The 57,519-nt window shown below is 38.3% G+C and carries 62 protein-coding genes, 3 tRNA genes and 2 rRNA genes (1 of these 67 only partly in view); 58 read left to right on the forward strand and 9 right to left on the reverse strand.

Features of this window, described 5'->3' with window-relative positions; translation table 11 throughout:
• From ACYQ73_RS26530 to ACYQ73_RS26565, 8 genes are all read left to right on the forward strand, one after another.
• A 23S ribosomal RNA gene (locus ACYQ73_RS26530) occupies positions 1 to 104 on the forward strand; the annotation flags it as partial.
• 61 nt (positions 105 to 165) lie between these two features.
• Positions 166 to 281: ribosomal RNA gene (gene rrf / locus ACYQ73_RS26535) — 5S ribosomal RNA — on the forward strand.
• 118 nt (positions 282 to 399) lie between these two features.
• Positions 400 to 834 (forward strand): SRPBCC domain-containing protein, encoded by a 435-nt coding sequence (locus ACYQ73_RS26540; protein ID WP_460015201.1) that lies wholly within the window; start codon positions 400 to 402, stop codon positions 832 to 834.
• Between the two features lie 253 nt (positions 835 to 1,087).
• The gene (locus tag ACYQ73_RS26545; RefSeq protein ID WP_460015202.1) at positions 1,088 to 1,654 is read left to right on the forward strand and encodes a TetR/AcrR family transcriptional regulator; all 567 of its coding nucleotides are present in this window, start codon (positions 1,088 to 1,090) and stop codon (positions 1,652 to 1,654) included.
• 130 nt (positions 1,655 to 1,784) lie between these two features.
• The gene (locus ACYQ73_RS26550) at positions 1,785 to 2,321 is read left to right on the forward strand and encodes an HXXEE domain-containing protein (RefSeq protein ID WP_460015203.1); all 537 of its coding nucleotides are present in this window, start codon (positions 1,785 to 1,787) and stop codon (positions 2,319 to 2,321) included.
• Positions 2,322 to 2,411: 90 nt separating this feature from the next.
• Positions 2,412 to 3,836, forward strand: a complete 1,425-nt coding sequence (locus tag ACYQ73_RS26555; RefSeq protein ID WP_460015204.1) for an aminotransferase class I/II-fold pyridoxal phosphate-dependent enzyme — start codon at positions 2,412 to 2,414, stop codon at positions 3,834 to 3,836.
• 17 nt (positions 3,837 to 3,853) lie between these two features.
• Entirely contained in the window at positions 3,854 to 4,483 is a 630-nt protein-coding gene (gene tmk / locus ACYQ73_RS26560; RefSeq protein WP_460015205.1) for a dTMP kinase, read from the forward strand.
• A 157-nt stretch (positions 4,484 to 4,640) separates the two neighbouring features.
• Positions 4,641 to 4,970, forward strand: a complete 330-nt coding sequence (locus tag ACYQ73_RS26565; RefSeq protein ID WP_049667342.1) for a cyclic-di-AMP receptor — start codon at positions 4,641 to 4,643, stop codon at positions 4,968 to 4,970.
• Positions 4,971 to 5,112: 142 nt separating this feature from the next.
• Here ACYQ73_RS26565 and ACYQ73_RS26570 read toward each other — a convergent pair whose 3' ends face one another.
• On the reverse strand, positions 5,113 to 5,343 hold the full coding sequence (locus ACYQ73_RS26570; RefSeq protein ID WP_460015206.1) for a hypothetical protein: 231 nt from the start codon (positions 5,341 to 5,343) through the stop codon (positions 5,113 to 5,115).
• Positions 5,344 to 5,435: 92 nt separating this feature from the next.
• On the opposite strand from ACYQ73_RS26570, the gene ACYQ73_RS26575 reads away from it, so the two are divergent.
• The 7 genes from ACYQ73_RS26575 (at position 5,436) to rsmI (ending at position 10,186) form a co-directional block, all read left to right on the forward strand.
• Positions 5,436 to 5,876 carry a YaaR family protein gene (locus ACYQ73_RS26575; RefSeq protein WP_132364275.1) on the forward strand — a complete coding sequence of 147 codons (441 nt, stop codon included), beginning with the start codon at positions 5,436 to 5,438 and terminating at the stop codon, positions 5,874 to 5,876.
• Between the two features lie 184 nt (positions 5,877 to 6,060).
• Positions 6,061 to 7,065, forward strand: a complete 1,005-nt coding sequence (holB, locus tag ACYQ73_RS26580; RefSeq protein WP_460015207.1) for a DNA polymerase III subunit delta' — start codon at positions 6,061 to 6,063, stop codon at positions 7,063 to 7,065.
• Positions 7,058 to 7,873, forward strand: coding sequence for a PSP1 domain-containing protein (locus ACYQ73_RS26585; RefSeq protein ID WP_460015208.1), 816 nt, complete (start codon positions 7,058 to 7,060; stop codon positions 7,871 to 7,873). Before holB ends, ACYQ73_RS26585 begins: the two co-directional genes overlap by 8 nt.
• A gap of 27 nt (positions 7,874 to 7,900) precedes the next feature.
• Positions 7,901 to 8,257, forward strand: a complete 357-nt coding sequence (gene yabA / locus ACYQ73_RS26590) for a DNA replication initiation control protein YabA (protein ID WP_460015209.1) — start codon at positions 7,901 to 7,903, stop codon at positions 8,255 to 8,257.
• Positions 8,258 to 8,320: 63 nt separating this feature from the next.
• Complete coding sequence (locus ACYQ73_RS26595; RefSeq protein ID WP_460015210.1) at positions 8,321 to 9,070, forward strand: tRNA1(Val) (adenine(37)-N6)-methyltransferase; 750 nt, start codon at positions 8,321 to 8,323, stop codon at positions 9,068 to 9,070.
• Entirely contained in the window at positions 9,054 to 9,317 is a 264-nt protein-coding gene (locus tag ACYQ73_RS26600) for a GIY-YIG nuclease family protein (RefSeq protein WP_460015211.1), read from the forward strand. Before ACYQ73_RS26595 ends, ACYQ73_RS26600 begins: the two co-directional genes overlap by 17 nt.
• Positions 9,314 to 10,186 carry a 16S rRNA (cytidine(1402)-2'-O)-methyltransferase gene (gene rsmI, locus ACYQ73_RS26605; protein ID WP_460015212.1) on the forward strand — a complete coding sequence of 291 codons (873 nt, stop codon included), beginning with the start codon at positions 9,314 to 9,316 and terminating at the stop codon, positions 10,184 to 10,186. The genes ACYQ73_RS26600 and rsmI overlap by 4 nt, the downstream gene beginning before the upstream one ends.
• Positions 10,187 to 10,765: 579 nt before the next feature.
• Here rsmI and ACYQ73_RS26610 read toward each other — a convergent pair.
• Positions 10,766 to 11,044 (reverse strand): AbrB/MazE/SpoVT family DNA-binding domain-containing protein, encoded by a 279-nt coding sequence (locus tag ACYQ73_RS26610; protein WP_068986577.1) that lies wholly within the window; start codon positions 11,042 to 11,044, stop codon positions 10,766 to 10,768.
• A 341-nt stretch (positions 11,045 to 11,385) separates the two neighbouring features.
• Between ACYQ73_RS26610 and ACYQ73_RS26615 the strand changes: the two genes are divergently transcribed.
• The 14 genes from ACYQ73_RS26615 (at position 11,386) to ACYQ73_RS26680 (ending at position 24,240) form a co-directional block, all read left to right on the forward strand.
• The gene (locus ACYQ73_RS26615; RefSeq protein WP_460015213.1) at positions 11,386 to 11,523 is read left to right on the forward strand and encodes a hypothetical protein; all 138 of its coding nucleotides are present in this window, start codon (positions 11,386 to 11,388) and stop codon (positions 11,521 to 11,523) included.
• Positions 11,524 to 11,583: 60 nt separating this feature from the next.
• The gene (gene metG / locus ACYQ73_RS26620) at positions 11,584 to 13,560 is read left to right on the forward strand and encodes a methionine--tRNA ligase (protein ID WP_460015214.1); all 1,977 of its coding nucleotides are present in this window, start codon (positions 11,584 to 11,586) and stop codon (positions 13,558 to 13,560) included.
• Between the two features lie 253 nt (positions 13,561 to 13,813).
• Positions 13,814 to 14,584, forward strand: coding sequence for a TatD family hydrolase (locus tag ACYQ73_RS26625; RefSeq protein WP_460015215.1), 771 nt, complete (start codon positions 13,814 to 13,816; stop codon positions 14,582 to 14,584).
• A gap of 135 nt (positions 14,585 to 14,719) precedes the next feature.
• On the forward strand, positions 14,720 to 15,931 hold the full coding sequence (locus tag ACYQ73_RS26630) for a ubiquitin-like domain-containing protein (RefSeq protein WP_460015216.1): 1,212 nt from the start codon (positions 14,720 to 14,722) through the stop codon (positions 15,929 to 15,931).
• Positions 15,932 to 16,154: 223 nt separating this feature from the next.
• On the forward strand, positions 16,155 to 16,721 hold the full coding sequence (gene rnmV / locus ACYQ73_RS26635) for a ribonuclease M5 (RefSeq protein ID WP_460015217.1): 567 nt from the start codon (positions 16,155 to 16,157) through the stop codon (positions 16,719 to 16,721).
• A complete protein-coding gene (rsmA, locus tag ACYQ73_RS26640) occupies positions 16,714 to 17,595 on the forward strand; it encodes a 16S rRNA (adenine(1518)-N(6)/adenine(1519)-N(6))-dimethyltransferase RsmA (protein WP_460015218.1) in 882 nt (293 codons plus the stop codon). Before rnmV ends, rsmA begins: the two co-directional genes overlap by 8 nt.
• A 158-nt stretch (positions 17,596 to 17,753) precedes the next feature.
• A complete protein-coding gene (veg, locus tag ACYQ73_RS26645) occupies positions 17,754 to 18,014 on the forward strand; it encodes a biofilm formation stimulator Veg (protein ID WP_049667356.1) in 261 nt (86 codons plus the stop codon).
• Positions 18,015 to 18,123: 109 nt separating this feature from the next.
• The gene (locus tag ACYQ73_RS26650; protein WP_323651183.1) at positions 18,124 to 18,306 is read left to right on the forward strand and encodes a small, acid-soluble spore protein, alpha/beta type; all 183 of its coding nucleotides are present in this window, start codon (positions 18,124 to 18,126) and stop codon (positions 18,304 to 18,306) included.
• Positions 18,307 to 18,838: 532 nt separating this feature from the next.
• The gene (gene ispE, locus ACYQ73_RS26655; protein ID WP_460015219.1) at positions 18,839 to 19,705 is read left to right on the forward strand and encodes a 4-(cytidine 5'-diphospho)-2-C-methyl-D-erythritol kinase; all 867 of its coding nucleotides are present in this window, start codon (positions 18,839 to 18,841) and stop codon (positions 19,703 to 19,705) included.
• Positions 19,706 to 19,761: 56 nt separating this feature from the next.
• Positions 19,762 to 20,595: a pur operon repressor gene (purR, locus tag ACYQ73_RS26660; RefSeq protein WP_132364310.1), complete on the forward strand. Its 834-nt coding sequence runs from the start codon at positions 19,762 to 19,764 to the stop codon at positions 20,593 to 20,595.
• Positions 20,592 to 20,966 (forward strand): RidA family protein, encoded by a 375-nt coding sequence (locus tag ACYQ73_RS26665; protein WP_460015220.1) that lies wholly within the window; start codon positions 20,592 to 20,594, stop codon positions 20,964 to 20,966. Before purR ends, ACYQ73_RS26665 begins: the two co-directional genes overlap by 4 nt.
• 410 nt (positions 20,967 to 21,376) lie before the next feature.
• Entirely contained in the window at positions 21,377 to 21,679 is a 303-nt protein-coding gene (spoVG, locus tag ACYQ73_RS26670; RefSeq protein ID WP_460015221.1) for a septation regulator SpoVG, read from the forward strand.
• 206 nt (positions 21,680 to 21,885) lie between these two features.
• Positions 21,886 to 23,256: a bifunctional UDP-N-acetylglucosamine diphosphorylase/glucosamine-1-phosphate N-acetyltransferase GlmU gene (gene glmU / locus ACYQ73_RS26675; RefSeq protein WP_460015222.1), complete on the forward strand. Its 1,371-nt coding sequence runs from the start codon at positions 21,886 to 21,888 to the stop codon at positions 23,254 to 23,256.
• Positions 23,257 to 23,280: 24 nt separating this feature from the next.
• Positions 23,281 to 24,240 (forward strand): ribose-phosphate diphosphokinase, encoded by a 960-nt coding sequence (locus tag ACYQ73_RS26680; protein WP_053485323.1) that lies wholly within the window; start codon positions 23,281 to 23,283, stop codon positions 24,238 to 24,240.
• A gap of 294 nt (positions 24,241 to 24,534) precedes the next feature.
• On the opposite strand, the gene ACYQ73_RS26685 is transcribed toward ACYQ73_RS26680, so the two are convergent.
• The gene (locus ACYQ73_RS26685; protein ID WP_460015223.1) at positions 24,535 to 24,804 is read right to left on the reverse strand and encodes a hypothetical protein; all 270 of its coding nucleotides are present in this window, start codon (positions 24,802 to 24,804) and stop codon (positions 24,535 to 24,537) included.
• A 46-nt stretch (positions 24,805 to 24,850) separates the two neighbouring features.
• On the opposite strand from ACYQ73_RS26685, the gene ACYQ73_RS26690 reads away from it, so the two are divergent.
• Together ACYQ73_RS26690 and pth are read left to right on the forward strand one after the other, a co-directional pair.
• Positions 24,851 to 25,441, forward strand: a complete 591-nt coding sequence (locus tag ACYQ73_RS26690; protein ID WP_460015224.1) for a 50S ribosomal protein L25/general stress protein Ctc — start codon at positions 24,851 to 24,853, stop codon at positions 25,439 to 25,441.
• Between the two features lie 267 nt (positions 25,442 to 25,708).
• Positions 25,709 to 26,269, forward strand: coding sequence for an aminoacyl-tRNA hydrolase (pth, locus tag ACYQ73_RS26695; RefSeq protein ID WP_460015225.1), 561 nt, complete (start codon positions 25,709 to 25,711; stop codon positions 26,267 to 26,269).
• Between the two features lie 7 nt (positions 26,270 to 26,276).
• Here pth and ACYQ73_RS26700 read toward each other — a convergent pair whose 3' ends face one another.
• Positions 26,277 to 26,456 (reverse strand): hypothetical protein, encoded by a 180-nt coding sequence (locus ACYQ73_RS26700; RefSeq protein WP_460015226.1) that lies wholly within the window; start codon positions 26,454 to 26,456, stop codon positions 26,277 to 26,279.
• 153 nt (positions 26,457 to 26,609) lie between these two features.
• Here ACYQ73_RS26700 and ACYQ73_RS26705 point away from each other — a divergent pair, with 153 nt between their 5' ends.
• On the forward strand, positions 26,610 to 26,837 hold the full coding sequence (locus ACYQ73_RS26705) for an anti-sigma-F factor Fin (protein WP_132364328.1): 228 nt from the start codon (positions 26,610 to 26,612) through the stop codon (positions 26,835 to 26,837).
• Positions 26,838 to 26,964: 127 nt separating this feature from the next.
• On the opposite strand, the gene ACYQ73_RS26710 is transcribed toward ACYQ73_RS26705, so the two are convergent.
• Positions 26,965 to 27,138, reverse strand: coding sequence for a hypothetical protein (locus tag ACYQ73_RS26710; RefSeq protein ID WP_460015227.1), 174 nt, complete (start codon positions 27,136 to 27,138; stop codon positions 26,965 to 26,967).
• A 125-nt stretch (positions 27,139 to 27,263) separates the two neighbouring features.
• On the opposite strand from ACYQ73_RS26710, the gene mfd reads away from it, so the two are divergent.
• The 9 genes from mfd (at position 27,264) to ACYQ73_RS26755 (ending at position 37,370) form a co-directional block, all read left to right on the forward strand.
• Positions 27,264 to 30,776, forward strand: coding sequence for a transcription-repair coupling factor (gene mfd / locus ACYQ73_RS26715; protein WP_460015228.1), 3,513 nt, complete (start codon positions 27,264 to 27,266; stop codon positions 30,774 to 30,776).
• A 517-nt stretch (positions 30,777 to 31,293) separates the two neighbouring features.
• Positions 31,294 to 31,830, forward strand: a complete 537-nt coding sequence (gene spoVT / locus ACYQ73_RS26720; protein ID WP_402934797.1) for a stage V sporulation protein T — start codon at positions 31,294 to 31,296, stop codon at positions 31,828 to 31,830.
• 147 nt (positions 31,831 to 31,977) lie between these two features.
• Positions 31,978 to 33,600, forward strand: coding sequence for a putative polysaccharide biosynthesis protein (locus ACYQ73_RS26725; RefSeq protein WP_460015250.1), 1,623 nt, complete (start codon positions 31,978 to 31,980; stop codon positions 33,598 to 33,600).
• A gap of 9 nt (positions 33,601 to 33,609) precedes the next feature.
• Entirely contained in the window at positions 33,610 to 35,070 is a 1,461-nt protein-coding gene (yabN, locus tag ACYQ73_RS26730) for a bifunctional methyltransferase/pyrophosphohydrolase YabN (protein ID WP_460015229.1), read from the forward strand.
• A 4-nt stretch (positions 35,071 to 35,074) separates the two neighbouring features.
• Positions 35,075 to 35,365: an RNA-binding S4 domain-containing protein gene (locus ACYQ73_RS26735; protein ID WP_132364343.1), complete on the forward strand. Its 291-nt coding sequence runs from the start codon at positions 35,075 to 35,077 to the stop codon at positions 35,363 to 35,365.
• A gap of 154 nt (positions 35,366 to 35,519) precedes the next feature.
• Positions 35,520 to 35,819, forward strand: a complete 300-nt coding sequence (gene yabP / locus ACYQ73_RS26740) for a sporulation protein YabP (RefSeq protein ID WP_004229167.1) — start codon at positions 35,520 to 35,522, stop codon at positions 35,817 to 35,819.
• A complete protein-coding gene (gene yabQ / locus ACYQ73_RS26745; RefSeq protein ID WP_460015230.1) occupies positions 35,816 to 36,307 on the forward strand; it encodes a spore cortex biosynthesis protein YabQ in 492 nt (163 codons plus the stop codon). Before yabP ends, yabQ begins: the two co-directional genes overlap by 4 nt.
• 17 nt (positions 36,308 to 36,324) lie before the next feature.
• The gene (locus ACYQ73_RS26750; protein WP_460015231.1) at positions 36,325 to 36,789 is read left to right on the forward strand and encodes an FtsB family cell division protein; all 465 of its coding nucleotides are present in this window, start codon (positions 36,325 to 36,327) and stop codon (positions 36,787 to 36,789) included.
• Between the two features lie 134 nt (positions 36,790 to 36,923).
• Positions 36,924 to 37,370, forward strand: a complete 447-nt coding sequence (locus ACYQ73_RS26755; protein WP_054612548.1) for a S1 domain-containing RNA-binding protein — start codon at positions 36,924 to 36,926, stop codon at positions 37,368 to 37,370.
• Between the two features lie 151 nt (positions 37,371 to 37,521).
• On the opposite strand, the gene ACYQ73_RS26760 is transcribed toward ACYQ73_RS26755, so the two are convergent.
• Positions 37,522 to 37,773 carry a hypothetical protein gene (locus ACYQ73_RS26760; RefSeq protein ID WP_460015232.1) on the reverse strand — a complete coding sequence of 84 codons (252 nt, stop codon included), beginning with the start codon at positions 37,771 to 37,773 and terminating at the stop codon, positions 37,522 to 37,524.
• Positions 37,774 to 37,915: 142 nt separating this feature from the next.
• Between ACYQ73_RS26760 and ACYQ73_RS26765 the strand changes: the two genes are divergently transcribed.
• Positions 37,916 to 38,053, forward strand: a complete 138-nt coding sequence (locus ACYQ73_RS26765) for a hypothetical protein (RefSeq protein WP_460015233.1) — start codon at positions 37,916 to 37,918, stop codon at positions 38,051 to 38,053.
• 83 nt (positions 38,054 to 38,136) lie between these two features.
• Here ACYQ73_RS26765 and ACYQ73_RS26770 read toward each other — a convergent pair.
• The 3 genes from ACYQ73_RS26770 to ACYQ73_RS26780 all read right to left on the reverse strand — a co-directional run bounded on the left by ACYQ73_RS26770 (position 38,137) and on the right by ACYQ73_RS26780 (position 38,377).
• Positions 38,137 to 38,208, reverse strand: a tRNA-Glu gene (locus tag ACYQ73_RS26770).
• A 6-nt stretch (positions 38,209 to 38,214) separates the two neighbouring features.
• Positions 38,215 to 38,291: transfer RNA gene (locus ACYQ73_RS26775), tRNA-Met, on the reverse strand.
• Positions 38,292 to 38,302: 11 nt separating this feature from the next.
• Positions 38,303 to 38,377 (reverse strand) — tRNA-Gly (locus ACYQ73_RS26780).
• Between the two features lie 518 nt (positions 38,378 to 38,895).
• Between ACYQ73_RS26780 and ACYQ73_RS26785 the strand changes: the two genes are divergently transcribed.
• From ACYQ73_RS26785 to dusB, 16 genes are all read left to right on the forward strand, one after another.
• Positions 38,896 to 41,289, forward strand: a complete 2,394-nt coding sequence (locus tag ACYQ73_RS26785; protein ID WP_460015234.1) for a SpoIIE family protein phosphatase — start codon at positions 38,896 to 38,898, stop codon at positions 41,287 to 41,289.
• A gap of 28 nt (positions 41,290 to 41,317) precedes the next feature.
• Positions 41,318 to 42,724 carry a tRNA lysidine(34) synthetase TilS gene (tilS, locus tag ACYQ73_RS26790; protein WP_460015235.1) on the forward strand — a complete coding sequence of 469 codons (1,407 nt, stop codon included), beginning with the start codon at positions 41,318 to 41,320 and terminating at the stop codon, positions 42,722 to 42,724.
• Between the two features lie 64 nt (positions 42,725 to 42,788).
• Entirely contained in the window at positions 42,789 to 43,331 is a 543-nt protein-coding gene (gene hpt / locus ACYQ73_RS26795; protein WP_132364364.1) for a hypoxanthine phosphoribosyltransferase, read from the forward strand.
• 527 nt (positions 43,332 to 43,858) lie between these two features.
• Complete coding sequence (gene ftsH, locus ACYQ73_RS26800) at positions 43,859 to 45,883, forward strand: ATP-dependent zinc metalloprotease FtsH (RefSeq protein ID WP_460015236.1); 2,025 nt, start codon at positions 43,859 to 43,861, stop codon at positions 45,881 to 45,883.
• A 179-nt stretch (positions 45,884 to 46,062) separates the two neighbouring features.
• On the forward strand, positions 46,063 to 46,866 hold the full coding sequence (locus tag ACYQ73_RS26805; RefSeq protein WP_460015251.1) for an aldo/keto reductase: 804 nt from the start codon (positions 46,063 to 46,065) through the stop codon (positions 46,864 to 46,866).
• A gap of 935 nt (positions 46,867 to 47,801) precedes the next feature.
• Complete coding sequence (locus ACYQ73_RS26810) at positions 47,802 to 48,569, forward strand: type III pantothenate kinase (RefSeq protein WP_460015237.1); 768 nt, start codon at positions 47,802 to 47,804, stop codon at positions 48,567 to 48,569.
• A gap of 21 nt (positions 48,570 to 48,590) precedes the next feature.
• A complete protein-coding gene (hslO, locus tag ACYQ73_RS26815) occupies positions 48,591 to 49,472 on the forward strand; it encodes an Hsp33 family molecular chaperone HslO (RefSeq protein WP_460015238.1) in 882 nt (293 codons plus the stop codon).
• A complete protein-coding gene (locus ACYQ73_RS26820; RefSeq protein WP_460015239.1) occupies positions 49,456 to 50,427 on the forward strand; it encodes a peptidyl-prolyl cis-trans isomerase in 972 nt (323 codons plus the stop codon). The genes hslO and ACYQ73_RS26820 overlap by 17 nt, the downstream gene beginning before the upstream one ends.
• A 501-nt stretch (positions 50,428 to 50,928) precedes the next feature.
• On the forward strand, positions 50,929 to 51,858 hold the full coding sequence (cysK, locus tag ACYQ73_RS26825) for a cysteine synthase A (RefSeq protein WP_460015240.1): 930 nt from the start codon (positions 50,929 to 50,931) through the stop codon (positions 51,856 to 51,858).
• A 310-nt stretch (positions 51,859 to 52,168) separates the two neighbouring features.
• Entirely contained in the window at positions 52,169 to 53,578 is a 1,410-nt protein-coding gene (locus ACYQ73_RS26830; RefSeq protein ID WP_460015241.1) for an anthranilate synthase component I family protein, read from the forward strand.
• Positions 53,575 to 54,156 carry an aminodeoxychorismate/anthranilate synthase component II gene (gene pabA, locus ACYQ73_RS26835; RefSeq protein WP_460015242.1) on the forward strand — a complete coding sequence of 194 codons (582 nt, stop codon included), beginning with the start codon at positions 53,575 to 53,577 and terminating at the stop codon, positions 54,154 to 54,156. Before ACYQ73_RS26830 ends, pabA begins: the two co-directional genes overlap by 4 nt.
• Entirely contained in the window at positions 54,157 to 54,996 is an 840-nt protein-coding gene (gene pabC / locus ACYQ73_RS26840) for an aminodeoxychorismate lyase (protein WP_460015243.1), read from the forward strand.
• A 13-nt stretch (positions 54,997 to 55,009) separates the two neighbouring features.
• A complete protein-coding gene (gene folP / locus ACYQ73_RS26845; RefSeq protein WP_460015244.1) occupies positions 55,010 to 55,864 on the forward strand; it encodes a dihydropteroate synthase in 855 nt (284 codons plus the stop codon).
• Positions 55,864 to 56,229: a dihydroneopterin aldolase gene (folB, locus tag ACYQ73_RS26850; protein WP_460015245.1), complete on the forward strand. Its 366-nt coding sequence runs from the start codon at positions 55,864 to 55,866 to the stop codon at positions 56,227 to 56,229. Before folP ends, folB begins: the two co-directional genes overlap by 1 nt.
• Entirely contained in the window at positions 56,229 to 56,750 is a 522-nt protein-coding gene (folK, locus tag ACYQ73_RS26855) for a 2-amino-4-hydroxy-6-hydroxymethyldihydropteridine diphosphokinase (protein WP_460015246.1), read from the forward strand. Before folB ends, folK begins: the two co-directional genes overlap by 1 nt.
• Before the next feature lie 175 nt (positions 56,751 to 56,925).
• Positions 56,926 to 57,519 carry the 5' portion of a tRNA dihydrouridine synthase DusB gene (gene dusB, locus ACYQ73_RS26860; RefSeq protein ID WP_460015247.1) on the forward strand. The gene runs 447 nt beyond the window's last position, so only the first 594 of its 1,041 coding nucleotides appear in the window; it begins with the start codon at positions 56,926 to 56,928; the stop codon falls past the right edge of the window.

Below are 57,519 nucleotides of genomic sequence, written 5' to 3' on the forward strand. Positions count from 1 at the left end.
CAAGTAAGTAAGATCCCTCAAAGACGATGAGGTAGATAGGTTCGAGGTGGAAGTGTGGTGACACATGGAGCTGACGAATACTAATCGATCGAGGACTTAACCAAAAAAGTTTGAACAATCAATGCACCGTTTATCCAGTTTTGAAAGAATAATTCTTTCAATATGTCTAGTGATGATGGCAAAGAGGTCACACCCGTTCCCATACCGAACACGGAAGTTAAGCTCTTTAGCGCCGATGGTAGTTGGGGGCTTCCCCCTGTGAGAGTAGGACGTCGCTAGGCACAAAGTAGCCACTGAGAAATCAGTGGTTTTTTTATTATTTTAAAAACTCAGTAATAAACCCCTAAAAAATGTTAGAATTTAATTGATCTAAATGAACAATTAAAGGGGTGTATTAAAATGGCAACAGGGTTATATAGTGAAAATGTTCAAATTGAAAAAGCAAAGCTACAGGAGTTTATTCAAAATAAAGAGCAATGGGCTGTACTAATACCCGGTTATTTACATCATGAATTTCCGAATGAACAAAATATGATTTGGGTATTTAAAGGGGATTTTGGCATTATCCAAAAAGCTGTAAAGGTTGAGCTTAAGAACAAGGAGGCAAATCCTAATCAAGTTATGTTTGATTTGGTAGGCTTGTCAGAGCCGATAAACGGTGACGGTTATTTTGAAATTACACAAGATCAGGATGGTACATGTCAGTTAGTAGGCAATTTAACAATGAAGGCAAGTGGTTTCTTAGCGGGGATGATGAATCCAATTTTAGAAAAGTTTGTACCTCAATTAGTAGAACAGCTAGTACAAGAGATGGCTATAAAGGCTAGTATCTAGTATGTTGATAGACTGGCGTTAAGTACATTTTAGGATAGTTTAGAAGAGTAGAAGGTCATTGCTATTAGGTGCAATGATCTTTTTGTATTCATCAGCAAAAGTAGTCCGAGGTGACATTATTTTAAAATGTTTACGAGTCGGAACTGAAATCACTCTATTACGTTATTCGCACTTATTATCTGGAATAACTTGACATATTATTTTGTAAAGTTAAAATTTGAGTAAACACTCAAAAAAAGCGGTGGTGAAAGGTTTGAGCTCAAAGAAGAATAGAATTTTGGAAGCGTCATTAGAACTTTTTACCAAAAAGGGCTTTACCGCAACGACTACTAAAGAAATAGCATTAAAGAGCGGAGTAGCAGAAGGGCTTATATTTTATTATTTTAAAGATAAAAATGAACTTCTTAATTATCTTATTCGTGGATTTTCATTTATTGGCTCTCTACAAAATGAGATAAAAGAGCTTTCAAAAATGGAGCCGTATCCAGCTTTAATTAAATTTGGCCATTTATATGCCAATTTTTTATCACATAATAAAAGCTTTTTAACTTTTATTTGGTCTCCAGAAATAGTACAGAACACGAATGTTAGTAAGGATATTGAAAATTTTATCAATACAATGGGAGAACAAGTCAGTTCATTTTTGATAAGAGCTTCTTCATGTACTGTAGAAAAAAAGACAATAAAAACAGCAGCTTCAATGTTTCTTTCAACAATTTTAACGCATGTTTTAGTTGAAGAAAGAAAAACAGATAAAATACCAATTGAAAATAATCATTATATTGAAGAGATAGCTATGGTTATTTTAAAAGGAATTTAAAATCCGGACGCATTTGATTATCTATAGCGAAAGTGGCAGCGTTAGAAATCAACTACACTTTATGATGAGGAGCTATTTTGGGGGAAACATTTGAGTGATTACTCAATATATTTTATAAGGAGGAATCATTATGGCACAATGGGTAGGCATTCAAACACTTATTTGGCTATTCCCTATTATGTTTATTCTTCATGATTTTGAGGAAATCATTATGGTCGAAAAGTGGCTAAATAAGAATTCTACTATTTTGTACGAAAGATTGCCGAAAAAAATTGCTGATCGAGTTATGAAACAGTTCTCGATGTCGACAGCACAGTTTGCGGTAGCAGTCATTGTAATATTCATGTTTGTAAGTAGTGCCACTTTTGTAGCAAATCAGTATGTGAATCAAGGGCCATTTGGAGATATCTACTTTTTCACTGTTGTTACGCTAGTCTACTTTCTACATGCGTTCACGCACCTTGCACAGTCTATTTTTCTTCGTTCTATTACACCCGGTGCACTCACATCTTTGATAATCGTTATTCCATATAGTTTAATTTTGTATCATTCGTTATTAGTCAATAATGTCATAACATGGAACATTATTTTTGTATGCTTGCCATTTTGCCTTTTATTGATCCCTATTGCATTACTAGCACATTGGATCGGAAAAAAGGTAATATGAATTTCACTTTATTTATATCCCTTCAGCAAATTTTTTTGTAACGTAAGTGTTATAATTAACTAAGAATATAACGGAAATGGGTGTTTTGTTTTGCAAAAGAAAAAGCCGATTGTAGAAGGGTTAGAGCACTTTCGTCAACAACAAAATATTTCCTTTCATGTCCCAGGCCATAAGCATGGAGAACTGTCCCATCTTCCTCAGCCATTTAAAGATGTAATGCGGTATGATGTTACTGAATTAGCAGGTCTTGATGACTTACATCACCCGGAGGAAATGATATTAGAGGCAGAAAACTTGTTGGCAGATACATATGGGGCGATGAAAAGTTTCTTTTTAGTAGGTGGATCTACAGTTGGCAATTTAGCGATGATTTATGCCACATGTAAAAAAGGGGATACGATTATTGTCCAACGTAATGCACATAAGTCTATATTTCACGCAATTGAGCTTGTTGGAGCAAAACCTGTATTTGTTTCCCCGCTATGGGATGAACGTACATTAACTGCAACACATGTTTCTTATAAAGATTTAAAAGATGCAGTTGATGATTATCCAGAGGCCCGTGCTGTCGTTTTAACGTACCCTACTTATTATGGTATGACATCTAAAGAAATGCAGCAGCAGATTGCGTATTGTCATGAGAAGGGTATTCCTGTTTTAGTGGATGAAGCACATGGAGCCCATTTTAGTGCATGTACTTTATTTCAACCATCAGCATTGACGTTTGGTGCAGATATAGTAGTACAGTCCGCACATAAAACATTGCCTGCTATGACAATGGCATCTTTTATGCATGTTAATTCTAACTTAATCGATGTCGATAAAATAAATCACTATTTACGAATGCTTCAATCTAGTAGCCCATCCTATCTTTTATTGGCATCTTTAGATGATGCACGCTATTATATACAGACATATATGGAGAGTGATGGTGCATATATAATAGAAAAAAGGAATCAATGGGTAGAGGCATTACGAGCTATTGGCTCTTTGGAAGTTATTGAGGTAGACGACCCTATAAAATTATTGTTACGTGTTGATGGTTATAGCGGTTTTCAATTACAAGAAGCGTTAGAAGCAAAGCACGTATATGCAGAACTAGCAGATGCGAATCAAGTGTTACTTGTTCTACCTTTGTTGAAACGTGGGCATAACTATCCATTTGCAGAAATACGTGTCCTTATTAAGGATGCTGTAACATTGTTATTAAGTATACCAAAGGCGGAAACAATAACTGTTTCACAAGCCGCCTATAATTTTGTGGCAATTACGGAACCAGCCTATACATTTGATGAAATTGAAAAGTCGGAAAAAGAATGGTTACCGTATATGCGAACAATGGGACGTATTTCTGCTAGTATGATTATTCCTTATCCACCAGGCATTCCATTGCTTGTTCCGGGCGAAAAAATAACAGTAGCAAAGCTAAGTCAGCTAGAGGAGTTACTGGCTTGTGGTGCAACATTCCAAGGAAATCACCGTTTAGAAGACAAGATGATTGAGATCATTAAATAGTTGGAGGCAATAACAGCATGAATTGCAATTTATTTATTACATTTGAAGGTCCAGAGGGTGCTGGAAAAACAACAGTTATTCAAAAAATAGCCGAGCGACTTGCAGAAGAAAATATTGATGTATTACCAACGAGAGAGCCTGGTGGTATTGAAATTGCTGAGAAAATTAGGAGCATTATTTTAAACCCTGAACATACAGCCATGGATGAGCGTACAGAAGCATTATTATACGCAGCAGCGAGAAGTCAGCATTATTTTGAAAAAGTACGACCTGCGTTGGATGCTGGTAAAACGGTTATTTGCGATCGATTTATTGATTCATCATTAGCATACCAAGGATATGCGCGAGGTATCGGCGTTGATGAAGTATTATCTATTAATGAGTTTGCAATCGGTAAGATGTTACCTGATATGACAATATTATTTGACCTTGCACCAGAGGTTGGTTTGGCGCGGATTCATGCTCATGGAGAGCGAGAAGTAAATCGCTTAGATGTTGAAAGTTTAGCTTTTCATAAGAAGGTTCGGGAAGGATATTTACAGTTAGTGGAGCGTTATCCCGAGCGTATACATGTCGTCAATGCGGATCAAAATATTGAGCGTGTTGTCGAAGATGTATGGTCATTAATATATGAAGCAATACAGTAAATGCATGAAGTTGTCTACCACAATGTGATATAATGGTAACATCAATAATCATTCAGCAATGTTTTCTGCGCGAAAGCGAAGCGACAGCAGCTGAATGAGGATAGATAAAAGGTAACTAAATTTCTTTAGATGAATTTTATCAAAGGGGTGAGTGCGAATGAAGTTAGTCGTAGCTGTAGTGCAAGATCAGGATAGCAGCCGCTTATCGAATGCTTTAACGAAAAATCAGTTTCGTGCAACTAAATTAGCGAGCACAGGAGGATTTTTACGCTCTGGAAATACGACGTTCCTTATTGGGACGGAAGACTCTCTCATACCCAAAGTTTTAGATATTATTCGTGATAATTGTCGAGCACGAGAACAAATGGTTGCCCCTGTTTCGCCATTAGGCGGGAATACAGATTCCTATATACCTTATCCTGTAGAGGTAGAGGTTGGAGGAGCGACAGTTTTTGTATTACCAATTGAACAGTTTCATCATTTTTAACTTCTTTCAGCAAATGCCTTTTGTAACGTAAGTGAAACGGCAGTTACAAAAGTCTCCATCTCTATAGGTGGTGAGACGAAATGCGGGTTTAAGCTACTTTTCAGCGGGTGTACAAACATCCGCTGAAATAGAGGAACTCAGTCTAAGAACGCCACGTCCTGTGGCGACGACTGAGTGACCAACTTCGTGTTGGCCTAAAGCTTCCGGCGGATGTCACGGAAATCGGAAAGAAATTCATAAAGGATGTTAGTCTAAAATCATCGCACATCCATGCGATAACGGCTAACTGACCTGTATCGGTAAAAACGCCACGTCCTGTGGCATTACCGAAATGACCGACATCGTGTCGGCCCTCACGCAGGCCTAAGCACAAAAGCCGATTCCGGACGCAATTATGCCACGTTGAATGAGAAGTAAAACACATTATATATATTTGATAAAGAAGGCAAGTGGGGGCGAAACAGCTTGAAGATCAATCAAGATATACGTGTCGGGTTAAATACTAATCGTAAAGAGCCACTGCATAACAATAATCAAAATAACCGATTTGGAGATATGGTCGTCAAGCAAGGCACCAAATTACAGACTGAACAGCTTACACGATTGCTAGGAGATATTTCTACAGCAGGTGATCGTGTTGCAAGATCACGTAATTTACGAGAACTTGCTCGTTTTAAAATGCTTGTTAAACGATTTCTACAAGAAACAGTAGAGCATGGTATGGATTTAAAGCAATCACATACTTGGAATCGTTTTGGTGAAGGAAGACGCTTGAAAATAATCGAAACTATTGATACGCGTCTTGTAGAGCTTGCACAAGATATTTTAGATGAAGAAAAGGAAGCAATTGACCTTCTTGATAAAATCGGTGAGATTAAAGGCTTATTAATTAATTTGTATATGTAAAACCCGTGTCTCGTTCTCTTGTAGGCGCGGGCTTTTTTCAAATGTATTCAGCAGCCAAATTTATTTGTTGAATGACATAAACTAATCTATCTGCTCTAAAACTGCAGATATTTCTGTACTAAAATTGAGCAATAGGAAACAATTATGCTATGAGTGTAATTGATATAGGAAGGAATTTAAATATATGGCCAAGAATGTTGAAGAGCTATTCACACTACAACCAGTCGTAATGAAGCAGCTTCAAACGATTTTTGACAAAAATAGATTAGCACATGCATACATTTTTGATGGCGAAAAAGGGACAGGCAAAGTAGATATTATGCAGTTTTTTGTCAAATTAATGCTATGTGAGCAACCAAGTCAAAATGTTCCATGTGAAACATGTCGAAATTGCAGACGTGTTGATTCGGGTAATCACCCAAATATTCATCAAATTTATCCAGAAGGTCAATTTATAAAAATTGATCAAATACGTGAATTAATTGCAGAAATGAAGATGATGGGTGTTGAAGAGGGACGTAAGATTTATGTACTTCATCATGCAGATCGTCTCAATATTGCATCTGCAAACATGATACTTAAATTTTTAGAGGAACCAGAGGGTGAAGTAACTGCAATTTTGCTAACGGAGCAAATGCAGTCAATTTTACCGACGATTCGTTCTCGCTGCCAGCATATTAAATTCCAAAAAATGCCCCGACATTTATTATTAAAGCATTTGCAAGATAGCAACATTTCTTACTCGATGGCTTCTACAGTGAGCATGATGACGAACGAGCTCGAAACAGCTATGATTTTAGCGAATGATGAGCAGTTTGCACATGCTCGAAAAACAGTGTTAAAATTAGTAGAGGCAATTCGTCAGAATGTACATGAGGCAATGCTTGTTGTACATGAAGAATGGTTGCCACTGTTTAAAGAAAAAGGCGAGATGGAGCAGGCATTAGATTTACTACTATTTGCTTACCGTGATATAGTGTCAATAAAAGCTAATCCCGAAGCAGCTTGTACTTACCCAGACATGTTACAAACATTTAAAGAAGCTGCGCTACATTCGACTTATGAACGTCTATCTAGTCAAATGGAGTCTATTTTACAGGCACGTTCATCTTTACAGCGTAACATGAATAGGACGTTAATGATGGAGCAGTTAATGCTAAATCTGCAGGAGGGATATACATTTGTATAATGTAGTGGGAGTCCGTTTTAAAAAAGCGGGTAAAATATATTACTTTGATCCAGCATCATATCTACTTGAGGACAGCCAATATGTCATTGTAGAGACAGCTCGCGGTGTAGAATATGGTAAAGTAGTTGTCCCCCAAAAGGTTGTTGGGGATAATGATGTTGTATTACCACTTAAACAAGTTCTACGACCAGCGGATGAACGTGATCGTATCCAAGTAGAGGAAAATGCAGCCGAATCAAAGCACGCATTTGAACTAGCAAGCGCAAAAATCATTGAGCATAATTTAGAAATGAAGCTCGTTGATGTTGAATATACATTTGATCGTAATAAAATCATCTTTTATTTTACGGCTGAAGGACGCGTTGATTTCAGAGATCTTGTAAAAGATTTAGCTTCGGTTTTTAGAACACGTATCGAACTTCGTCAAATTGGTGTTCGTGATGAGGCGAAGCTGTTAGGTGGTATTGGTCCATGTGGCCGGATGCTTTGCTGCTCAACGTTTTTAGGAGATTTTGAACCGGTTTCTATTAAAATGGCTAAAGATCAAAACTTATCTTTAAATCCATCTAAAATTTCAGGTCTTTGCGGTCGTTTAATGTGCTGCTTGAAGTATGAAAATGATGAATATGAGGAAGCAAAAGAGGGCATGCCAGACGTTGGTGAGATGACGATGACACCAGATGGTCGCGGTAAAGTTGTAGGTTTAAATGTACTGGAAAGACTCATTCAAGTATATTTACAAGAGCAGGAGCGCACAGTCGAGTATACATTAGAAGAACTGCTAGCATGCGAAAAAAATCTTATTTAAGATAGAGAATTGGACGAGGTGGCTTGGGTGAAGGACCGTAATTTCTTAGATACCGTTATGGAGTTCGAACAACAGCTCGAAGCAATGCAGGAGCAATTTGGTGCATTGAAACAATTTGTAGCGTTAATGATGGAGGAGCATAAGGCACTCGAAACAGAAAATCATCACCTTCGTACACGTCTAGAAGAACTACTTTCTAATGAAAACCCTGTACAGGCTTTTGATGAGAAGAAAGAGAATCCGTTAGATATTGGCGAAGGTTATGATAACCTAGCACGTTTATACCAAGAAGGCTTCCATGTTTGTCATGTTCATTTTGGAAGTTCCCGTAAAGGTGAAGACTGTCTGTTTTGTCTATCATTTTTAAATAAACAAAATGTGTAATAGAAGGCTGATTCCCACTATAGTGGTGTCAGTCTTTTGTTTTGTATAGTAGGAGGAAGAAACATGGAAAATTGGTTGAAGGGTGATGAACGATTAGACTATTTATTAGCTGAGAATTTACGTATTATTCAAAGTCCCTCTGTCTTTTCGTTTTCATTGGATGCAGTGCTACTTTCTAAATTTGTCAATGTCCCATATCATAAAGGAAAAATTGTTGATTTGTGCTCAGGCAATGGTGTAATCCCACTTTTTCTAAGCGCCAGAACGAAGGGACATATTACAGGAGTAGAAATTCAACCTCGTTTATTTGATATGGCTGAGCGAAGTATCCGTTACAATAAGTTAGAAGAACAAATTCATTTGGTCCTTGGTGATGTGAAGGAAATTCCTAAGGAGCTTGGTATTGAAAAATATGATGTTGTAACCTGTAATCCGCCATATTTTTTAGCACATGAAGCTAGTGATAAAAATTTAAGTGAGCATTACGCTATTGCACGTCATGAACTATATTTAACGTTAGAGGAAGCAATACAATCAGCAAGTAAATTATTAAAGCAAGGCGGAAAGGCAGCTTTTGTTCATCGTCCTGGTCGATTATTAGATATTGTTACGGCAATGCGTGCAAATCGTTTAGAGCCTAAACGTATGCAACTTATTTACCCGAAAGAAGGTAAGGAGGCCAATACACTATTAATAGAAGGAATTAAAGACGGTAAGCCCGATCTGAAAATATTACCGCCCCTGTATGTTTATAATGCGAATAATGAATATACAGCAGAAGTGAGAGAAATCCTTTATGGAAAAGAGCAATAGTCATTATTTTTATGTGTTAGAGTGTGCCGATCAATCCTTTTACGCTGGCTACACGAATAATGTAGACAAGCGTGTCGCTGTGCATAATGCTGGTAAGGGAGCAAAATATACGAGAGCGCGAGGACCAGTGGAATGTATTTATGTAGAGGAATTCGATACAAAACAAGAGGCGATGCGTGCCGAATATGCTTTTAAACAGCTAACACGAAAGCAAAAAATGAAATATATAGGGAGGGATGACGCATGAAATCTCAGAAAAGTACAATGCACGGTCATACAGGTTGTTTATATTTAGTGGCAACGCCTATTGGTAACCTAGAGGATATGAGTGTACGTGCGCTACGTATTTTAAAGGAAGCAGATATTATTGCTGCCGAGGATACACGTAATACAAAGAAGCTATGCAACTACTTTGATATTGATACACCACTGATAAGCTATCATGAGCATAATTTAGAGGTGGGGGGAGAAAAGCTATTAGCCTTCTTACGTGAAGGAAAAACAGTCGCATTAGTTAGTGATGCTGGTCTACCTTGTATTTCCGATCCTGGTGCAGATATAGTCGAAAAAGCAATCAATCAAGACTTTCCAGTTGTGCCGGTGCCAGGTCCCAATGCTGCAATATCAGCATTAATCGCTTCTGGATTAACACCGCAGCCATTTTTCTTTTATGGATTTTTAAATCGAGGAAAGAAGGAACGTCGACAGCAATTAGAGCAACTAAAAAAACGTCAGGAAACCATCTTGTTTTATGAGGCTCCACATCGTATAAAGGACACTTTGAAAGATATGGAAGCTATTCTTGGTAATCGTCGAATTGTATTAGCTCGCGAGTTAACTAAAAAATTCGAAGAGTTTTTACGTGGTACGTTGGCTGAAGCAGTGGAATGGTCACAAACAGAGGAAATTCGAGGGGAATTTTGTATTGTCCTTGAAGGAAACGAGAATGCCGAGGAAGAAAGTAACGAAGAAGCCTATTGGATGACAATGTCTGTCGTTGAACATGTTGATTATATTATTAATGATACAGGCGTTACATCAAAAGAAGCTATAAAGGAAGTAGCAAAACTACGTCAAGTAGCTAAGCGAGAAGTCTATAATGAATACCATAGTTAATGGAAAGAAAGAGGTTGCCTAAATAGGGCGACCTCTTTTTTGTATATCTATTCAACTAGATGACTCATCACAATAACGTGAGGTTGATTTCCGTTCCGGCTGGGCGCTTTGCCGCTGACGCTTCGCTTTCGCGCAGATAAAACATTTGTTGTTGCTGTCGCTACGCTTTCGCACAGAGCAAAGCTTCCTGGGGCGTCCGTTGAGCCACTTGGGCCAACACGATGTTGGTCACGAAGGCGTTATCACAGGACGTGATGGTTTTAGCCTTCGTTCCCCTATCGCTTATCCCCAAGGAGTCGCCTAGCCTCTACTCCAATCAACTTATCTTCATAGTTTTACAAATGTCACGCCTAACCTTTAGCGATGAGCACATAAATCATTTAAATTGATAATAATTGTAAAAAATAGTATCATTGATCATAAAAGGTCTGACATGGACATTATAAGGGATCAAAAGTTGGGTATATTATATTTATCTTCTATTGAATGAAGATAACGGCTACGGACGCAATCAAGCCAAGGCGAAATTGATAAAAAAACACCTAAATCACTGTGCGAGATTTAGGTGTGTATATCAAATTATTTTTTTAAGTTAGTTTGGATTTCTTTCACTAACATTTCTGCGCCTTCAGGGCTTAAAATTAATTTGCCTCCAACTAGACGGAAGTTATCATCAGAAACTTCACCAGTTACAGCACATGTCATATTTGGCATATATTTTTTTAAGATGATTTTGTCATCATCCACATAGATTTCTAAAGCGTCTTTTTCTGCAATACCTAATGTACGGCGAAGTTCGATTGGAATTACTACACGTCCTAATTCATCGACTTTACGAACGATTCCTGTTGATTTCATAATTATTTTTCCTCCTAATGTTAAAAAGTTATATTGGTATTTCGTCAAATTTCGACATAATTTCCTTGTCTGATAGTTATCATACCAAGTAATGCCATAAACGTCAATTAATTAATACACTAATATTATTGTTTTAAAAAAATTTTTTGAGGAGAAAACAGATATTTTGCTTATTTTAAAAGGTTTTTATTATATATTTTAATTTATAGTAAAAAAGCTTCTCTTTTAAGACATTAAATGGATTGATTCTATCATTCGACATTTTTCGCGTATAAGAAACTATTAATCAATTATGCCTCGGCATAATTCCGTGACATCCGCCGGAGGCTTTAGGCCAACAAATGTTTTTTGCGCGAAAGCGAAGCGACAGCGGCAACAGCACCGATGTTGGTCACTCAGGCGTTTTCACAGGATGTGAAGGTCTTAGCCTGAGTTCCTCTATCGCAGCGGGTGGTTGGACACCCGCTGAAAGAAGTTGAAACGAATTTCGTACTTAGTTAGAATAGATAGTATACTGTGAAACAATGGAGGCAGTTCTTGTGAGCGAACAAAACAAAACATTCTATATAACAACCCCTATTTATTACCCAAGCGGGAAATTCCATATTGGTACTGCGTATACAACTGTAGCATCAGATACAATTGCACGTTATAAACGTTTACGTGGTTATGATGTACGTTTTTTAACTGGAATGGATGAGCATGGGCAAAAAATTCAAGAAAAAGCTGCAGAAGCGGGCAAACATCCCCAAGAATACGTGAATGAAATTGCAGATGCTGCGAAAAAACTTTGGGCATTAATGGACATTTCATACGATGACTTTATTCAAACAACGCAAGAGCGTCATACGAAAACTGTCGAAAAGATTTTCCAAAAGTTTTTAGATAATGGTGATATTTATAAAGGTGAGTATGAAGGTTCATACTGTACACCATGTGAATCATTCTTTACTGAGACACAATTAGTAGATGGTAACTGCCCAGACTGTGGTCGCCCTGTACACAAAGTTAAAGAGGAATCTTACTTCTTTAATATGAAGAAATACGCAGATCGTCTATTAGCTTATTATGAAGAAAACCTTGATTTTATTGAGCCTGAATCTCGAAAAAATGAAATGATTAATAACTTCATTAAACCAGGGTTAGAAGATTTATCTGTTTCAAGAACTTCATTTGATTGGGGCATCAAAGTTCCTGGAGACCCTAAACATGTAATTTATGTATGGGTAGATGCCTTAACGAACTATATAACGTCATTAGGTTATCTTTCAGAGGATGAAACATTATTCAATAAATATTGGCCGGCAGATGTACATGTAGTTGGTAAAGATATTGTTCGATTCCATACTATTTATTGGCCAATTTTCTTAATGGCGCTAGATTTACCACTTCCGAAAAAAATATTTGCCCATGGTTTTATAATGATGAAAGACGGTAAAATGTCTAAATCAAAGGGCAATGTTATTTATCCTGAAATGTTAATAGAACGTTATGGATTAGATGCGACACGATATTTCCTATTACGTGAGTTACCATTCGGATCTGATGGTGTATTTTCGCCAGAATCTTTTGTTGAACGTACAAACTTCGACTTAGCAAACGATTTAGGCAATTTATTGAATCGTACTATTTCAATGATTAATAAATATTTCGACGGCATTATTCCAACTGAAAATCTTCAGTCGACAGAATTTGATGCAGCTTTAAAAGAACAAGCTGAGTCGGTACGTATTAAATATGAAGAAAGTATGGAAAAAATGCAGTTTAGTGTCGTATTAGCAGACGTATGGACACTTGTTTCGAGAACGAATAAATATATAGATGAAACTCAACCGTGGGTGCTAGCAAAAGAGGAATCAGATAAGCCAAAATTAGGAGCTGTTATGCGAAATTTGGCGGAGAGTTTACACCAAATTGCTGTCATGTTGCAACCATTTATGACATCTACTCCCAAACGAATTATTGAACAATTAGGTTTAGATGACAAATTCTTAGCATGGGAAACAATTGAAACATTCGGCAATATTATTCCAGCAAACATTAAAGTGGTAGAAAAAGGTATTCCGATTTTCCCTCGTTTAGAGAGTGAAGTTGAAATTGCGTATATTCGTGAAGAAATGCGTGGCTCAGTGAAAACTCCACAAGTGGAAGAAACAAAAAATGAGAAAAAAGCTGCAGAAATTCCAGAAATTCCTGAAATTACTATTGATGATTTTATGAAAGTTGATTTACGTGTAGCTACTGTAACAGCGTGTGAAACTATTCCGAAGGCGGACAAATTATTAAAGCTTCAAGTGGATCTTGGATATGAGCAACGACAAGTAGTTTCAGGTATTGCAAAGTATTATTCTCCAGATGAATTAATTGGTCAAAAAGTGATTGTAGTCACTAACTTAAAGCCGGTTAAATTACGCGGTGAATTATCACAAGGAATGATTCTAGCTGGTGAAAAAGATGGGATTTTAAAATTAGCATCGGTTGATTCGAAACTAGAAAACGGCGCAAAAGTAAAGTAATAAATTTTAGGAAGGCCTGCTGAATGTAAAAAGTTCAGCAGGCTTTTAAAATCCGTTTTGAAAATGAGTGGTTTATTATCTTGAAATAATTTATGCGCGCTATTCATCGGATTTTTTTAGGTATATAGTAACAAGCGTGGTGTTTGAGGTTATGAGTAATGTTATAATACTAAATTGTTTGTAACAAAAATGTAACACTGATGAAAAATATGAAATAATAATTTTTAATAAAATCTATGTTAGGAGAATGACGATGTTTATTGATACACATGTACACTTAAATGCAGATCAGTATGAAGAAGACTTACAAGAGGTTATAGATAGAGCTCTTGAAGCCAAAGTAGAAACAATGGTTGTCGTTGGTTTCGACCACAAAACTATCGAAAAAACAATGCAACTGGTTGAACAGTACGATTTTGTTTATGGTGTCATTGGCTGGCACCCGGTTGACGCCATTGATTGTACAGAAGAGGATTTAAATTGGATTGAGGAATTAGCTGCACATCCGAAAATTGTGGGTATTGGTGAAACGGGGTTGGACTACTATTGGGATAAATCCCCGAAAGATGTTCAACAAGCACTTTTCCGCAAGCAAATTCATTTAGCGCAAAAGCTGAATTTACCAATCATTATTCATAACAGGGATGCTACTGGAGATGTTGTACAAATTTTACGTGAAGAAAACGCTGCTTCCGTGGGAGGCGTTATGCATTGTTATAGTGGCAGTGTAGAAACCGCACAAGAATGTATTGCTATGAATTTTATGATTAGTCTTGGTGGGCCGGTGACATTTAAAAATGCACGAATGCCGAAAGAAGTGGCGACAGAAATACCTTTAGAACATTTGATGATTGAAACTGATGCACCATATTTAGCACCTCATCCATATCGAGGAAAACGTAATGAGCCAGCTTTAGTGCCATTAGTTGCAGAAGAAATTGCTCGTTTAAAAGGATTAACGATTGAGGAAATTGCACAAGTAACGACAGCCAATGCGAAAAAATTTTTTAGGATTGACAATTAACTAGCTGAGATGCCTCCAATACTGAGTTTGTGGTTGGCTAAAAAGGTAATGTCAATTTTCTTTGAAATACATTCGGGTTGACAGTGCCAAATCTAGTACGTATAATCCAACTTTGTATTAAGGAGGCGTTTTTTCATGTCAAATAATTCCATGAAAAACTTGTTCTTAGGATCATTGAGGAGTAAGCAAACAGTGATAAGCATTATTTCACTTGTCCTGTTTGTATCTGTAATTTCTTTTGTACTTTATCAAGGTACTAAAAAGTCCGTAACGCTTGATGCGAACGGAGAAACAATCGAAGTAACAACACATGCCAAAACTGTAGAACAATTATTACAAGATCAAAATATAGACGTAGCAGAGCATGACAAAATATCACCCTCTCTGAACACCAAAATTGTTAATGGATTAGCAATTTCATGGGAACAGGCAAAAGAAGTAACTATTTCAGTTGATGGAAATCAGTCAAAAGTTTGGACAACTGAAACACAAGTGAAAGACATTTTGAAAGAAGCAAATATTGAAGTATCAGAGCATGACTCATTAGTTCAAGGTCTAGATACAAAAATAGGAGCAGACAACAAGATCGATATTCAAAAAGCGTTTCAAGTATCGCTTGTCGATGGCGTAAACGAGAGACAAGTATGGTCCACTTCGACTACGGTCGCTAACTTTTTAAAACAACAAGGAATTCAACTAAATGAATTCGATCGTGTCGAGAATAACCTGAAGGACGTAATCACTCCACAGAGTAAAATCACAGTAGTTCGCGTAGAAAAGGTTATCGATGTAGTGGAAGAATCTTTAGATTTCGCAATTGAAAAGAAGCAGGATGCTTCATTGCAAAAAGGAAAACAAAAAGTTGTAACAGCAGGCCAAAAAGGATTAATGACTAAAACGTACGAAGTCGTAAAAGAGAATGGCCAAGTTGTAGCTAAAAATCTACAATCAGAAAAAGTTGTAAAAGAATCGCAAAAGCAAGTGGTTGTAGTAGGTACTAAAACTGTAGTAGCTAGTGCTGCGACTGTATCACGTGGTTCATCAGAGCCAGCTAGTGGTAAAGAATTTTATGTAACGGCAACCGCTTATACACCTAATTGTAACGGCTGCTCGGGGATATCTGCCACTGGAATTAATTTAAAATCAGGATCTGGGTTGAAAGTAATAGCTGTAGACCCTTCTGTTATTAAGCTTGGTTCAAAAGTTTGGGTTGAAGGCTATGGAACAGCTATTGCAGGAGATACTGGTGGTGCAATTAAGGGTAATCGGATCGACATACTTGTACAATCTGAATCCCAAGCTAGTAATTGGGGAGTAAGGAAAGTGCGTATAAAAGTATTAAATTAAAAAAATTGTAAAATTAATCAAAAATGTTTTTCACTATTAGTAGCTTTCCTGTTTTGACTGGCGGGAAAGCTTTTTTATTTTTTTAAGTAATTTATCCTGAAGGATCAACAATAGCAAAATCAGGGGAGAATATTATAAAAAGGTGAATAGCCGTGTAATTCTGTACAATCGTACAGTGCAGTTGTAAAATGGTCTGAAGATAAGGTAGAAAAGAGGAGCCTTTTTGCAAATAAAAGAAATCATTGTTGTTGAAGGAAAAGATGATACAACAGCTATTAAGCGAGCTGTACAAGCAGATACTATAGAAACAAATGGGTCGGCTATTTCAGAGGAAACACTGAAGAGAATTCAACATGCACAGGATAAAAGAGGTGTTATTGTTTTTACTGATCCAGATTATCCAGGACGTCGAATTCGTTCCATTATCGAGGAGCGTGTAAAAGATGTAAAACACGCTTTTTTACCGAAAGCCAAAACAATTGCGAAAAACGGTAAAGGACTAGGCATTGAGCATGCAGCAGATGAAGATATACGCGAGGCACTGCAACATGTCTATACCCCTAATGAGGATGAGCCAACAACAGATGATATCACGCTCGAAGATTTAATGACGGCACATTTAATTGGTCATCCACGGGCGAAGACTCGACGTGATCGTCTTGGAGAAATTTTGAATATTGGTGCAACAAACGGCAAACAACTTCATAAAAGATTGAAAATGTTTCAAATTACAGAAAAGCAATTTGGTGCGGCAATCGCACAGTTAGATCAGGAGGAAAACGATGCATAAGGATATTGCAACACCAATTAGAACACAGGAAATTTTAAAAAAATATGGATTTTCATTTAAAAAAAGCTTAGGTCAAAATTTTTTAATAGATCCGAACATTTTACGAAATATTGTTAGTCATGCAAATTTAACAGAAAATAGTGGTGCAATCGAAATTGGTCCTGGCATTGGAGCATTAACAGAGCATTTAGCAAGAAGTGCAAAAAAGGTTGTATCTTTTGAAATTGATCAGCGATTATTACCTGTATTAGAAGACACACTTAGCCCATATAATAATGTAACTATTGTACATTCAGATGTTTTAAAGGCGGATGTTGCTAAAGTAATTCAGGAAGAGATGCCAGGAATTGAGGATATTATGGTTGTAGCGAACTTACCTTATTATGTAACGACACCGATTTTAATGAAATTACTTAATGATCGTTTGCCGATTCGCGGTTTCGTTGTCATGATGCAAAAGGAGGTTGCAGATCGTATTACAGCTAAACCTGGAACGAAGGAGTACGGTTCTTTATCAATTGCGATTCAATATTATGTAAAGGCTGATATTGCCATGACGGTACCGAAAACTGTTTTTATGCCGCAGCCAAATGTGGATTCTGCAGTAATCCGTCTTATTAAGCATGATGAACCTCCAGTAAACGTGATTGATGAGGATTTTTTATTCGTAGTTACTCGTGCGTCGTTTGTACAACGACGAAAAACGATCTTCAATAATTTACAATCAGGTTTACCAAATGGTAAGGTACACAAAGAAAAAATTATGGATGCTTTAAAAGCGGTAAATATTGAACCAACACGTCGAGGAGAGACCCTAAGCATTCAAGAGTTTGGAAAATTAGCCGATGAACTATACCCTACATTTGCAAAGTAAAAAATTTTTGTTAACTTTTTTGAGTATAAGTAAAAAAAACATGTCTTTTTTATGAAAAATAAGTTGACAATATTTATTAGAGGCTGATAAAATATTATATTTTGTTGACATTTTTGGGCGAATCGCTTATACTATTTATTAGTGAGGTGTAAGCGAAAATGCCAAAAACTTTAGCGGACATTAAAAAGTCGTTGGATTGTCATTTGGGTAAACGTTTGCAGTTAAGAGCAAACGGAGGTCGCAAGAAAACGGTCGAGTGTGCAGGGGTATTGCGTGAGACATATCGCGCTATCTTTGTGGTTGAGCTTGATCAAGAGGACAATACGTGCAAGCGCGTATCGTATAGTTACACAGATATTTTAACTGAGGCAGTAGAGATTACATTTTTAGACGAAGCAAAAGCTGCTATCGCAAAATAGTTTCTAGTACTTATTTCTATATTTTGAAACACTCATGTATAAAAACTACATGAGTGTTTTGCGTTTTCTGGGGCATACTAAAATCGTCAGTTGTTAAGGAGGAGTTTATATGCCTAGAAAAGGTATCATGTCACCTCGTTTAAAGGAAGAGATCGCTAAAGAGCTTGGATTTTATGATGTTGTGCAACGAGAAGGCTGGGGCGGCATAAAAGCTCGAGACGCCGGCAATATGGTCAAACGTGCCATCGAAATGGCTGAAAGAGCAAGTAGTGAGCAAGAGAATAATAAGTAGCCTCTTTGTGAAAATAGACCACTTATTATTTTGAAACTTCAATTACAGGGATGAAAACTTCCTGTATACACAACAACACGACTGACGAAAGAGAACCGTTACACCAAATAGGGGTATACGGTTCTTTTTTTCCATTTTCGCATTCCTATTATGGTAAAATAAAATGAATAATCTTATGAAAGATGAATGACAGGTTTATCTTCATTCAGAAAATGTTTTATATAGCGAAGTGAACGCCAGCTACTGATGTTTTGTAACAGTTACAGAAGACTCCTACATCTAAAGGCAGACAAAGTGTAATTTCTATTCAGTGTGTATTAAAATATCAAACTGAATGATCTGTCAGATGTTACGGTTTAAAGGACAAGCTAGGAGGTTAGCCTAACTTTATGCATGATGCGATAAGGCTTACTAACCTTCATCGGTAGCTTTAATTTTAAAATTAGGAGCATTGTTTATCTGTGCGAGGGCGAAGCGTCAGCCAATTGCGCTAATGTGTAATTGATAAGTGTAGCTATAAGGAGGAAGAAAGATGCTTTATGTAAAGGCGCCTGCAAAAATAAATTTAACATTAGATGTACTTTATAAAAGACCAGATAATTTTCATGAGGTAGAGATGGTCATGACAACTGTGGATTTAGCTGATCGTATTTGCTTAGAATCTCGAGAAGATGGCGTAATTGAAATAATTTCTACTGATAATTTCGTGCCAAATGATCACCGAAATTTTGCTTATCAGGCAGCGCGTCTAGTTAAAGATACATACGGCATTGGACAAGGTGTATCCATTACTATAGAAAAGGAAATACCAATCGCAGCAGGGTTAGCAGGTGGCAGTAGCGATGCGGCTGCTACACTGAAGGGTTTAAATGAGCTGTGGAATTTAGGGTTATCTATAGATGAGTTAGCTGAATTAGGTGCGAAAATTGGTTCGGATGTTTCATTTTGTGTCTATGGTGGTACAGCATTAGCAACGGGGCGTGGAGAAAAAATTCAGGAATTGCCTGCGCCACCAAACTGTTGGGTAGTCTTAGCTAAGCCTAAAATAGGTGTCTCTACTGCAGAAGTGTATGGAGGATTAAAGGTTGAAGGGTTAGAACATCCAAATACGAAGCAAATGATTCATGCTATTGAAACGGAAGATTATGAGCTACTATGTGCATCGTTAGGAAATGTTTTGGAAACTGTAACTTTTAAGCTACATCCAGAAGTAGTCATGTTAAAGGAACAAATGAAACGCTTTGGAGCAGATGCAACATTAATGAGTGGAAGCGGTCCGACGGTGTTTGGTTTAGTGGATAGTGAAGCTCGAGTGAGCCGAATTTATAATGGTTTACGTGGTTTTTGCGAAGAAGTATATGCCGTTCGGATTTTAGGTGAGCGAAATACGCTTGCTTAAAACCGCAAATTTATGTTAATTTTACCTATAAATATTCGTGTTTAGGAGAGGGTCGCATGAAATGGAAGCGTAGTGAACGACTAGTTGATATGACGTACTATTTACTAGAACATCCACATCAGCTGATCCCGCTAACTTATTTTTCTGAACTATATCAATCTGCAAAGTCTTCTATTAGTGAAGATTTGACGATTGTAAAAGAAACTTTCGAAGAAAAAGGAATCGGGTTATTGATGACAGTACCGGGCGCTGCAGGAGGAGTTAAGTATATTCCTAAAATGTCCGAGGCTGAGGTCCGTTTAGTTATTGATGATTTAAAGGCGGAGCTTGAGCATTCAGATCGTTTGTTACCAGGCGGTTATTTATTTATGACGGACTTACTCGGCAATCCAGATTTAATTAATCGAGTTGGAAAGGTATTTGCATCCGCATTTGCTGATCAACAAATTGACGTCATAATGACTGTCGCAACAAAGGGGATTTCTATTGCCCACGCGATTGCAAGACATTTAAATGTACCAGTTGTTGTTGTCAGAAGAGATAGTAAGGTAACTGAAGGCTCTACAGTCAGCATCAACTATGTATCTGGTTCTTCCAGAAGAATTCAGACAATGGTATTATCAAAAAGAAGCATGAAGAGTGGACAACGAGTGCTTATTACTGACGACTTTATGAAGGTCGGTGGTACAATGAATGGCATGAAAAATCTATTAGAGGAATTTGACTGTCAGCTAGCAGGTATTGCAGTGCTTGTAGAGGCTGAGCATGCAGACGAAACTTTAGTAGATGATTATTATTCACTAGTAAAGCTTCATGAGGTCAATGAAAAAGACCGTACAATTGCATTAAGTGAAGGTAACTATTTTTCTAAAAGGGGAAATGACAAATGAAAGTAGTAGCAACAACAAATGCACCAGCAGCAATCGGACCATATTCTCAAGGGATTATTGTAAATGGCATGTTTTATAGCTCAGGTCAGATCCCACTAACAGCAACAGGCGAATTAGTGGAAGGCGATATCACCGTTCAAACAAATCAAGTATTTGCAAATTTAAAAGCAGTTTTAGCTGCTGCTGGATCATCTTTGGACAATGTTATTAAAACAACCGTTTTTATGAAGGATATGAATGACTTTGTTGCAATGAATGAAGTATATGCTAGCCACTTTGGCGAACATAAACCAGCTCGTTCAGCAGTAGAGGTTGCACGTCTACCAAAAGATGTGAGCGTAGAAATTGAAGTTATTGCCATCGTTAAATAAGAATTTTTTAAGCTCACTAAAAGAGAGTGATTAGCTCTTTTAGTGGGTTTTTTTATTTTCATTCAGCAAATGTTTTTTGTAGCGTAAGTATAACGTCAGCTACAGATGTTTTTTGTACGAAAGCAACAATCGCTGATAAAGATAACAAACTTGCTCATAAAACTCCAAAAAGTAAACTCGTTTTACTGTGAAACGTTGGAATCGTTAACCCACAATTACGTTCAAAGTCATACCAAACTGAAATGGCAACTGACAAACAATTGTCAAAATTAAAGTAAATTAAAGGAAATATTATACTAATAAGTATTCAAATTTTTTAGATAATTTGATAGACTAGAAAAAGGAAAATATTCGGTAATAAAGAATATTATGTTTTCATTTAGGCATCTAAGAAGAGAGGTGGTGAGAAAATGGAAGTTACTGATGTAAGATTACGTCGTGTACAGACGGATGGTCGCATGCGTGCGATTGCTTCCATTACACTTGACAATGAGTTCGTAGTTCATGATATTCGTGTGATTGATGGCAATACAGGTTTGTTTGTTGCTATGCCAAGTAAACGAACGCCAGACGGTGAATTTAGAGATATTGCGCATCCTATCAATTCTACTACTCGTAATAAAATCCAGGAGATTATTTTAAACGAGTACCATAATTCAAGCGAGGTAGAAGCAACAGAAAAAGCAGAAGAATTAGAAGGAATTGGCGTATAGTTAAAAAGAGCTCTTCGTAATTGGAGAGTTCTTTTTATTTTGAGAATAAGAGAAAATGAGCAGTTTTAGGACGTACATATTAACATTCGAGCATAAGGTGCGTTTGATTTAGGAATTCATCTTTTTGTCAAGTCAACATGCCTTGAAAATAGATGGATTTTGCTATATAGTCATAAGAGAAAATGAGCGTATTGGAGGACTTACAGATGAGCAACATTTTTGCTGTCATTTTGGCTGCAGGTCAAGGTACACGTATGAAGTCCAAATTATATAAAGTGCTCCATCCAGTATGTGGGAAGCCAATGGTACAACATGTGGTGGATCACATTCAAACGTTAGATGTGAATCGCATTGTAACGGTTGTAGGACATGGTGCAGAAAAGGTGAAACAACAGCTCGGCGATAAAAGCGAGTTTGTTTTACAGGCTGAACAGTTAGGGACAGCTCATGCTGTACAACAGGCTGAGGAAATTTTAGGTAGCGAAGAAGGGACAACATTAGTTGTTTGTGGCGATACACCACTTATTCGTCCTGAGACGATGCAAGCTTTGTTCGAACATCATCAAGCAAAGAATGCTAAAGCAACGATTTTAACAGCTATTGCTGAAAACCCAACAGGCTATGGTCGTATTTTACGTGGCGACAATGGACAAGTGGAGCAAATTGTTGAGCAAAAGGATGCTTCAACAGAGCAGCAATTAGTTAAAGAGATTAATACGGGCACATATTGCTTCGATAATAAAGCGTTATTTGAGACATTGAAGCTTGTGAAAAATGACAATGCGCAGGGTGAGTATTATTTACCTGATGTGATTGAAATTTTACAAAAACAAGGCGATGTCGTTGAAGCGTTTGTAACGGAAGATTTTGAAGAAACACTTGGTGTCAATGATCGTGTTGCTCTGTCTCAAGCAGAGACGCTAATGCGTACAAGAATTAATGAAAAGCATATGCGTAACGGTGTCACAATTATTAATCCAGAAGCCACTTATATTAGCGTGGACGCAATGATTGGTCGTGATACAATCATCCAACCAGGTTCTATGATTGAAGGTACAACTGTTATCGGTGAAGATTGTATAATCGGGCCTAACACACAAATCGTAGATAGCCGTATTGGGGACCGAACAACTGTGCATTCTTCTGTTGTGCGTGAAAGCGTTGTTGCAGAAGAAACAGCAATTGGACCGTTTGCGCATATTCGACCACTTTCTGACATTGGTAGCCATGTGAAGATTGGTAACTTTGTAGAAGTGAAGAAAAGTAAACTAGGTAATGACACGAAAGTATCACACTTAAGCTATATTGGCGATGCTGAAATCGGAAGTAATGTTAATATTGGCTGTGGTTCCATTACAGTGAACTATGATGGGAAAAACAAGTTCCAAACAGTTATTGAAGATGATGTATTTGTAGGATGTAATACTAACTTAGTAGCACCAGTGAAAGTTGGAAAAGGTTCATTTATTGCAGCAGGATCTACAATTACAAAAGAAGTTCCTGAGGATGCACTTGCGATTGCTCGTGCAAGACAAGAAAACAAACCGAATTACGTAAGTAAATTAAATTCAAAATAATTATCAACTAAACAGGAGGCCATCATGCCGTATCATTATGCAAACTCACAATTAAAAATATTTTCGCTTAATTCCAATAATCCACTTGCTCAAGAAATTGCTCAAGAAATGGGTGTTGAATTAGGTAAATCTTCTGTTAAGCACTTCAGCGATGGAGAGGTTCAAATTAGCATTGAAGAAAGTATTCGTGGTTGTGATGTGTTTATCGTGCAATCTACTTCTGCACCAGTAAACGAACATTTAATGGAGCTTTTAATTATGGTAGACGCTGTAAAACGCGCATCTGCTCGTACAGTAAACGTTGTAATGCCTTACTATGGCTATGCTCGTCAAGACCGCAAAGCAAAAGCACGCGAGCCAATTACAGCTAAATTAGTAGCAAACTTACTTGAAACAGCTGGTGCAACACGAGTTATCGTTTTAGATTTACATGCACCTCAAATCCAAGGTTTCTTCGATATTTTAATCGACCACTTGATGGCAGTGCCTTTATTATCTGATTACTTTAAATCAAAAGGTATCCCAGAGGATGAAATCGTTGTTGTTTCTCCAGACCATGGTGGTGTAACACGTGCTCGTAAAATGGCAGAACGTTTAAAAGCACCTATTGCAATTATTGACAAACGCCGTCCGAAACCGAATGTTGCAGAAGTAATGAACATTGTTGGTAATGTTGATGGTAAAGTGGCAATCTTAATTGATGATATTATTGATACTGCAGGTACGATTACAATCGGCGCGGATGCATTACGTGCAGCTGGTGCGAAAGAAGTTTATGCTTGCTGTTCTCACCCTGTATTATCAGGTCCAGCAATCGAGCGTATCGAAAACTCTTCGATTAAAGAATTAGTTGTAACAAATACAATCCAACTTCCTGAAGAGAAAAAATCTCCAAAAATTACAGAGCTTTCAGTAGCTAAATTGATGGCAGATGCAATCTCTCGTGTCTATGAAAATAAATCTGTAAGTACTCTATTTGATTAATATAAATAAACAGATCCCGATATGTGGCTTATTAAGGACAAATCTACGTTTGTAAGTAGATTTGTCCTTTTTCTAGGTTTCTTTTGTTTGAATTTTCTTATAAAAGGGTATATGGTAATTGTGACTTAATAATATTTACACTACTTTATAAAAAATAGTTTACCGCCTAAGGTTGGGATATATTTTGTTAAAACGTAAGTTATGAATAAGTTGATTGGAGTGGAGGCTGGGCGACCCCTTGGGGAATAGCGACAGAGGAACGAAGGCTAAAACCATCACATCCTGTGATAACGCCTACGTGACCAACATCGGTGCTGCTGCCGCTATGTTAGCACTACGCTTTCGCGAAAAAAACATCTGTTGGCCCAAGCGGCTCATCGGACGCCCCCAGGAAGCTTTGCTCTGTGCGACAGCGGCAAAGCGCCCAGCTGGAACGGAAATCAACCCCACGTAATGGTGATGAGCTAAAATTGTAGTAAATATTATTATAGCCTTATCAAATGTCATTGATTTAACTTCTTTCAGTAAATGTGTTGGTAGCGAAAGTGGAGCTAGTAGTGACATTTATAATAAGGCGTAAATAATTTTTCTTGGAAGGGGAAGTATAGATATGAGTACAGTATTAAGTGTTAAAAAGCGCGAAGCTGGGCACCGTTCGACATTAACCCAACTTAGAAAAGGGGGAGCCATTCCTGCAGTTATTTACGGCTATAAATTAGATTCGACCCCAATTTCTATTTCAGCGAAGGAATTCAGAAAATCCATTCAAAAGAATGGACAAAACGGTGTGTTTTCGATGGAGTTAGATGGTAATAAAGTGAATGTTGTTGTATCAGAAATTCAACAATGCTCTATGAAAGATGAAGTAAATCATATCGACTTTTTAGCAATTGATATGTCCGAAGCGATAGAAGCGGAAGTGCCTATTAAACTTGTTGGAGAGTCTATTGGAGTTAGTGTGGGTGGCATATTAATGCAGCCTAATCTAGATGTGAAAATTAATGTAAAACCAGCAGATATACCAGAAGCTATTGAAGTTGATATTACTGAACTGAGAATTGGTGAAACAATTACGGTAGCAGATATTCGAGATACGATTGATTTTGATATTATCAGTGAAAATGGTCATACATTGGTAACAATTATGGCTCCAGTCGCAGTTGCTGAGGAAACGGCAGACATTGCACAGGAACAAGAGTAAAAAGATATGTTAAGGAAAGGCTACTAAGGAAGGTTAAAAACTTCTTTAGTAGCCTTTTGCATTTATTGGCCGACATTATTCGTATGTTTGCTTTTGCTTCTTTAATTACAGCATGTATTATTTTACCGATATGTATGGTTAAAGTGAGGATTTCTAATAATATCAAGCCATTATTGAACTTTTACTTTCAAAAACTGTACAGACTGCTTTCTTAGTGCATGATATGGTAAAATAATGACTATTAGATTTGAAAGAAGAGGGGTACTTATGAAAATTATCGTTGGTTTAGGAAATCCGGGTAAGCCTTATGAACATACAAGACATAATATTGGCTTCGATGTTATTGATGCATTAGCAGAAAAATGGGGTGCACCTTTAACTAATTCAAAGTTTAATGGTATGTATGCAACGGTACATCGTCCTGAAGGAAAGGTTCTACTTGTTAAACCTTTAACATATATGAATTTATCGGGGGAATGTGTTGGGCCCCTTATGAACTATTTTGATATTGATGTGGAAGACTTAATTGTTATTTATGACGATTTAGATTTAGAAACAGGGAAATTACGCCTGCGTCAAAAAGGAAGTGCGGGTGGGCATAATGGTATTAAATCATTAATTCAGCATTTAGGAACACAAGAATTTAATCGCATACGTGTGGGGGTTAATCGCCCGCCAGCTGGTATGAAGGTAGCAGATTATGTGTTGTCAAAATTTTCGAAAGAAGATCAAGTCATTGTTGGTGAAGCTATTGAAAAAAGTGTAAATGCTGTAGAAGAATCTCTTTCAAAGCCATTTCTTGATGTGATGAATCGCTTTAACGGGTAACAATAGATTAAAGTGGAGACTGGGCGACTCTTTTAGGATCAGTAATAGTGGAACGAAGGCTAAAACCATCACATCCTGTGATAACGCCTTTGTGACCAACATCGTGCTGTTGCCGCTGCGCTTTCGCGCAAAAACATCTGTTGCTGCGCTTTCGCACAAAAAACATCTGTTGACCTAATTGGCTCATTGAACGCCCCCAGGAAAGCGCCCGGTTGGTACGGAAATTAACACCCAGTTTCTATATTCTAAATGATGCTAAGGCAAAATTGGAAGTGCATAATCTGTTTTAGAAATGTCTATACTTTAAGTAGTAAGTTGCTTAAAGGAGGATGATTTGGAGATGTCAGTTCGCTATCGATGTCGGCATTGTGAAGTAGAAATAGGAACACTACCATTTGATGCAGATGATACAATTCGAAAACTACATATTTTCGAAATGGGTGAAGCGGATGATTATGTTGAGAAAGATCAGCATGGTCACACGACGGTGCACTGCATTTGTGAGCAATGTGAGGATTCGCTGAAACAATATCCAGATTATCATGCACTCAATAAATGGATTCAATGATTGGAAGGATGCTTTGGCGCACATCACGTGCGTTCAAAGCTTTTTCCATTTAACTTTTTTCGGTAACGAAAGTGAAACGGCAGTTACAAATGTTTTTTGTAGCGGCAGGTATAGAAGTCTCCCAACTTTATAGGTGGTGAGATGAATGCGGTTTTAAGTCACTTTTCAGCGGGTTCCAAACATCCGCTGAAATAGAGGAACTCAGTCTAAGAACGCCACGTCCTGTGGCAATGACTGAGTGACCAACTTCGTGTTGCTGCCGCTTCGCTTTCGCACAAAAAACATCTGCAGGTCTAAGCACAAAGCTGATTCCGAACACAAGTATGCCGAGGCATAAATGATAAAATATACAATAAAGATGCGTATTATAGTACTAGATTACTAGTAATTGCGAATAGAATTATGCGCTGAAAGGAGCTTTTGACATTGGAAGTTTTACGACAGCTTGTGATGCAGGACAAACATATCACTTCATTTTTACAGGAGATTCAGAGCGGTCATTCTGCAACACAGCTTATAACAGGATTAACAGGGAGCGCGCGCCCGGTAATGGTCGATGCGTTATTTGAATATGTAAAAAAACCTATTTATATTGTATCTCCTAATCTATTGCAGGCGCAAAAAATGGTTGACGAGCTGGCGGGACTTTTAGGTGAGGAGCACGTTCATTATTATCCTGCCGATGAGTTTATTGCTGCCGATTTGTCTGTTGCCTCTCCAGAGTTACGTGCTGAGCGTATTGCAACACTTGATTGCCTAGCTAGAGGGGAAAAAGCAGTTTATGTGATACCAGTTGCGGGCTTACGCAAAATGATGCAGCCTAAAGAGCATTGGCTACAGTATTTTTTACAAATTGCAGTAGGCGAAGATATTCAGATTGATGAATGGCTACAAACGTTAGTAGAGATGGGGTACGTGCGTAATTCGATGGTGACAACACCTGGAGAGTTTGCGCTACGTGGAGGGATATTAGATATTTATCCACCATATTTAGAGGCACCGATTCGTATAGAATTATTTGATACGGAAGTTGACTCGATTCGAACATTTTCTGCGGACGATCAACGTTCCATTGATAAATTGCAGAAGGTTCGTATTCTACCAGCATCAGAAGTTATTTTGACAAAGGAAGAAAGAATGGCATTGGCAGGCCGTTTAGAAGCTGCATTAGCGACAAGTTTAAAGAAAGTCAAAAAGCAGGAGACGAAGGAATTACTGTATCAGCATATTCAATATGACATTGAATTGTTACAGCAAGGCAATTTACCAGACTATGTAAATAAATATGGTTCGTTATTGTATGAGAAAACATCATATTTAGGAGATTATTTTGTACATGATGGCATTGTGCTGTTTGATGAGCTCGGACGTATTCAGGAGGTTATGGATGCCTGGGAGCGTGAAGAGGATGAATGGTTTTTATCATTAATTGAAGAAGGAAAAATGGTACATGATGTAAAGCCGGCATTCTCTTTGAAGGAAATTCTAGCAATGCTGTCTCAACAAAAACTATATTTCTCATTATTTTCACGAACATTTGCAGGTGTATCCTTTAATAAGACGACGAACTTTTCTTGCAAGCCAATGCAACAATTTCATGGCCAAATGTCATTATTACAAAGTGAGATTGAACGCTGGCTGCTTGGTAAATTTACAGTTCTAATTGTTGCGAGAGATAAAGATCGTGTTAAACGTGTACAGCAAATGCTTGGAGAATATGATATTCATACGACAATGGGTAAGCCGACAGAAGCGGGTATTTATATTGTGGATGGCTCACTATCTAGTGGCTTTGAATTACCACTACAACGCTTGGTGATTGTCACAGAGGATGAGCTATTTAAACAACAGACGAAGAAAAAAGCACGTCCTCAAAAAATGACGAATGCAGAACGTATTAAAAGCTATACAGAAATTAAACCGGGCGACTATGTTGTACATGTACATCACGGTATTGGGAAATATATAGGCTTAGAAACATTAGAGGTAAATGGTACACATAAGGATTACTTACACATTCGATACCGTGCAGATGATAAGTTATATGTTCCAGTAGAGCAAATAGATTTAATCCAAAAATATGTAGCATCTGAAGACCGAGAACCGAAGCTACATAAATTAGGTGGAGCAGAGTGGAAAAAAGCTAAAGCAAAGGTATCCTCTGCTGTGCAAGATATTGCTGATGATTTAATTAAGCTGTATGCGAAACGTGAAGCAGAGAAAGGCCATGCATTTGCGATTGACAACGACGATCAGCGCAATTTTGAGGCTTCTTTCCCTTATGAAGAAACAGAGGATCAGCTACGTTCCATTATCGAAGTAAAACGTGATATGGAGCGTGAGCGTCCGATGGATCGTCTTGTATGTGGAGACGTAGGGTACGGCAAAACAGAGGTAGCGATTCGTGCGGCATTTAAAGCAATTCAAGATGGCAAGCAGGTAGCTTTCCTTGTGCCGACAACGATTTTAGCACAGCAACATTACGAAACGATTCGTGAGAGATTCCAAGACTTTGCTATTAATGTAGGTCTCTTGTCTCGTTTCCGCACAAAAAAAGAGCAAACAGCAACGTTAAAGGGTTTAAAAGAAGGGCAAGTTGATATTGTCGTTGGAACGCATCGGATTTTATCTAAAGATTTAACATTCCAAGAACTCGGGCTGCTGATTGTTGATGAGGAGCAACGTTTTGGTGTAACACATAAGGAAAAAATTAAACAACTTAAGACGAATGTAGATGTATTAACGCTAACGGCAACTCCGATTCCAAGAACACTTCATATGTCGATGGTAGGCGTTCGTGATTTATCGGTAATTGAAACGCCACCAGCAAACCGTTTCCCAGTGCAAACTTATGTAATGGAGCATAGCGGTGCGTTAGTGCGGGAAGCTATTGAGAGAGAAATGGCGCGTGGTGGGCAAGTATTCTACTTATACAATCGTGTAGAAGATATGGCTCGTAAGGTTGATGAAATTCAAATGCTTGTCCCAGAAGCGCGTATTGGGCATGCACATGGCAAAATGACGGAATCAGAATTAGAATCTGTTATATTAGCCTTTTTAGAAGGTGACTATGATGTGCTTGTAACGACAACCATTATTGAGACAGGTGTGGATATACCAAACGTTAACACATTGATTGTTCATGATGCTGATCGAATGGGCTTAGCGCAGCTTTATCAATTGCGTGGGCGTGTTGGGCGTTCTAATAGGGTGGCGTATGCTTACTTTATGTATCAACGTGATAAAGTTCTTACGGATGTAGCAGAGCAAAGGTTACAGGCGATTAAAGAATTTACAGAGTTAGGTTCAGGATTTAAAATTGCTATGCGTGACTTATCTATTCGTGGTGCTGGAAATCTACTTGGTGCACAGCAACATGGCTTTATTGATTCTGTCGGTTTTGACTTGTATTCACAAATGCTGGAAGAGGCGATTGCTGAGCGCCAGACAGGCGTGAAAAAAGAAGAGAAGCCTGACATTGAAATTTTATTGAGTGTGGATGCGTATATCCCGGATGTATACATTCCTGACGGCTATCAAAAAATTCAAATGTATAAACGTATAAAAGCAATGGATCAAGTGGAGGAGTACAGCGAAATCATAGAGGAATTACAGGATCGTTTTGGTGATCTTCCAATTGAAACAGAGCGTTTACTGCGAATTGCGCGTATGAAGGTATGGGGCTTAGGTACAGGTGTATTGTCTGTAAAAGAAAAGCAAAAAATCATCACAATATTGTTGTCTCAAGAAGGTACAGGGCAAGTTGACGGCGGTAAAATTGTTGAGAAATCAATGAAATTTGAACGCGCTGTCGGGTTTGGTATGGATGGTATGCAATTGAAATTAACGATTGATGAACGAAAGTGTGGGAAATATCAACCCTTTGATATTTTAGAAGAAATGATGCATATTATTGCTGACGCAAAAAAACAACAATAGAAGAAAAGCTGATCTTATCTCCTAGGATAATGATCAGCTTTTTATTGTTGAAAAACAAAAAATTACAAGGAAATCTCTGTGAATGTTGTGGCGCTTTATCTTCATTTGTTAAGTGAACTGTAGACTGTGTGGCTCCTAAGAGATTAATATCACGAATTGAGACTCAGGAGCCAGATAGAAGGGAAAATGAGGGTGAAAGTATCACTTTTTGTTATGATTCTTTTGTGATAAACCTCCTTTTGTCTTATTGACTCAATAGTAAAGATTGGATTATTATTATTTCTTGTTAAAATTATTTTATAAATTATTTATAAAAAATTGTTTTTGTGGTTAATCTAAGATAAGTTGATTGAAGTTGAAAATTCTACATGTTAGAAGTATTTGCTTAGGATTAAAGGACTTTTTGAAAATATTGTTGGATGTGAAATCCTTTTTCTTCAGTTTTTGCATAGATTGCTTCATAAAAAACCATACTAAAATTGAAAAAATTTCATTGTAGCGAAAGCGAGGATTAAGAATGAAGGCAACAGGAATTGTTCGTCGTATTGATGATTTAGGGCGTGTGGTTATTCCAAAAGAAATTCGTAGAACGTTACGTATTCGTGAGGGTGACCCACTAGAAATTTATACAGACCGTGAAGGCGAAGTTATTTTAAAGAAATATTCTCCAATTAACGATTTGGGAGAATTTGCAAGAGAATATGTAGAAACATTATATGAAACGTTAGGTACTCCTGCGTTTGTAACCGACCGAGATGAAGTAATTGCTGTCTCAGGAATCGGTAAGAAAGAGTATATTAATCGTCGTATTACATCCTTTGCGGAAAGTTTTATGGACGAACGTTCAACAAAAATAGAAAAAATGGAAACAACAATCGAGATTGTTCCTGGACAATATGAGCAAGTGAAGTCTTATTGTGCAACACCTATTATGGTAAACGGTGATCCGATTGGCTGTATTATCATTTTGTCTAAAGTACATTTTATCGGTGAAGTTGAAGTGAAAGTTGCTGAAACAGCTGCTAACTTCTTAGCTAAACAAATGAATAGTTGATGAGAATTGAAAGTTATTGCGCTGACCTTTTTAGGCTGAACAATAACTTTTTTTCGTACATAGTTTTATGGTAGTGCTACCCGCGCGCGTCAAACTTTGGAGATATGCTATACTATTGGCATTGTTAAAGAAGAAAGAGGGCAATTTATGTCGGAACGTTTTGGCATGAAAAGCTACATGAAAGGCGCGGCATTACTTACAATTGCTGCTCTTATTGTGAAGGTTCTTAGTGCAATTTATCGTGTGCCTTTTCAAAATCTTGTTGGTGATGAAGGATTTTATATTTATCAGCAGGTGTATCCAGTTATATCTATTTTTGTCGTATGGACAGCTAGTGGATTTGCAGTAGCCATTTCTAAAATGCTTGCAGATAATGATTGTATTATAGATCCGCTAGAGCGAAATCAGAAACGAAACGGTATTATGCGTATTGTTTTTCGTTATTTAACAGTGCTATCATTGTTGTTTTTTGTTGCTTTATTTGGTGGTGCTGAAATAATTGCACAGCTCATGGGCGATACTCAGCTTGCACCTTTAATACGGACGGGTTCATTTATAGTACTTGTCATGCCAGCTCATGCTATTTTAAAGGGTGGCTTCCAATCGAGAGGCATTATGGAGCCGATTGCTTATGCGCAAGTCCTTGAACAAGCTGTGAGAGTATCTGTCATTATAGCAGGAACATTTATCATTATGAAGACAACAGAATCACTATATAGCGCAGGGCGAATGGCCATCATAGGTACAGTTATTGGTGAAATTGTAGGCTTTGTATTACTTGCTTTTATTTTTAAAAAACGTTTTGGTTTGTTTAATGATAAGAAACAACAACCGCGTATCGAAAGTTTTACCGTTATAAAAGAGGTTACATTGCTAAGTTTAAGTGTAAGCATGAGTGCCCTATTGTTACTTGGTTATCAGCTAGTTGATTCCTTTACAATTTATTCACTATTAATAGATGGTGGAATGGATCAGACGGTAGCTAAGGCAACAAAAGGTGTTTATGACCGTGGGCAGCCTTTGGTACAGCTCGGAGTTGTCATTGCTTCTTCACTTTCACTTGCTATTGTGCCCCTTGTCGCGCATATGTCCAAAAAACAGGAAGGCCGTAGTGCAATACCGTTTATACAATTAACGTATAAAGCGTCTATATTATTTGGATGGGCAGCATATCTAGGTCTTATGCTCGTCATGCCTTATATTAATGCAATGCTCTTTAAAACAGATGCACTGTCGGAAGTACTTATGGTATATGTATTACAAATTGTGCCGTTGTCTATAATTTTAACATTTACAGCTATTTTGCAAGGCTATGGGAAATTAAAAAAGCCGGCTTTATTTTTGATTATAGGTTTTATAGTAAAAATAATATTGAATGTGCTGACAATTAGTGTATTTGGTGTATTAGGTGCGGCAATTGCTAATAATGTAGGTCTTTTGTTTACTGCCCTAATGCTTATTTTCTATTTAAAAAGAATGACTGGCATTCAATTAGCGCCATCCAATTTTTATAAAAAAGTTGGAATTGCATCACTTAGTATGGCAGCTGTAGTGCTAGTTTGGCTACAGTTTATACCATCGTTGTTAAACCAATTTTTATCACCTCGATTTGTCGCAGTGGTAGCGGGTTTTTCAGCCGTATGTTTAGGAGCGTTTGTAATGATCACCATAATTGCTAAGTTACGAGTGCTAGTCGAAAAAGAGTGGTACTTACTACCGTTTGGGCGCAAAATGGCAGTTTATCAATTATGGTTAAATCGAAAGAAGTAGGTGGATTGATTGAATACTTTAACAGTTATTGGTCTAGGTGCAGGTGATTTTAATCAGCTGCAAATGGGGGTCTATAAAAAACTAAAAGCGGCTAGGAAATTATATGTTCGTACAGTGGACCATCCTGTATTGGAAGAATTATCAGCTGAGGGCTTACAATTTGAAAGCTTTGACGCAGTCTATGAAAAACATAACTCGTTCCAGCCTGTGTATGAGGAAATTGCAGAAAAGCTTGTGGCTGCTACGGCAAATGAAGATGTCATGTACGCTGTACCGGGGCATCCACTTGTCGCAGAGCAGACTGTACAATTGCTTATTGCCGCTGCGGATGAGGGAAAAGTGAAACTTGTCATAGAAGGTGGGCAAAGCTTTTTAGATCCAATATTTGGCGCGTTAAAAATCGACCCAATTGAGGGTTTTCAACTGCTGGATGGCACTAGCTTTTCTATGCATGACATTAACATGCGTCAACATATTTTAATAGCCCAAGTATATGATACATTTAGCGCATCAGAAGTAAAGCTAACGTTAATGGAGAAATATGATGACGAATACCCTGTTACAGTCGTTACAGCAGCTGGCTCGTCACAGGAAAAATTAGTGACGGTACCACTTTATGAGCTCGACCAAAGCGTTGAGGTGGACAATTTAACAACGGTGTATGTGCCACCTGTGAAAACACAAGAGGACGCTTTAAGAGACTGGACAACGTTCCGTCAAATTATTGCTGTTTTACGAGGTCCGGATGGCTGTCCGTGGGATCAAAAGCAAACACATGAGTCACTGAAAAAATATTTACTAGAAGAAGCACACGAATATTTGGCAGCAGTAGATGCAGAGGATGACTTTGCGATGATCGAGGAGCTTGGAGATGTACTGTTACAAGTGTTCCTTCATGCACAAATTGGAGAAGATCAAGGTTACTTTACATTAGAAGATGTATTAGCTTCAATAAGTGAAAAAATGATTCGTCGACACCCGCATGTGTTTGGAGATGTATCGGTTGAAGATGCTGAGGGTGTTGTAGCAAATTGGGAAGTTATAAAAGCGGAAGAAAAGGGTATAAGTGATAAACCGCTATTAAAAGAGGAATACCGGGCGTCCTCTGCTCTACAAACAGCATATAATTATCAAAAAAGAGCTGCGAAGGTAGGATTTGATTGGCCTGATGTAGGTGGCGCATGGGACAAGTTTGCAGAGGAATGGCAGGAATTTCGTAATGAGGTGACGAAAGGTACAAATGCGTCACGTCTTGATGAGTTTGGAGATGTTTTGTTCACACTTGTGAATTTAGCGCGTTTCTACAAGCTATCTCCAGAAGAGGCTATGTTACATGCGAACGAGAAGTTTGCGAGACGCTTTAGTTATGTGGAAGCAAAGGTAAAGGAAAGTGGAAAGCCATTTTCTGATTATACATTAGAACAATTAGATGCTTTCTGGAATGAAGCGAAGCAGCTAGAAAAGGAGTAAAAATATGCGATTAGATAAATTTTTAAAGGTATCACGTTTAATTAAACGCCGTACACTAGCGAAGGAAGTAGCAGACCAAGGTCGTATTACGATCAATGATAAGGTCGCGAAAGCTAGTAGTGCTGTTAAAGCTGGCGATGAGCTAGCTATTCGTTTTGGACAAAAAATTGTGACAGCGCGTGTAGAGGAATTACGTGATACGGTGAAAAAAGAAGATGCCGCAAAAATGTTTACTATTTTAAAGGAAGAGCGTCTTGAAAAAATAGAACCTGAATTTATTGATGACGAGGACTAATTAATAATAGTGTAGGAGTCTTCTGAGGTTGTCGATTGGCTTTTGCCATAAACGTGCTGGAGATAAAAGTGTAGCAACTTTAATAAAGTTGTCATGCTTTGAAGGTTGTCCGCATAAAGTGAACAGAAGCTAGGACGACTAAAGGAGGAAAAAAATGACGCTACATCAAGAAAGTAACCGTTACACAATTCCATCTGGAGAACATATTTTAACGATTCGTAATCGTAAAAGAATGGACATGACTTCTGTAAAATCGATTGAACGCTTTGATCAGGAAGAGTTTTTTATCAAGACGTCCCAAGGGCATTTGTTAATCCGTGGAGAAGAACTGCATATCGTTCATTTAGATGTTGACAAAGGGTTATTAACACTTGAAGGAACTGTAAAAACTTTGCAGTACGACGAGGAGGAAAGTGGCTTCTCGAAAGGTTTCCTTCATAAATTGTTTGGATGATTGTTAGTGAACAATTTGTTCAGCTATTAGTCATGGTTTTGAGCGGTATAGCAGTCGGGTTCATTATTGATAGTGTAAGGCTCATTGTTTTTTCAACTCCAAAAAGGTCAAGCCTTCGAAGATGGATGATGGTATTTGAATTACTTACCTGGATTCTGCTCGGTGGCCTGACATACTATTTATTATTTTGGCTAAAAGATGGCGCTTGGCGGGCTTATGACCCGCTAGCGCAAATAGCCGGAATTTTTTTGTATCAAACGTTTTTTCAAACTTTTTTACGTTTCGTCGCAAGGGTTTTGGTGAATATAACCTGGAGACCCCTGTGGTTCATCATACGATTAATAAGTGCTATCATTCGACAAATTTTTAACCTCTTAATAAGTATTGGAGCGTTTCTTTTAAGACCTTTTGTCAAAATTTATTCGTATTTGTCCAACACTTTTTTTAAAAAAGTTCGATTTATCAAGTATAATAAAAGACAACAATAATTTTCGGAGGTGCGGGCATGCCTAAACGTCGTTCATCAAATGATGACCAACAAAACTATACTAAACTTGATAATGACTATGTCCGTAACACGGATAAAGCTATAAATCGTAAAATTCAAGCGCGAAAACGGAAAATGCGCCGGATTGCTTTTTTTGCGGTTGTACCAGTCGTTATTATTGCCTTTCTCTTAAATATACTTTTGAATCAAAATGAAACGCTAGCTGCAAAAGAGCAAAAAAAGGTTGAAGCGAAGGAGCGTCTTTCTGAATTGAAAGATGAGCGAGATTCGTTAAATCTTAAAATTAAACAGTTAGAGGATGATGAGTATATCGCAAAGTTATTACGCAAAGATTATTTTCTATCCGAAAAAGGTGAAATAATTTTCATTATACCGGACGAAAAAGATAAAAAAGGCGATATACCGGAGAAAAAAGATAAAAAAGACAGCATATCAGAAAAGAAAGGTAAAAAAGAAGACTGAAAAGCTATGTATTGTTGACACTCTTTTATTGTTATATATAATGAAAAGAGAAACTTATTGTAGTAAAAAGTTTGATTAAATTGATTACATGACTCAAATGAGTCGCTTAATTTTTAAGGAGGAGCATTTTTTTTATGTCAATTGAAGTAGGCAGCAAGGTACAAGGTAAAGTAACAGGAATCACAAATTTTGGAGCATTCGTTGAGCTGCCAGACGGCAAAACAGGCTTAGTACACATCAGTGAAGTTGCTGACAATTATGTAAAAGATATCAATGAGCATCTAAAAGTTGGAGATGAAGTTGAAGTAAAAGTGATGAATGTTGAAGCGGACGGAAAGATCGGTCTTTCAATCCGTAAAGCAAAGCCTCAAGCAGAGAGACCAGAGAGACCAGAGCGTCCAGAGCGTCCAGCACGTCCACGTCGCGATAATCGTTCTAATGATCGCAACGATCGTCATCAGCCAAAAGAGAATTTTGAGCAAAAAATGGCGCGTTTCTTAAAAGATAGTGATGAACGCCTAGCAACACTTAAACGTGCTACAGAATCAAAACGCGGTGGTCGTGGAGCTAGAAGAGGGTAGTTTGCTGACTGTTTTAATCGTAGAAAAAGTGTATTAAATAGATTTGGGATTAGCTTTTTAATAAAGCTAGTCCCTTTTTTTAATAATCTTTGCCTACATTTCATCTAACTATAAGTCATAATAATCATTCTAGTAGGATCTACGTGCCGTCCTACAACGTGGATGTCGGTCTTTTCTTCTTTTTAGGAGCTTGCGCGGGTGCTTGTTCTGTTAATGTTTCTAAAGGTTTTTCGGCTGGCTTAACGACCATTTTGACAAGTAAAAACACACCGTAAACACTAACCGCTAATCCGGTAAGGAGTAAAAATATTTGTACGACAAATGGTAAATTAATAAGAATAGATACGAGAATAATCATAGAGCCACTTCCGCAAATTAAAGCAGCTTTAGTTAATGAACCCAAAGGGAATAAACCTCCTAGTTTACATGCTTTTTTTCATTATTAGTATGCCATATTTTTATGTTCATCACCATAACTTGAGTTGATTTCCGTTTCAGCTGGGGCCTTTCCGAGGGGCGTTAGGAGCAATGAGTATTTTTTATGTATGAAAGCGAAGCGACAGCAACAACAGGGTTTTATCTGTGCGAAAGCGAAGCGACAGCAACAACAACAGCACGTGAAATCATTATCGCAGGACGTCCCTAAACTGATTGCTCCAGGATCTCAGGTAGTAAAAAAATAAATAAATTCGATGTTTCTAGTATCCGACTTTAATCTGCAAAAAAATAGGCGCCTCAGAAATTGTTCTGAGACGCCTATTTGAGATGACCCCTACGGGATTCGAACCCGTGTTACCGCCGTGAAAGGGCGGTGTCTTAACCACTTGACCAAGGGGCCTTATTATGGTGGCGGCCGAGGGGATCGAACCCCCGACCTTACGGGTATGAACCGTACGCTCTAGCCAGCTGAGCTAGGCCGCCATTATAGATTATGGAGCGGAAGACGAGGTTCGAACTCGCGACCCCCACCTTGGCAAGGTGGTGTTCTACCACTGAACTACTTCCGCGTTTTGTCTTAAGCAACAAGTTATATAATACATGCCTTTGTAACTAACGTCAAGTGGTTTTTTTAAAAAAATTAATAAAAATATATGGTTTTATTAATTATTTAAAGATTTGCTAACAAGAAGAGAGAGTATTTGATAGCTTATCACCATAACGTGTGGTTGATTTCCGTTCCGACTAGGCGCTTTGTCGCTAACGCTACGTTTTCGCACAGAAAACATCCGCTTCGCTGCAGGAGGCGAACATTCACTAGACCTCCCGCAGCAAAAATTTTTAACGTTTTTTTTGTAACAACGGTGGGACTGAGTTGTGTAATTTTCGTAATTTTTAAACAAATTATATAGAAAGAGAAGTTTATAATGTTGTGCAGCTTATCATTTTTGTAGAAATTGTTGCCATTTCTCGTATTTATGCATATGTATTCGTCGAAATTTTTATATTTTTTTCTGTCACCGTCAGACAATCTTTCCATACATAATTTCTTATAATAGCTCCAAAAGTGCTGAAAGGGGATAGTGAAATGACGAGTATTGAATGGCATAACACGGCAAGTGTAGATGAACAGAAATTAGGAGTGAAAAAAAGGCAATTGTTAATAGGCTCTTTATTTTTTTTAACATCCTTCTTTTTAGCTCAGTCTGTGGTATTTGAAGCAGCCGTACCTTTCTCGATTCCTTTTTGGGCAATTATTCGAACGAAATATAAAGAATATGCCAAATATGTTTTGTTCGGTGGCTTGATAGGATGTTTTTTCCTTGGTCTTGGACAAGTCTTCATTTTAGCGTTGCAGATTGTCTTGTATGAATGTATTATGCGCTTCCGTTATTGGCAACTACCACAAAGTATAGCAGTATCTTTAGCGGTACTACTTGTGCAGATAATGTGGCAGGGAGTTATGTATCAAGGTTTACCCCCGGTGCTTGTGCAATTTTATGTAGGCTGTGAAGCGGCTTTAGCTCTTATTATGACGCTGTTTATGCAAGTGTTGTTTGTCAATTCTCATGAATGGTTTACGAGTCATTGGACTTATGAGAAGCTAGGCTCTGGATTAGTTGTATTTGCTGCTATGCTTACAGGGATGCAAACGATTGTCATTAGCTATTTTTCACTCCCCATTTTTTTATTACAACTATTTATTTGCTTCGGTGCGTTAGTAGGAAGTGTACCATTAGCGACGGTTATCGGAGCCGTGCTCGGGACTCTCATTGGTGTTGCAAAACTTTCATTTACGGGTATGCTGTCTGTAGCCACCTTAACAGGATTGTGTGCCGGGATGGGGGCTCGTGTTGGACGATTCGGTGTAGCAATTGGCAGCATTTTGCCAAGTGTGTTTTTTTTATTTTACGATGCAACATTGCCGTTAGACAGCGTTTATTTTACATCGATTGTTGTTGGGAGTATCGTTTTTATAACTATCCCAAGTAAATATTCTGAAAAGGTGCGGGACAAGCTGTTTCCGCAGCGTGAGGAGGTCCTACTCGCTCGTCAAAATTGGTTAACGGAGCATGTTACGTTTAAATTAGAGCATTTCCAGCATTTTGTACAATTTATGAAGGAGCTTGTGTTTGAGCGTTTTATGACGGCCCCGATAGAAGAGGCCAAGGAAGTGTCACCGATGAATACATGCTTAAGCTGTTTCCGCTATGATCGCTGTTGGGGAGCGCAAAATAACGGAATGGACAAGCTCATGACAGACTGGTTCCATATGAAAGGTGTTGGTAAGGATTCTGGTATTCATCATGTCGAAGAGCAAATACGCTATAAATGTGTGAAATCAACAAAAATTTTCGAGGAATTGGAAACGGAGCTGTACAGAGAGCGCATTAATGGTCAGTATTTTCATGGTAAGAAAATGATTGCGCTTCAGCTACGTGATATGAGCAATCATCTAAATCAGTTAATAGCGGAGATGAAAGAAGAAACGATTTCATTTGTTAGTGTGGAGAAGGACATTTCTCAACGATTAAAAGATGCTAATATTGAATGTTTTCAACTAGATGTGCTTAGTAATAAGCCTGGAGCACGAAAAATTGTCTGTGCTTTAGCACCAGCACGAGTCAATTGGGAGGAAGACACAACAGTAGCTGAACGGATGATATTGCCGATTTTATATGATATTTTTGAAGAACCATTTGAAATTGAAAAAGTAGTAGCAAGCGATATACCATTTCGTCACATTCAAGTAAGCTTTAGATCAGCTATTAGCTTTGAAGTAGAGTATGATATATATAGCATGTCTAAAGATGCGACGTTATATTCCGGCGATTCCCATGCATTATTTCAATTACATCCAGGACTATTTGCAATTTTATTGTCAGATGGTATGGGTCAGAGTAAAGAAGCGCAGCATGAGAGTAGAAAGTTAATACACTTAATGCGAGAATGTTTAAATTACAATATGAACCCAGAGACTGCGATGCATACGTTGCATTATGTCATGTCCTTAAAGCAACAAAATGATATGTATGCAACGCTTGATTTTGCACTTGTCGATTTACAACACGGTGATTTATGGTCGTGGAAGGCCGGGGGAATGTCTACGTATATTTTACGTGGGAAAGAGGTGCTGAAGGTTGAAAGTAATGCAGCGCCTGTAGGTTTTTTATCCATTTCAGCAGTCGAGGCTGAAAAAAGAAAGCTTAAGGCAGGCGATGTAATTTTGATGCACTCTGATGGATTATTTTCGAGTGTTGATGATTGGGACGAGCAAGAAGAGGTATTTTTAGCGTATGCGCAGCAAGTAGCTGGAACTACTAAAACAATCCAGGAGAAACTAACAACGATTATGCAATCTTTCCAATCTTACTATGCCATTGAAGACGATTGCACTGTATTGATGCTAGAGGTTACACATGTTGTACCTACGTGGGCTGTATTTAGGCCAGTTCAACACTCTATGAGCAATTCATCATAAAAGAGAACGAAAAGGGGAGGAGAAGCGTTTGTCACTTGAATTAAAGGTCAAAAAAATTATCGAAGAAGAGCAATTATTGCAGCAAGACGACCATCTTCTCATCGCCGTTTCGGGTGGAGTGGATTCTATGGCTTTGCTCCATTATTTTGTCAAAACAAAAGAGCAGTGGGGAATTACTATAGGAGCCGTACATGTTGATCATATGCTAAGAGGTGAAGCGTCTGCCGAGGACAGAGCTTTTGTCCAGAAATATTGTGATGAGTATGGTGTATACTTATATGCAAAGGCAATTCCAATACCAGAGATTATGGCTTCAGAAAATGGGAATACACAGCTTATTTGTCGTAGAGAGCGGTATCAATATTTTAAAGAGGTCATGGAAAAAACAAATGCTAGCAAGCTTGTAACTGCACATCATGCGGACGACCAACTGGAGTCAGTATTAATGGCCCTGACAAAAAATGCAACGATAAATGGTATGCAAGGTATACGTACACAACGTATTTTTGAAGGAAAAACATTAATTCGTCCGTTTTTAACGGTTACAAAGTTGGAAATAAGGGAATATTTACTTAAGCAAGGTTTAGATTACCGGGAAGACGCTAGCAATGCTAAGGACACCTATGTACGTAATCGTTTTAGACATCATGTGGTGCCTTTGTTGGAGGCAGAAAACCCACGAGTAACAGAGCAGGTAACCCATTTTACAAAACAATTGCAAGAAGATGATGCCTATTTAATGACATTAGCGGAGGATGTATTTTCTAGAACAGTAAAAAGAAAAGACGGAAATACATATAGCATGGAAATTAAGGCTCTTCAATTGGTGCCACTTGCTTTACAAAGGAGGCTCATTTTAATACTATTAAACTATCTTTACAAAGATTCAAATACGATACAAAGTTATGCTTTATTGACTTCAATTTCAAAGCTTTGTGATACGACAGCAGGGTATGCTGAAGTTCACTTACCAGAAGATTTTATAGCAGTTCGCCGTTACGGAAAATTAACGATTCAGAAGAAAGAGCCGTTAGAAGGTGAAGCTTCTCCTGAGAACAAGATTATTTCGACTGCTAATGGGTGGACAACACTGACGAATGGTGAACGTTTATGCGTAGTCGAGTTGCCTGATTTATCGTCTGAAATGCTGACGGATACTGCACAACTTTTTTATTTTAACGCTAGCAAACTCAAACTTCCACTCTATGTTAGGGCGCGTAAGGAAGGGGACAGAATACTGTTAAAAGGAATGGATCAGCCTAAACGCTTATCTCGCCTTTTTATAGATGAAAAGATTCCTTTAAATGAGCGAAATAGCTGGCCGTTACTGATTTCTCAATCTGATGAGGTCGTAGCGGTAATTGGTGTGCGTATGGGAATGTTTTTTTCAACCTCTCCGCAACCAAACGATGATACAGTGCTCATCGTAGACTAAGGTCTTTGTAAAATTTCACCGCAAATGGTTGAACATTTTTTTATACACACGAGGAGGAATCGCTATGTTACAAAATGACATCGAAAAAGTTATGATTACAGAAGAACAATTACAAGAAAGAATCGCTGAGTTAGGGGCACAATTGACAGAGGAATACAAAGATTCATTCCCGTTAGCTGTTGGTGTTTTAAAAGGGGCAATGCCTTTTATGACAGACTTGATGAAACGTTTCGATTCTTTCATTGAGCTAGATTTTATGGATGTTTCTAGCTATGGCAATGCTACAGTTTCATCAGGGGAAGTTAAAATTCTAAAGGATTTAAATACAAGCGTTGAGGGACGTGACGTATTAATCATCGAGGATATTATTGATAGCGGCTTAACGTTAAGCTATTTAGTAGACTTATTTAAATACCGCAAAGCAAAATCCATCAAAATTGTTACATTGTTAGATAAACCATCAGGTCGTAAAGTAGACTTAGGTGCTGATTATGTTGGTTTTGAAGTGCCAGATGGTTTTGTTGTAGGGTATGGTTTAGACTACGCAGAAAAATACCGTAATTTACCGTATATCGGCATTTTAAAGCCAGCAGTTTATTCTTTCTAACAAGTAAGAAGTTAACGAAAGAACACCAGCTATGAAAGGTAAGAACCTCAAGCGAAGGTCATAGATTTTTATTTTTTTAACTTTTTTCAGCAAATGTTTTCTGTAGCGAAAGTGAAACGTCAGCTACAAATGTTTTCTGTAGCGAAAGCGCAGCGTCAGGTACAGAGGTCTCTCACTTCTATAGGTGATGTGATGAATGCAGTTTTAAGTCACTCTTTTCAGCGGGTGTCCAAACATCCGCTGAAATAGTGGAACGCAGTCTAAGAACGCCATGTCCTGTGGCAATTAAGCACAAAGCCGATTCCGGACGCAATTTTGCTGAGGCATAATTGATCATAATTCAAAAATCTAGGTACATTGTTAGATACAACTACGCTGGAACATACTTAATAAATACATAAATATTTTTCGATTTCGACAAAAATCGGACGAAACTTTTTTTATGTAGGGCTTTTCGTTGTATGATGAAATCATGATATGTTAAGATTTTACTTATAATTTTTCTGTTTGTAATGAGGAGGCTGGAGATGAATCGAATATTTCGATATACCATATTCTATTTACTGATTTTCTTAGTGATTATCGGTATATTTGGTACTTTCAACGGTGGACATGCGCCGACGAAAGAGTTAACTTATTCTGAGTTTCAAGATGCTCTAGATAAGAAAGAAATAACAAGTGCTACAATTCAACCTGATAAATCAGTATACATCGTTGAGGGTACGATGAAGGGGTATGAGAAGGGGCAAAGCTTTACAGCGAATATCCCTCGTGATAACCAATCTTTATTGAACCGCATCGATGAGGCTGCTAAGGATAAGAATAGTAATATTAAATATTTAACAGCGCCAGAAACAAGTGGATGGATTCAGTTCTTTACAGGGATTATCCCTTTCATCATTATCATATTCTTATTCTTCTTCCTAATGAGTCAATCTCAAGGTGGCGGTAATAAAGTGATGAGCTTTGGTAAAAGTAAAGCCAAACTTTATGACGATCAGAAGAAAAAAGTTCGTTTTACAGATGTAGCGGGTGCTGATGAAGAGAAAGCAGAGCTTGTAGAGGTTGTTGACTTCTTAAAGGATCACCGTAAATTTACTGAAATTGGTGCCCGAATTCCAAAGGGTATCTTGCTTGTAGGTCCTCCTGGTACAGGTAAAACATTACTTGCACGAGCGGTAGCAGGTGAGGCAGGCGTACCATTCTTCTCGATTTCAGGTTCTGACTTCGTAGAAATGTTTGTCGGTGTCGGTGCATCACGTGTTCGTGACTTATTCGAAAATGCAAAGAAAAATGCACCTTGTATCATCTTTATCGATGAGATTGATGCAGTAGGTCGTCAACGTGGCGCAGGTCTTGGTGGAGGCCATGACGAGCGTGAACAAACACTGAACCAATTGCTTGTTGAAATGGATGGTTTCGGAGCAAACGAAGGTATTATTATTATCGCTGCAACAAACCGCCCAGATATTTTAGATAAAGCGTTATTACGTCCTGGTCGATTTGACCGTCAAATTACAGTAGGACACCCTGATGTAAAAGGCCGTGAAGCGATTCTAAAAGTACATGCGCGTAACAAGCCTTTATCGGATACAGTGGATTTAGCAGCTGTTGCACAACGTACACCTGGATTCTCAGGTGCCGATTTAGAGAACTTGTTAAATGAAGCTGCACTTGTAGCGGCTCGTAAAAGTAAACGTACAATTAATATGGCAGATATCGATGAGGCATCTGACCGAGTAATTGCAGGTCCAGCAAAAGCTAGCCGCGTTTACTCAGCGAAAGAAAAGAAACTTGTATCCTTCCATGAAGCCGGCCACGTAGTCGTTGGTTTAGAGCTAGATGAAGCAGATACAGTACACAAAGTAACAATCGTTCCTCGTGGTCAAGCGGGAGGTTACGCGATTATGTTACCGAAGGAAGAACGTTTCTTCACAACAAAACAAGAACTATTAGACCGTATTGCTGGACTTCTTGGTGGTCGTGTAGCAGAGGAAATCGTACTTGGCGAAGTATCTACTGGGGCACATAACGACTTCCAAAAGGTAACAAGTATTGCACGTGCCATGGTCACTGAATATGGTATGAGTGAAAATCTTGGTGCAATGCAGTTTGGTTCAAGTCAGGGTGGGAATGTATTCCTTGGTCGTGACTTTAATTCAGATCAAAATTACTCTGATTCAATCGCTTATGAAATTGATAAAGAAATGCAAAAAATTATTGATTCACAATATGAGCGTACTAAACGAATCCTAACTGAAAAACGTCATTTACTTGATTTAATTGCAAACACATTAATGCAAAAAGAAACATTGAATGCGCAAGAAATCGAGCACTTACGTGATCACGGTGTCTTACCGGAACCTGAGGTAGAACCGGTTGTGGAAAAAGCCCCTAAAGCTGAAGCTCAACCAATATTGGATGTAGTTGGTGAACAGGCTGTTCAAAAAGAATTGCTTAGCAATGAGCCGGATCCAACAACAGCTGATTTACCTAAAGAAGGTAGAGAATCGGATGATACACCAAAAGGTATCGATGAAAAGCGTGATTAATATGGGAAAGACTGTTTACGATTTTAGTAAGCAGTCTTTTTCTTTGCCTTTTTTCGGTAATAGGTATTACGATAGAATCTATATTACGCAGCTGCGTATATAGGTTCTTAATTTTTTAGGACCAAAATAGATAGGAGTGTTGTAACGTGGGAAATGTAACATTGAATAATGGTTTAGAGATGCCGTTAATCGGCTATGGCGTTTTTCGAGTGCCTGAAGGAGATGACTTGGCTGAGGCGGTTAAAACAGCTATTGCAAAAGGTTACCGTAGCATTGATACAGCCCAAGTATATCGCAATGAAGAAAGTGTTGGACGAGGAATTCGTGCAGCAATTGACGAGGGCTTAGTAACACGTGAAGAACTATTTGTAACATCAAAGGTTTGGAATGATGGGCTTTCCTATGAAGAAACACTTGCAGCTTATGATAGTAGTTTAGAGAAATTAGGATTAGATTATTTAGATTTATATTTAGTTCACTGGCCAGGTGTAGATACAAATTATGTTGATGTTTATAAAGCGCTTGAAAAAATCTATCAGGATGGCCGTGTACGCTCAATTGGTGTTAGTAATTTCCATGTTCACCATTTAGAAAATTTATTAAAGGAAACATCAGTTGTTCCTGTTATTAATCAAATTGAATTCCATCCGCACTTAACTCAAAAGGAAGTACGTGCCTATTGTAAGGAAAAAGGAATACAGGTAGAAGCATGGTCACCACTAATGAATGGTTCTTTGTTGGAAGAATTATTGATTCAGCAACTAGCTTCTAAATATGACAAAACACCAGCACAGATTGTGTTACGCTATGATGTGCAGCATGGTGTAGTCACTATTCCAAAAACAATGACTCCTGCACGTATGGCGGAAAATCTAACGGTCTTTGACTTTGCATTAGCCGAGGAAGAAATGACTCAGTTAGATGCACTAAATGATGGACTACGTTGCGGACCAGACCCAGAAAAATTTAATTTTGGCTCATAACCAATAGTGGGGATGCCATTTGATAATATGTATACCATGTACAGTTGATTGGAGTGGAGGATGGGCGCCCCCAGGAAAGCGTCCAGCTGGAACGGAAATCAACCCCACGTTTTGGTAAAAGATTTAATTGAAGATAATACGAATGGAGCTACCTAATAAGAGGGTGGCTCCTTTTTTATAGTAATGGCTCTTCGGCAAATCGAGGGGGTGATGCTGAGCCTCAAGGAGTCGCCAAACCTCCACTCCAATCAACCAATTTACATAACATACGTTTTAATAAAATGACAACCAACTTATAAGGTTTGTCGGAACACTTTTACGTTGTTATCGCCCAACTTTCACTTTTTATCAACCAACTTTCACTTTTTATCAACCAACTTTCGAATTTTATCGACTAACTTTCATGTTTTATCAACCAACTTCTGAAATTTATCGACATCCACCTTGTGTGTGAATCCTTTTACTTTATTTATTTTGCCCAGTCGGAACATAAATCAACTGATTCACATAGCAAGTATCCCCTGACATGCAGTTTTATGGCAAAAGGGTGTCGTCTGTGCGAAAGCGAGACAGGCGAGACCCTGCACGAAGCGGAGGGAGCGGCTCGTCGCTCGCCCACAGGAAAGCGAGTAGCCTGGAACGGAAATCAACTGCACTTTTTAGTATTAGATTTAATTTGAAAGGAGCTACCTAACAACGAGAGTTTCTCCTTTTTACAGTGAGCATGTATGCTATTTCATAGTAATAAAAATGTGGTATCATTTTCTAAAGTGTTTTAACTTCTTTGTGTAAGCGCAAATCCATTCCGGACGCAGTTATGCCGAGGGATAATTGATCTTGATTTTTTGTGCATGAATATGCATTGTTTTAGTTGTATCAATCGCGTAGTGACAGGTACAATTACGATGAAGGGCAATAAATAGGAGGCATCAACCATGATTTTAGTTTTAGATGCAGGAAATTCGAATATCGTATTAGGTGTCTATGATGACAACGATCAATTGGCCTTCCATTGGCGTATGGTGACTGACCTTCATAAAACAGAAGATGAATACGCAATGCAAGTATTATCTTTCTTTAATCATGCAGGCATTTCATTTGAACAGGTTACAGGTATTATTATATCCTCTGTTGTACCACCAATAATGTTTTCGTTAGAAACGATGTGTCAAAAGTATTTTCGTAAAAAACCGCTCGTTGTAGGACCAGGTGTGAAAACAGGGTTGAATATTAAATATGAAAACCCGCGTGAAGTTGGCTCAGACCGCATAGTGAACGCTATTGCAGCTCTCGATGTTTATAAAGCACCACTGATTATTGTTGATTTTGGTACGGCCACAACATATTGTTATTTAAACGAAAAGGGCGATTATATGGGCGGTGCTATCGCTCCGGGTATTTCGATTTCAACGGAGGCGCTTTATACACAGGCAGCTAGATTGCCGCGTATTGAAATATTGCGCTCTACACATATTGTTGGAAAGACAACCGTATCTGCGATGCAGGCCGGGATTTTTTATGGCTTCGTTGGGCAAGTTGAGGGAATTGTTAATCGCATGAAAGCACAAAGTAAGGAAGAGCCTTTAGTAATTGCTACTGGAGGATTAGCAAATTTAATTGCTGGTGAGACGCAAACTATTGATGTAGTCGATCCGTTTTTAACATTAAAAGGCTTATATAAGCTATATAAACGCAATCAATAAGAAATGAGGGACATTTCATTTATGAAAGACTATTTAGTACGAGGTTTAGGATTCAACGGACAGGTTCGTGTTTTTGCAGCTTGTACAACAACAACTGTAGGAGAAGCACAACGTCGCCATAATACATGGCCTGTTGTGTCAGCAGCCCTTGGTCGTTCTATGACTGCTGCGGTGATGATGGGTGCCATGTTAAAAGGTGAGGAAAAAATCACTGTTAAAATTGAGGGGAACGGTCCGATCGGTCCAATCGTAATTGACAGTAACGCGCACGGTGAAGTACGTGGCTTTGTAACAAATCCCCACGTTCATTTCGATTTAAACGAGCATGGTAAGCTTGATGTTCGAGCAGGTGTTGGGGCAGAGGGCTCATTAACGGTCGTAAAAGATCTTGGCTTAAGAGACATGTTCTCTGGACAAACGCCAATTGTATCGGGTGAAATTGCTGAGGACTTTACTTACTATTTCGCTACATCAGAGCAAGTGCCTTCATCAGTTGGATTAGGGGTTTTAGTAAATCCAGATAACACAATTCTTGCAGCTGGTGGCTTTATCCTTCAATTAATGCCAGGTTGTGAGGAAGAAACGATCGATGAAATTGAGCAGCATCTTGCTACTATAGAGCCTGTTTCAAAAATGATTGAAAAAGGTTTTACACCGGAGCAAATTTTAGAAGCTGTATTAGGAAACGGTCATCTGCAAATTTTAGATTCCATGCCGGTAGAATTTAAATGTCAATGTTCAAAAGAGCGATTTGGTGCAGCGATTTTAGGGTTAGGGACACAGGAGATTCGTGAAATGATTGAAGAAGATGGGGAAGCAGAAGCACAATGTCACTTCTGTTTAGAAACATACCACTTCTCAAAAGAAGAGTTAAAAGGATTCATCGATGAGCTCAACGCGTAATCGACGACCTTTATCCGCTGCAACGCCCAACCAAACGCCCTTATTGCAACGTCGTCTGAAGACAAAACCTGCATTAACAGTTATTGCAATCTTATTATTAGGAAATATTTTATGGTTTATAACTTGGTTAATTCCTAATAAAGACCAGGAAATTGGTAGCGACGAGCAAGTCGCTGCCGTTGACGGGGATATTATTACACGTCAAGAGTGGATGGTTGCCATGGAAGAACGCTATGGTAAAGAGACGCTACAAAATTTAGTGAATGAATCAGTGATGGAAAAGGCAGCTGAAAAGTTTAAACTACAAGTAACGGATAAGGAGATTGATTTAGAGTTAGCCTTAATGCGCTCTGCTCAAGATAAATTTGATACTGCAATGCAAAACCTTTCATCAGAGCAATTGCGACAAAAAATTCGCTCTCAGCTTATATTAGATAAGGTACTGACAAAAGATGTGGTTATAAAAGAAGGTAGTATTGAAAAATATTATGAGGAAAATCAGGCACTGTACAATACGAAAACAAGCTATCGTACGAATTTTATAGAAGTAAATTCAAAAAAAGCTGCTGAAGAAGCATTAAGAGAATTAAAAAATCCCGCTGATTTTTCGGTGCTAGCACGTGAAGTTTCAGTAGACAGTGCTTCAGCTAGCTTAGGCGGAGATATTGGTTTCCTCACAGAAAAACAGGAAAATGTCGATCCTGCCATTTTAAAAGCAGTGAAGGCTTTAAAAGCAGATGAGGTTAGTAAAGCATTTAAGCTTGCTAACGGTCATTACGGGATTGTACAAGTTCAAGAGATAACCGAAGGACAATCCTTTACATATGACGATGTGAAAGAACATATTGAACGTGAGCTTGCGTTAGAGCAATTGCCACAACATGTTACACCGGAATCATTTTGGTCTGAATTCAATGCGACTTGGTATTACGGAGAAGCGAAAAAAGGTAAATAACAGATTGCTCTGAAGTGACATCCGCCGGAGGCTTTGGGCCAACTCGATGTTGGTCACTCAGGCGTTTTCACAGGATGTGAAGTTCTTAGCCTGAGTTCCTCTATTTCAGCTCACCATCTATAGAGGTGGGAGACTCCTGTATCTGTCACTTCGCTTTCGCTACGAAAAACATCTGTACCTGTCGCTACGCTTTCGCTACAAAAAACGTTTGCTGAAAGAAGTTAAAGAATCTGCAAGATATCTGCGGGAAAAGTGAGCCAGGGAAACCTGCAGACGTTTTGCGTCAACAGAGTAATGGCCACTCCGGGATATTGAGCAGATTTTTGTTTCCCTTCATTCGCAAATGTTGGCCAATAACCTTTGACCGTTATGACGATAAGGCGAAGTAATAAATATTCTGAAAATATAAGTTATATTTATTGACAATCGAATGGAAAAATTGATAAAATCAAAAATAAGTAAAACCTATAAAAATAGTAGGGATTAGGAGTGGATTGATAAATGAGTAGATTAGCAAACTCAGTAGCTGAATTAGTTGGTAAAACGCCAATTGTTAAATTAAATCATGCAACAGGTGAAAACGAAGGTACTGTTTATGTAAAATTAGAATATTTTAACCCGGGTAGCTCAGTGAAAGACCGTTTAGCTTTAGCGATGATTGAAGCGGCTGAAAAAGACGGTACATTAAAGCTTGGTGGTACAATTATTGAACCTACTTCTGGTAACACGGGTATTGGTCTTGCGATGATTGCTGCTGCTAAAGGTTATAAAGCGATTTTAGTAATGCCAGAAACAATGAGCTTAGAGCGTCGTAACTTATTACGTGCATATGGTGCAGAGCTTGTATTAACACCTGGACCAGCAGGTATGAAAGGTGCAATTTCTAAGGCGGAGGAATTAGCTGCTGAGCATGGCTACTTCTTACCACAACAATTCACGAACCCAGCCAATGCTGTTGTTCACCGTTTAACAACTGGTCCAGAAATTGTAGAAGCCTTTGAAGGTTTAACATTAGATGCATTTGTTGCTGGTGTTGGTACAGGTGGTACAATTACGGGTGCGGGTGCTGTGCTAAAAGAGAAGTATCCAGAGATTGAAATTATTGCTGTTGAGCCAAAAGATTCACCAGTACTTTCTGGTGGCCAACCAGGGCCTCATAAAATTCAAGGTATCGGAGCTGGCTTCGTACCTGAAGTGTTAGATACAGATGTGTATTCTTCTGTATTCCCAGTTGAAAATGAAATTGCTTTCGATGTAGCTCGTAAAGTAGCACGTGAAGAAGGCATCTTATGTGGTATTTCATCAGGTGCAGCTATTCATGTTGCGATTGAAGCAGCAAAACGTTTAGGTAAAGGCTCAAATGTTCTTGCAATCGTACCTTCTAATGGGGAACGTTATTTATCAACACCTTTATATCAATTTGAAGACTAATCTAATTATTTGTATGGAAGGGCTCCTTTAACGAGGAGTCTTTTTTATTTGTTAAAGAATCATTAAATATTTTTAAGTTATGGATTACGAGGTGTTTCGTTCGCAAAAGAGGTGGAGCGCGTGCTTTTGCTTCGGGTTCTCCAACTTTTTTTCGGATGTAAATGAGCGCTTTAGCATATTTGTTCATGATCAATCTGATGTAGAAATATTCGGTAATTAAATTTTACGTGGCTATTGAAAAATATTCGCTTCCAGGCAATATTCAAGTTAAGATGGAATCACATCATATGACTTAAAGGGGAATAGCAACTTGAAGACAATACTGACGAAAACAATATCGATGGATGCAGACTCGTTTTTTTATAGTTATAAGAAGCAAATTGAAGCAGAACAAGCACATGTATTTTTAGAAAGTGGACGAGGAGGAAATTTTACAATAGCTGCTTGGAATCCGCTAGCTATAGCACAATCGAGCGAGAATGGTTTACTTGTAAATTGGAGAAATGGTGAGACAGAAAATTTAAACGGTGAACCTCTTGCTTTGTTAGAGAAATTAGTGGAGAACTATCACATTTCATATAATGCGGAGCTTCCTGTTTTTCAAGGTGGAGCTATCGGGTTTGTTTCATACGATTACGCTCGTAAAATTGAAGTGTTACCTAATACTGCTGTAGATGATTTACATATACCAGATATCTATTTTTATATTTTTGATTGCTGGGCAGTACACGATGTGAAAACAAATAAAGTAACGCTTATGAAGCTAGCTGATTGTCATGTAGATTTGGAAGAATGGGCTAATGTGTGGCAAGGGGCAGCGCAAGAAGGATTGCTTACGCGTAAATTTGAAAAAACAAGCGCTGTCGAAATAGTAAATGACGAAAGTGAATTGTTAGTATCATTTGCTGGGACTGCCTTTGAGGAAGCGGTAAGTAAAATCCAAACATACATAGCGCAAGGCGATGTATTTCAAGTGAATTTGTCGGTACGTCAATCTAAAAAGTTAAACGCAACTGCAATGGATGTTTATGAAGCATTACGTGCATTTAATCCTTCGCCTTACATGGCTTATATAGAAGCACCGGATTTTGCGGTCGTTTCTGGTTCACCTGAGCTTTTGGTGAAGCGTCATGGTAATGAGTTGTCAACTCGACCAATCGCGGGTACACGACCAAGAGGAAAATCCGAGGCTGAGGATTTAGCGTTAGCGCAAGAATTGATTGATAACGAAAAGGAACGTGCTGAACATGTAATGCTTGTTGATTTAGAGCGCAATGATTTAGGGAGAGTATCTACATATGGGACGGTTGAAGTAGATGAGTTCATGGTGATTGAGCGCTATTCACACGTGATGCACATTGTTTCCAATGTACGAGGAGAAATAGCTGAAGGGAAAACCAATGCAGACGTTATCCGCGCCATGTTCCCAGGAGGAACAATAACAGGTGCACCTAAAATTCGTACGATGGAGATTATTGAAGAATTAGAACCTGTTAGACGAGGATTATATACGGGTTCAATTGGCTGGCTAGGCTTCACAGGTGATATGGAATTTAATATTGTTATTCGTACAGCATTTGTTAAAGATGGAGTAGCACATATTCAGGCAGGAGCAGGCATTGTTATTGATTCTGTTCCGGAAAGAGAATACCAAGAATCTTTAAATAAAGCGAAGGCGATGTGGCAGGCAAAGGCAATGGCAGAGGAGCGAGCAAAATGATTTTAATGATTGATAACTACGATTCTTTTACGTATAACCTTGTACAATATTTTGGGGAATTTGGACATGAATTAGTGGTCAAAAGAAACGATGTATTAACGGTGAAAGATATTGAGCAGCTTGCACCAGATATGATTGTCATTTCTCCGGGACCATGTAGCCCGAATGAAGCGGGTGAAAGCCTGAACATTATTAAGTATTTCGCGGGAAATATTCCGATTTTAGGCGTTTGCCTTGGTCATCAAGCCATTGCTCAAGTATTCGGAGGGAATGTTATACGAGCTGAACGTTTGATGCATGGTAAAACATCACCGGTGCTACATGCTGAAATAGGTTTGCATAAGGGGATGCCAAATCCATTTGCAGCTACTCGTTATCACTCCTTAATAGTAGAAAAGGAAACGTTACCAGCATGTTTTGAAGTGACGGCATGGACAGAAGAAGGCGAAATTATGGGTATTCGTCATAAGGACTATCCAATTGAGGGAGTGCAATACCATCCTGAATCGATTATGACGGAGCAAGGTAAAAAGCTTCTACGTCAATTTATAGATTTGTATGTTGAGGGAGCGAAGTAAATGCTGTGCTGGATGAATGGAGACTACATAGCGGCGCAGGATTTGCGTATTTCACCATTTGATCATGGATTTTTATACGGGTTAGGCTTTTTCGAAACGTTTCGAACGTATAAGGGCAAAGTGTTTTACGGGGAAGCACATATGGAAAGGTTGCAAACCGCGCTTTCTCAATATCGTATTCATATGCCGTATACGGAAGAGGATTTACTAAAGGTTGTTCAGCAATTAAATGAACAGGCCAATGGACAGGATGGATATTTCCGTATAAATGTCTCAGCTGGAGAGCATAGTATCGGATTGCAGCCTACTGAATATAGACAACCGAATGTTATTGTTTTTCGCAAAGAATTACATGATACACCTCGAGGTATGGAAAAAAACGCACAGTGGCTTGTAACACCACGTAATACTCCTGAAAAAGGACTTCGAGTGAAATCGCACCATTATGGCAATAACGTTCTTGGACGTTTTGAGATGCCATCTTTGGCGCAACAAGAGGGCTTCTTTTTAACGAAAGATGGCTTTGTTGCTGAAGGTGTAACATCAAATATCTTTTGGGTGAAAGATGATATACTATATACGCCTTCCTTAGAGACTGGTATTTTACCTGGAATTATCCGATCATGGGTAATTGAGCGAGCACAATCTCTAGGGATTAAGGTACAAGAAGGCTTCTTTACTAAAGAGGTTGTAGAGCAAAGTTCAGAGTGCTTTATTACTAACTCTATACAAGAGCTTGTTCCAATTCTTAAATTAGAGAGCAAGTCGTTATTAGGCAATAAAGGGCCTGTTTATTCGCGTTTACATGAAGAGCTTGTCAATGAAGTGGAACAAGAATAGAAGGAGAGTTAACATGCTTGAAAAATATACAACACCATTAACTATTAACGGGATCACGTTAGACTATACAGCAGAAACTTTTGTGATGGGTATTTTAAATGTCACACCGGATTCATTTTCAGATGGAGGAAAGTACAATAACGTTGAAGCTGCTGTTGCGCAAGCGAAAAAAATGGTAGCTGATGGCGCTAAAATTATTGATGTTGGCGGAGAATCAACACGCCCAGGTTATGAACGTATTTCCGATGAAGATGAAATTGCACGAATTGTACCAGTTATTCAAGCTTTAGTAGCTGAAGTGCCAGCAGTTATATCAGTTGACACGTATAAAGCGAACGTAGCACGTGCAGCCATTGAAGCGGGTGCGCATATTATTAATGATATTTGGGGAGCGAAGGCTGAGCCTGAGATTGCTCAGGTTGCTGCAGATTCAAATGTACCGATTATTTTAATGCATAATCGAGACAACACTAATTATGATACTGATTTCTGGATGACGGCAAAGGCTGACTTAGAGAAGAGTATTGCTATTGCTCGGAATGCAGGTATACCAGACAATCATATTATTTTAGATCCAGGCATAGGCTTTGCGAAAACTACCGCTCAAAATATAGAAATGATGCAGCATTTAGAGGATTTAGTAGCAATGGGTTATCCTGTTTTGCTAGCGACTTCACGTAAATCAATGATTGGTAATGTCTTAAAGCTGCCTGTTGAGGAGCGTATAGAAGGTACAGGAGCAACAGTTGTTTACGGTATTGAAAAAGGCTGCCATATGATTCGTGTGCATGATGTAAAGGAAATGGCACGATTTACACATATGGCTGATATTTTAGTTGGTAAGCGTATTTATAAGGAGGAAGCGTGATGGACTATATTCATTTAAAGGATATGCAGTTTTACGGCTATCATGGCGTTTTAGCAGCGGAAACAACACTCGGCCAACGCTTCCGTGCCAATGTTTCGCTTGCTGTAGATATGACAAAGGCTGGAGAGACGGATGACTTAAATTATACGGTGAACTATGCAGAGGTTTATGCGTTATGCCGTGATATCGTAGAAGGAGAGCCGTTCAAGCTTATTGAAGCGCTTGTATCCAAAATAGCAAACAGTATTTTAGAGACATACTCAGAAAAGGTTAAGGGAGTTCGCGTGGAGCTTATTAAACCAGACCCACCAATCCATGGCTATTATAAAGAAGTATCGGTAGAGATAACGAGAGGTGAATACTAATGAATGATGTGTATTTATCGATCGGTACAAATATGGGGGATCGATTTGAAAACCTACAACATGCTGTTGCTCTTTTAAAGGGCAAAGAGGAAATTGAAGTTGTACACATTTCTTCTGTTTATGAAACAGCTGCTGTAGGCTACACGGACCAAGCAGATTTTTTAAATATTGCTGTTCATATTAAAACGATTTACTCATCTTCCGAAATGCTGAACATTTGCCAATGGGTTGAAAGCGAACTTGGGCGTGTTCGTGAATTTCGATGGGGTCCTCGAATCATAGACCTTGACATTCTACTCTACAATCACGAAAATGTTGAAACAGAGAGCTTAATTGTTCCGCATCCAAGAATGTATGAGCGAGCTTTCGTATTAGTACCACTAATAGAAATTACGCCTGCACCAGTTGGACAACAACTGCAAAAGGCACATGATATAATGCAACAAATGAATTGTGAAGAGGAAGGCGTAACTTTATGGCGAGCATCAGCAGAGCTGAAAATTATGCAGTCCGTAAATTAAGTTTCTAATTCCAGTGGTCAAAGATAACTGATGTATTGAACTGCCTATAACATCTGCAGGCCAAAGCACAAAGCCGAATTCGGATGCCATCATGCAAAGGCATAATTGGTTTGCGTAGCATTAACGATTGATATATATGGAATAGGTGAAAACCTATAGAAGGAGGAAAACAGCGTTGAGTCAGACAACTAAGAAGCCGTTTCAAATTGGCGATATAATCATGGATAACCGTGTCGTATTAGCGCCAATGGCAGGAATCTGTAACTCTGCTTTCCGTTTAACTGTTAAGGAGTTCGGAGCAGGGCTAGTATATGCAGAAATGATTAGTGATAAAGGGATTGTCCAGAAGAACGAAAAAACACTAGGCATGCTTTATATCGATGAGCGTGAAAATCCACTTTCATTGCAAATTTTTGGTGGTGATAAGGCAACGCTAGTGGAAGCGGCTAAGTATGTAGATGAAAACACAACTGCCGATATTATCGATATTAATATGGGTTGCCCAGTTAATAAAATTATTAAATGTGAAGCGGGCGCCCGTTTACTTTTAGATCCGAATAAATTATATGAAATGGTAGCGGCTGTTGTAGATGCAGTAAAAAAACCTGTCAGCGTGAAAATGCGTATTGGATGGGATGACGAGCATATCTTTGCTGTTGAGAACGCACAAGCTGCCGAACGTGCTGGTGCTTCAGCAGTAGCTGTTCATGGACGTACACGTGTACAAATGTACGAAGGAAAAGCGAATTGGGATTTCATTCGTCAAGTG

It is taken from the genome of Lysinibacillus sp. CTST325 (assembly GCF_054665055.1).

Excerpts from the sequence above, each read along its gene's own strand:
- ACYQ73_RS26810 (WP_460015237.1), top strand. The coding sequence starts at position 47,802 with ATGATTTTAGTTTTAGATGCAGGAAATTCGAATATCGTATTAGGTGTC.
- ACYQ73_RS26665 (WP_460015220.1), top strand. The coding sequence starts at position 20,592 with ATGAAAGTAGTAGCAACAACAAATGCACCAGCAGCAATCGGACCATAT.
- ACYQ73_RS26540 (WP_460015201.1), top strand. The coding sequence starts at position 400 with ATGGCAACAGGGTTATATAGTGAAAATGTTCAAATTGAAAAAGCAAAG.
- ACYQ73_RS26755 (WP_054612548.1), top strand. The coding sequence starts at position 36,924 with ATGTCAATTGAAGTAGGCAGCAAGGTACAAGGTAAAGTAACAGGAATC.
- pabC (WP_460015243.1), top strand. The coding sequence starts at position 54,157 with ATGCTGTGCTGGATGAATGGAGACTACATAGCGGCGCAGGATTTGCGT.
- ACYQ73_RS26615 (WP_460015213.1), top strand. The coding sequence starts at position 11,386 with ATGTTTTTTGCGCGAAAGCGAAGCGACAGCGGCAACAGCACCGATGTT.
- ACYQ73_RS26690 (WP_460015224.1), top strand. The coding sequence starts at position 24,851 with ATGAGTACAGTATTAAGTGTTAAAAAGCGCGAAGCTGGGCACCGTTCG.
- folP (WP_460015244.1), top strand. The coding sequence starts at position 55,010 with ATGCTTGAAAAATATACAACACCATTAACTATTAACGGGATCACGTTA.
- ACYQ73_RS26680 (WP_053485323.1), top strand. The coding sequence starts at position 23,281 with ATGCCGTATCATTATGCAAACTCACAATTAAAAATATTTTCGCTTAAT.
- ACYQ73_RS26685 (WP_460015223.1), bottom strand. The coding sequence starts at position 24,804 with ATGTCACTACTAGCTCCACTTTCGCTACCAACACATTTACTGAAAGAA.
- ACYQ73_RS26595 (WP_460015210.1), top strand. The coding sequence starts at position 8,321 with ATGGAAAATTGGTTGAAGGGTGATGAACGATTAGACTATTTATTAGCT.
- folB (WP_460015245.1), top strand. The coding sequence starts at position 55,864 with ATGGACTATATTCATTTAAAGGATATGCAGTTTTACGGCTATCATGGC.
- rsmI (WP_460015212.1), top strand. The coding sequence starts at position 9,314 with ATGAAATCTCAGAAAAGTACAATGCACGGTCATACAGGTTGTTTATAT.
- ACYQ73_RS26805 (WP_460015251.1), top strand. The coding sequence starts at position 46,063 with ATGCCGTTAATCGGCTATGGCGTTTTTCGAGTGCCTGAAGGAGATGAC.
- ACYQ73_RS26630 (WP_460015216.1), top strand. The coding sequence starts at position 14,720 with ATGTCAAATAATTCCATGAAAAACTTGTTCTTAGGATCATTGAGGAGT.
- ACYQ73_RS26820 (WP_460015239.1), top strand. The coding sequence starts at position 49,456 with ATGAGCTCAACGCGTAATCGACGACCTTTATCCGCTGCAACGCCCAAC.
- ACYQ73_RS26765 (WP_460015233.1), top strand. The coding sequence starts at position 37,916 with ATGAAAGCGAAGCGACAGCAACAACAGGGTTTTATCTGTGCGAAAGCG.
- cysK (WP_460015240.1), top strand. The coding sequence starts at position 50,929 with ATGAGTAGATTAGCAAACTCAGTAGCTGAATTAGTTGGTAAAACGCCA.
- purR (WP_132364310.1), top strand. The coding sequence starts at position 19,762 with ATGAAATGGAAGCGTAGTGAACGACTAGTTGATATGACGTACTATTTA.
- ftsH (WP_460015236.1), top strand. The coding sequence starts at position 43,859 with ATGAATCGAATATTTCGATATACCATATTCTATTTACTGATTTTCTTA.
- glmU (WP_460015222.1), top strand. The coding sequence starts at position 21,886 with ATGAGCAACATTTTTGCTGTCATTTTGGCTGCAGGTCAAGGTACACGT.
- folK (WP_460015246.1), top strand. The coding sequence starts at position 56,229 with ATGAATGATGTGTATTTATCGATCGGTACAAATATGGGGGATCGATTT.
- ACYQ73_RS26625 (WP_460015215.1), top strand. The coding sequence starts at position 13,814 with ATGTTTATTGATACACATGTACACTTAAATGCAGATCAGTATGAAGAA.
- hslO (WP_460015238.1), top strand. The coding sequence starts at position 48,591 with ATGAAAGACTATTTAGTACGAGGTTTAGGATTCAACGGACAGGTTCGT.
- ACYQ73_RS26705 (WP_132364328.1), top strand. The coding sequence starts at position 26,610 with ATGTCAGTTCGCTATCGATGTCGGCATTGTGAAGTAGAAATAGGAACA.
- rsmA (WP_460015218.1), top strand. The coding sequence starts at position 16,714 with ATGCATAAGGATATTGCAACACCAATTAGAACACAGGAAATTTTAAAA.
- veg (WP_049667356.1), top strand. The coding sequence starts at position 17,754 with ATGCCAAAAACTTTAGCGGACATTAAAAAGTCGTTGGATTGTCATTTG.
- ispE (WP_460015219.1), top strand. The coding sequence starts at position 18,839 with ATGCTTTATGTAAAGGCGCCTGCAAAAATAAATTTAACATTAGATGTA.
- pabA (WP_460015242.1), top strand. The coding sequence starts at position 53,575 with ATGATTTTAATGATTGATAACTACGATTCTTTTACGTATAACCTTGTA.
- ACYQ73_RS26600 (WP_460015211.1), top strand. The coding sequence starts at position 9,054 with ATGGAAAAGAGCAATAGTCATTATTTTTATGTGTTAGAGTGTGCCGAT.
- hpt (WP_132364364.1), top strand. The coding sequence starts at position 42,789 with ATGTTACAAAATGACATCGAAAAAGTTATGATTACAGAAGAACAATTA.
- tmk (WP_460015205.1), top strand. The coding sequence starts at position 3,854 with ATGAATTGCAATTTATTTATTACATTTGAAGGTCCAGAGGGTGCTGGA.
- spoVG (WP_460015221.1), top strand. The coding sequence starts at position 21,377 with ATGGAAGTTACTGATGTAAGATTACGTCGTGTACAGACGGATGGTCGC.
- ACYQ73_RS26700 (WP_460015226.1), bottom strand. The coding sequence starts at position 26,456 with ATGAGCCAATTAGGTCAACAGATGTTTTTTGTGCGAAAGCGCAGCAAC.
- yabP (WP_004229167.1), top strand. The coding sequence starts at position 35,520 with ATGACGCTACATCAAGAAAGTAACCGTTACACAATTCCATCTGGAGAA.
- ACYQ73_RS26550 (WP_460015203.1), top strand. The coding sequence starts at position 1,785 with ATGGCACAATGGGTAGGCATTCAAACACTTATTTGGCTATTCCCTATT.
- ACYQ73_RS26750 (WP_460015231.1), top strand. The coding sequence starts at position 36,325 with ATGCCTAAACGTCGTTCATCAAATGATGACCAACAAAACTATACTAAA.
- holB (WP_460015207.1), top strand. The coding sequence starts at position 6,061 with ATGGCCAAGAATGTTGAAGAGCTATTCACACTACAACCAGTCGTAATG.
- pth (WP_460015225.1), top strand. The coding sequence starts at position 25,709 with ATGAAAATTATCGTTGGTTTAGGAAATCCGGGTAAGCCTTATGAACAT.
- ACYQ73_RS26725 (WP_460015250.1), top strand. The coding sequence starts at position 31,978 with ATGTCGGAACGTTTTGGCATGAAAAGCTACATGAAAGGCGCGGCATTA.
- ACYQ73_RS26650 (WP_323651183.1), top strand. The coding sequence starts at position 18,124 with ATGCCTAGAAAAGGTATCATGTCACCTCGTTTAAAGGAAGAGATCGCT.
- yabQ (WP_460015230.1), top strand. The coding sequence starts at position 35,816 with ATGATTGTTAGTGAACAATTTGTTCAGCTATTAGTCATGGTTTTGAGC.
- ACYQ73_RS26735 (WP_132364343.1), top strand. The coding sequence starts at position 35,075 with ATGCGATTAGATAAATTTTTAAAGGTATCACGTTTAATTAAACGCCGT.
- ACYQ73_RS26785 (WP_460015234.1), top strand. The coding sequence starts at position 38,896 with ATGACGAGTATTGAATGGCATAACACGGCAAGTGTAGATGAACAGAAA.
- ACYQ73_RS26610 (WP_068986577.1), bottom strand. The coding sequence starts at position 11,044 with ATGAAATCAACAGGAATCGTTCGTAAAGTCGATGAATTAGGACGTGTA.
- ACYQ73_RS26565 (WP_049667342.1), top strand. The coding sequence starts at position 4,641 with ATGAAGTTAGTCGTAGCTGTAGTGCAAGATCAGGATAGCAGCCGCTTA.
- spoVT (WP_402934797.1), top strand. The coding sequence starts at position 31,294 with ATGAAGGCAACAGGAATTGTTCGTCGTATTGATGATTTAGGGCGTGTG.